The sequence below is a fragment of the Paenibacillus uliginis N3/975 genome (assembly GCF_900177425.1).
Classification (GTDB): domain Bacteria; phylum Bacillota; class Bacilli; order Paenibacillales; family Paenibacillaceae; genus Paenibacillus_AQ; species Paenibacillus_AQ uliginis.
The window spans coordinates 6,302,261-6,359,931 of sequence record NZ_LT840184.1; the positions used below are offsets into that span (position 1 = coordinate 6,302,261).

Below are 57,671 nucleotides of genomic sequence, written 5' to 3' on the forward strand. Positions count from 1 at the left end.
ACCGAAGTAAGATCGGTTTAACTCACTCGTTGTTCAGTTTTCAAAGGTCAACTTCTTCAGTGTTACCGGCGAATCTCGTTCGCATCAGCAACTCTTATAATATATCATCTTCTTTCGAAGTTTGCAAGCTTTTTTTTCAAAAAGTTTTTCTTGTAGAAATGCTGTGATATATTATTCCGCTTGAAGCGGCAAGAAATAATATACCACAACATAACTAACTAAGTCAACATTTTTCGTCAAGAAATGACTTCTTCTATAAATAGTTGTCGCTGCTGCATGAGATTGATGATTTGACCGTCTATAGAAACCATCGGTCTAGTAGGATGCAGGTTGTCCGTAAACACGATCTCACCCACTTCATTATTGCTTAGGCGGACCTTAGTGCCGTTATGAAAAGACGTAACTTTATTAATAAAGGTTTGAACTATCATTGGATCCAGTTTGCCGAAGGCCTCCAGTTGAATCTGTTCCAAAACCGCATAGGGCGACTGCGCTCCCCGGTAGAACTTATCCAGTGTCATAGCGTGAAAAATATCCGCGACCGCCACGATACGGGCATATATATGAATCTTTGTACCGTCGAGCTTCAGTGGGTACCCTGAACCGTCTACTTTTTCATGATGCTGAAGAGCTGCTAATCGAACACCTTCATTCACAGCAGCTACATTTTTTAATATCTGATAACCGTAAGTGGTATGACGGCGCATTTCCTCACTCTCTTCAGACGTTAGCTTGGACGGTTTGTTCAATAGAAGAGGATCTATCTTTGCATTTCCGATATCATGCAGCAATCCAGCAAAGGCGACTTGGAGCCAATCCTTTTGTGGAAGCCCAATCCACCGGGCCAGCTTATACGATGATAGAGCACACAATACTGCATTGTGATATCTGTACTCATGTCGGCTTGTCATACGCGGCGAGAATTTCAGGAGATGATAATCTTCTTGATGCTTCAAAAGAGCTTCCATCTGATTGCGAACTTCATACATCCGTAGCTCCCCTGTATGAGCCGATTGATAGCAGCTTTTTACTAACGTGAGCGTTTTATCATATTCCTCGTGTAAAGGCTGGTCTTTTCTGGCCCCAGCTTCATCAGTTCCTGCATTTGCGGCTATGTCCGAAAATATAAGCGAGGGCTTCTGCCCGGCTGTTTTAATTGTCGGAATCTTTGTAGTGTCCCCATCTGGGCCCTCAATATTTACTTGCTGCACCAAAAAGGCTTTTAACACGTCCAAATCTCTGGGTAGTAGAACTTTTCCTTTTTGAAGCAAAAGGCCGCCAAGAGGCGTATGAACATCTTGAGTCAATTTAACACCGGCTTGTAATTCACTAACGGATCTGATCGTCATGATCAACCTCTCCATCTATTCTGTTAGCTGGTTTTTTGCCTATCGGCAGCCAATTTCACCTTATTTTAATCAACATTATAGTACTACTTCCTCAGCCTGTCCAAGACTAATTACCTGTATATGTATTTTTTAGTATTAACACTTGCTTCATCGTGAATAGTTCTTTGTTATCAAGTTGTATCGCTACACACATTTAAAAAGAGCATGAATGCGTAATGCATCCATGCTCTCTTCATTTATTTATTCCTCAGATGACGGTTCTGACGTCTCTTCGCCTTCTCCGCCGTCTTCGCCTTCAACTTCATCTGCATTGTCAGGTTCCTCGCTCTTATCAGCGCGGCATACCGTTGCTACAGCATCATCCTCACGGATATTAATCAATTTGACACCCTGCGCATAGCGTCCCATGGTTGATATACCTTCCATGCTGGTACGTATAATCGTACCGCTGGCCGTAATAATCATCAAGTCCTCTTCAGATTTCACGACTTTCAGGCCGACGACAGGACCGTTCTTGTCGGTGACATTGATCGTTTTGATCCCTTTACCACCACGAGTCTGAGAACGGTAATCGCCTGCAGGTGTCCTTTTACCATAACCCTTGGAAGTTACGATCAGGATATCCAAATCATGGTCCACAACATCCATACCGATTACGGTATCATCCTCATCCAGTGTAATACCCTTAACCCCTGTAGCGCTCCGTCCCATGGATCGTACGTCACTTTCCTTGAATCGGATGGACATACCTTGAGCTGTACCTATGATGATCTCTTGCTGTCCATCAGTCAGCTTCACTTCGATCAAGGAATCGTCCTCACGCAGATTAATGGCGATCAAACCACCTTTGCGGATATTAACGTAATCCTCCAGCGGTGTTTTCTTAACGACACCCTGGCAGGTCGCAAAGAACAGGTAATTATCGCTCTCAAAGCTCTCTACCGGAATAACCGCATTGACCGTTTCTCCCTGTTCGATCTGAATCAGGTTGATAATCGGTGTACCGCGAGCCGTCCGGCTGAGTTCTGGTATCTCGTAAGCCTTCAACCGGTACGCCTTACCTTTGTCCGTAAAGAACATCAAGTAATGGTGTGAGTTAGTTACGAAGAGATGTTCAACAAAATCCTCACTCTTCGTATCCATCCCCACAACACCCCGTCCGCCCCGCTTCTGACTGCGGTACGTATTGGCCGGCAGACGCTTGATATAACCGGTATGGGTAATCGTGATGATGACTTCCTCACGAGGAATAAGATCCTCGTCCAGAATGCTATCTTCACCCACGGTAATCTCCGTACGGCGTTCATCGTTAAAGCGCTCTTTGATCTCTTGGAGCTCTTCGCTGATGATTTGCAGAATGAGATGCTCATTAGCAAGAATTTCACGTAGCTCCGCAATTTTCTTCATAAGCTCCTGGTATTCGTTCTCGATCTTCTCGCGTTCCAGACCTGTCAGGCGCTGAAGGCGCATGTCCAGAATAGCTTGAGCTTGCTCATTGCTGAGACCAAATCGTTCGATCAAGCCTTCTCGGGCTGCTTCTGTCGTCTGTGAAGCACGAATGAGGGCAATGACTTCATCCAGATGATCCAGAGCGATTCGCAAACCTTCGAGAATATGAGCACGGGCCTCCGCTTTTTTGAGTTCAAACTCAGTCCGGCGGCGGATAACCGTAACCTGGTGTTCGAGATAGTAATACAGCATATCGCGCAGATTCAGTATTTTAGGCTCGTTATTTACGATCGCGAGCATGTTAATACCAAAATTGGACTGCATCGAAGTGTGCTTATACAAGTTATTCAGCACGACATTCGGATTAACATCACGTCGCAGCTCAATAACGATACGCATACCGTTACGATCAGATTCATCCCGCAAGTCGGTGATGCCGTCAATCCGCTTGTCGCGAACGAGCTCGGCAATTTTCTCAACCAGGCGTGCTTTGTTAACCTGATATGGAATCTCGTGTACTACGATTCTAGCCTTGTTATTGTTCTCTTCGATCGTCGCTTTAGCACGCATCGTTACAGAACCACGGCCAGTCTGATACGCTTGACGGATACCCGCTCGTCCGATGATATAACCTGAAGTCGGGAAGTCCGGTCCCTGGATATAATCCATTAGCTCCATAGACGTAATATCCGGATTCTGAATAAGCGCCTGGACACCGTCTATAACTTCTCCAAGATTATGAGGCGGAATATTGGTCGCCATACCGACCGCAATACCAGATACACCGTTTACGAGCAAGTTTGGGTAACGTGCCGGCAGAACAACAGGCTCCTGCTCCTCACCATCATAGTTAGGAATAAAATCAATCGTCTCTTTATTGATATCACGCAGCATTTCCATGGCAACTTTAGATAAACGGGCTTCCGTATACCGCATGGCTGCCGCCATATCACCGTCAATGGACCCGAAGTTACCATGCCCATCGACAAGCATATAACGCATGGAGAAGTCCTGTGCCATCCGTACCATCGACTCATAAACGGCCGAATCACCATGCGGATGATATTTACCGATAACTTCGCCGACGATTCTTGCAGATTTCTTGTGTGGTTTATCCGGGGCCATTCCAAGTTCGGACATCGCATACAAGATACGACGGTGAACTGGCTTCAATCCGTCCCGCACATCCGGCAGAGCCCGGCTTACAATGATACTCATCGCATAATCCATAAAGGATTCGCGCATCTCCGTACCAATGTCCCGATCTTTGATTTGGGAGAAATTTTCTTCCGCCATGCTGGACCTCCTTCATTTTCCTATCAACCGTGCCTAGATCTATGTGAAAAAAGCAGAATAGTGAACAACGATGCAAATCCATTAATCTTAATTATATTACTTTCACAAAAGGAGCACAATTAAACGTCGCTTGATCACGCGCCGTGAAACTGTATATTTTGCCCGGAACTAGGGAAACGCCCTGTCCTCGGCGCTAATTTTCACATACAATGCAGGGCAAAGGATCTCGGAAATCATGATAAACAAATACAAATCTTCACATCTTTATATTATACCATTGTTTGCTTTCCTTGTCCTATGTTTTCAGGACACGGCAGCGTGTCCCCATGATTTCTGACATAAATAATATATCCTATCAACCTTATTAAAAACGAAACCGGAAAGGATGAAAATGGTTGACTGTACAACGCGTTTCAAGCAAATGGACAAAAACGAAAAACATCCTTAAAAACAAAGGACTCGCCTCTTATGTGCCGGCTACCCGCCTATACTCGTTCGATGCACTTGAACAAATGCTCGAGACGCATACTCTCGTCTATATTAAGCCGGACCGGGGAACCTATGGCAATGGCGTTATGTGTGTTGAGCTGATCCATACCGAGGAACCGGACAGTTCCGATAGTACACAATCGTATGAGCTCCGCTATGATACCACAACCGAGCATTACACAACGCTGGAACAGCTCCACAACACAATTACACACCTCTGTCATGGCAAAGAATATCTAATTCAACAGGGCATCCGGTTGCTGCAACACAACGGCCGTGCCTTCGACCTGCGGGTACTCGTACAGAAAAATCCTTTTGGCAGATGGGAAAGCACGGGCATCGTCGGCCGGGTTGCCGCTCAACATAAAATTGTGACAAATCATCATGGCGGCGGGAGCATCCAACACTTCAAAAAACTGATGACTGAACATATGACATCGTTTGAAGCTGACAATATCCGTAAAGAGTTGAAGGACCTCGGTATCAACGTTGCTTCACAGCTACAGAGGTCTTACCCCAATTTGAAGGAAATTGGTCTCGATGTGGCCATAGATTCCAGGTGGAGCATTTGGATATTGGAAGTGAACACTAAACCAGCCTTGTACCCGTTCAAGAAATTTTTCAAAGATCAAAGCATATACCAAAAGGTAAAAAAATACGCTAATGCTTACGGAAGAAGCACCTCCAGCAAGAAGAAAGCGACCTAGCCGAGTTCACTTGCGGCTCCTCCAGTGAATAAAAAAGCGTGCAGAAACTCTGCACGCTTTGAAAGGACGGCGATGTCTTATAGCATCGTGGTCCTTTTTCTATTTCATTTTGGAAACAGTGTTTCAGGTTAAAATGCACTCATTCTGGTTAAAGACTTGATTACACATCAAGGTTACGAACGAGCTTCGCATGCTCCTGAATAAAATCACGACGCGGTTCTACATTATCGCCCATTAGCGTGTCAAAAATGCTGTCTGCCAAAATAGCGTCCTCGATCGTTACTTGCAGCATGGTGCGGCTTTCCGGGTCCATCGTTGTCTCCCACAGCTGTGATGCGTTCATCTCGCCGAGACCTTTATAACGCTGAACGTTAAATTTCGCATTCTCGCCGAATTCCTTGATGATCTCATCGCGTTCCTTCTCTGTCCCTGCGTAACGGATCACCTTGTTGCGCTCCACTTTAAAGAGTGGTGGCTGGGCGATATATACAAACCCTGCTTCCACGATCTTCCGCATATACCGGTAGAAGAATGTCAGCAGCAACGTACGAATATGCGCACCGTCAACATCGGCATCGGTCATAATAATGACCTTGTGATACCGGGCCTTGCTTAAATCAAAGTCGTCACCAATACTGGTACCCAGCGCTGTAATAATTGCCCGGATCTCTGCGTTGGACAAAATGCGGTCAAGCCGCGCCTTCTCTACATTCAGAATCTTACCTCGCAATGGCAGAATCGCCTGGAAATGACGATCACGGCCCTGTTTAGCAGAACCGCCGGCGGAATCACCTTCGACGATATACAGCTCACTGATGGATGCATCCTTGGAGGAGCAGTCCGCCAGCTTGCCCGGAAGGGCACTGACTTCAAGCGCGCTCTTACGGCGTGTCATCTCGCGCGCCTTGCGTGCTGCTTCACGGGCACGGGAGGCAGATAGCCCCTTTTCCAGAATGCGGCGGGAAACAGAAGGATTCTCTTGCAGGAACTCCTGTAGCTTCTCTGCGAACAAGGATTCCACAATTCCGCGGACTTCACTGTTGCCAAGCTTCGTCTTCGTTTGGCCTTCAAACTGCGGTTCCGGAATTTTAACTGAGATAATCGCAGTCAAGCCTTCACGGACGTCGTCGCCCGTCAGATTGGAGCTGTTGTCTTTGATCATGCCTGTTTTGCGGGCATAGTCATTTATGATACGGGTCAGCGCACTCTTGAAACCCGATTCGTGCGTACCGCCCTCATGGGTATTAATATTGTTCGCAAAGGAATAAATGTTCTCCGTATAGCTGTCGTTATACTGGAGGGACACTTCTACCTGGATACTGTCACGGGATCCTTCAACGTAGATCGGCTCCTCATGAAGAGCTTCCTTCTTCTCGTTCAAGTACTTGACGTATTCAATGATCCCGCCTTCGTATTTGAAATAGTTAGAAGCACCTGTACGTTCATCGGTTAGGGTAAGCGCAATGCCTTTGTTCAGGAAGGCTAGTTCCCGAACCCGGGTAAGCAGCGTATTGTAATCATACTCTGTCGTTTCCGTGAAAATTTCCGGATCCGGCAGGAAGGTTACAGTCGTACCGTGATCATCGGTTTCTCCGACAACTTTAATATCGTATTGTGGAACACCACGTTGGTATTCCTGTTGATAGATCTGTCCGTCACGTCTAACCTGAACGACGACTTTGCTAGACAGTGCATTAACGACGGAAACGCCGACACCGTGGAGACCACCAGAAACCTTGTATCCTCCGCCGCCAAACTTACCGCCAGCATGGAGTACGGTCATAACAACTTCAAGCGTTGATTTTTTCAGTTTCGCGTTTTCACCGACCGGAATCCCCCGCCCGTTATCGACAACCGTTACACTGTTATCCTGATGCACAACGATTTCAATATGGTCGCATATTCCCGCCATTGCTTCATCGATACTATTGTCCACCACTTCCCACACCAAATGATGCAAACCCTTCGCACTAGTGGATCCGATGTACATACCCGGACGCTTCCGTACCGCTTCCAATCCTTCCAGTACCTGAATCTGATTCTCATCATAAGCTGGTTGATTCATAGACATGCTTTCACCTACTTCTACAGATTCTGTTATGCATAAGCAACAAATATGTTTGCTCGTTTCTTCAGGGTTGCAGAAGAAATCGGGGAATAATACACGATGCTCTTCGTCACGACGATGGACTTGGGGTCCTCTTCGCCGATATACTCAACTACCTTATGCTGCTGCGCATACGTGACAAACTGCTTGGAAATTTTCGAAGATTTCTCAATGGAAACATCAAAAATCCCAACCAGCTCTGATGAACGGATAATCTTTTCTCCACCCAAATGAATATATATACGAATCACTCCTTAAGAGTCTACCTCTCCGCTATGGACATGAAAAATGCTGGCACCCTTCAATTTGTCGGTATTCAAACTTTCAATTCCCGTCGCCGTGATGAATGTCTGCACCTTCGTCTGGAATGTTTCAATCAGCTGAGTTTGACGATAGGGATCGAGTTCCGAGAGTACATCGTCTAAGAGCAGCACAGGGTATTCTCCGATTTCCTCCTGTATAAGCTCTATTTCCGCCAGTTTAAGAGACAGCGCGGTCGTCCGCTGCTGGCCCTGTGATCCGTACGTTTGCACTTCTTTGCCGTTTATATAAAAAGCCAGATCGTCTCGATGAGGACCTGCGAGAGTCATACCGCGCCGTATTTCCTGTTCTTTGATTTGTGATAATTTTATCATAAATGACTCAAATAAGACAGCTTCATCTTCTTCCTCCCCGTCCGCAAACGACGGAAGATACTGCAATCGCAGCTCTTCGATCCCATTTGTAATGCCCTGATGGATCGTCTCTGCCCACTTTTGCAGCTTTTTTATAAATTGTTTCCTCTTCTTGACGATTTTAACACCATGCTCTACCAGCTGAATATTCCATACGTCCAGCATCGCCTGTTGTGAAGCATCTTTCCCCCACAGCGTCTTCAGCAAATTGTTACGCTGGAGCAGTACTTTCTGATACTGCTGCAGGTGGAACAAGTAGCTTGGGGTTACCTGTCCGATTTCCATGTCAAGAAACCGGCGGCGGACCCCCGGCGTTCCTTTGACGATCTCCAAATCTTCCGGCGCGAACATAACCACATTCAGCGATCCGATAAAATCACTCAGCTTCCGCTGCTCCAACCCATTGATCTTAGCCTTCTTCCCTTGTGATGACAAGGACAGTTCCAACTTCAGAGCACCGTATTTCTTCTCCACTTCAGCCGATATATGTGAGCTGGCTGCTTCAAAAGAGATCAATTCCCGGTCTTTGGACGTGCGATGGCTTTTTGTCAACGCAAGAACGAACAGGGCTTCCACCAAATTGGTTTTGCCCTGTGCATTTTGTCCGATGATGAGATTTACGTCCCCGAAGGAGTCCAGCCGCAGTGATTCGTAGTTTCGGTAGTGAAGCAGGCTGATGTTATTAACAAACAAACTTATCCTCTCCCTCGTCTTCCGCTCTTACGCCAAGCGGCTGCGGGAGGCTGATTTACTCCGCGGCTACCTGGAAGGTACCGCAGTCCTCCACCTGGATAATGTCGCCGGGATACAATTTGCGTCCGCGCCGCTCTTCCAACTCGTCATTGACCCGGACCGCGCCTTCTTGCAACACAGCCTTCGCCATGCCGCCTGTGGATACGCAATCTGCCAGCTTCAAAAACGAATCAAGCTTAATATATTCACTGTGGATAACGATTTGTTTCATGATTTGTTCCTTTCATCCCGTAGCCTGGGGATAACTTTAGTTGGTCGTCCGGTAAGGTAAAATGACATACATACTCTGACTGTCGTCGATCGGCTTCAAAATAATCGGACTCATCACGCCGGTGAAAGCAATCATCAGCTGCTCACTTTCGATAATTTTTAAAACATCCAGCATATATTTGGAGTTAAACGAGATTCTTAGCGATTCCCCTTTAAAATCAATTAGCTCCAGCTCTTCACGTACTTTACCGAGCTCAGAAGAGCTTGAGCTGATTTCGATTCCGCCGTGTTCCATCGTCTGCATGCGCACAATGTTTGTTTTTTCCTCTTTGGAGAGCAAATAAGCACGATCGATGGACTCACTCAATTTTTTTGTATCCAGAATTAGTTCTGTTTTGTGTGTTGTAGGAATAATTCTAGAAGTATCCGGATAAATACCGTCCAAAATACGGGAGTAGAACAGGACACGATCGATTTTGAACAAAACCTGATTGTCCGCTACAACGATATCGACAAGTGTGTTTTGATCCGGAATGATTTTGCTCAACTCATTCAATGTTTTACCGGCAATAACAACATTGCTGAATTTTACATCTTCTGTGCCTTCCAGCTGGGCAGAGCGTGTTGCCAGACGGTGACGGTCTGTTGCGGTAAACTTCAGCTCATTATCTGCAAGGTTCCACAGCACACCCGTCAAAATCGGTGTCGTTTCATGAGTGGAAATGGAGAATACTGTTTGTTTGATCATGTTTTTCAACAGGTCGCCAGGAAGAGAGACTGTCTGGTTCCCTTCAATGCTTGGAAGTACCGGAAACTCTTCCGGATCCAGGCCGACCATTTGAATTTCGGTAGCACCTGCAGCAATAAAGGTCTGGAAGTTTTCTTTGACCTCCATTTGGATTTCCTGTGAAGGAAGCTTTTTGATGATTTCCACGAAAAATTTAGCAGGCAAAACGACGCTCCCTGGCTGATCCACCTGCACAATAGTTTGCTTCTCATCTTCCGCAGGAATAAAGGACTGAATGGAAATGTCGGTATCGCTGGCGGTTAATGTCACTCCTTGATGATTCACGTCTAATTTAATCCCGCTCAAAATCGGAATTGTCGTCCGGCTTGAAATAGCTTTTGATACGTGTTGAATGGATTCGTTCAAAACATTTTTTAATATGCTGATTTTCATCAATTTCACTCCTTGCGGATATTGCGAAGGTTTTTTAATAAGCCGGCAGCGCCGGATATTTTCGACCTTCTTTATGGATAATTATTTATTAATTATTAATAGTATCAGTAGTAGGGGCACTGAATATGTGGATAAGCCTAAGAAAAGGCATAAAATTAAGCCTATCCACATGTGTATAGATTGTGCATAGGCTTTGAACTTGTTCAGGTTGGATTTTTGATTTTCTCCGTGAGATTGTTAACAACTTTGAAGAGTTCCTGATCGACTTTAAGTGATTGGGTTATTTTCTCGTGGGCGTGAATGACCGTTGTATGGTCACGGCCTCCAAAGGCTTCACCAATCTTGGGCAGGGAATAGTCCGTTAATTCGCGGGACAAGTACATGGCAATCTGCCTCGGAAATGCGACAGCTTTCGTTCTTTTCCGAGCTTTGAAGTCTTCCATACGCAGGTTGTAGTACTCTCCGACCTTTTGCTGAATGTCCTGGATCGTAATCATTCTTGGACGGCTGGAAGGAATGATATCTTTCAGCGCTTCAGCAGCAAGATGAGTCGTTACATCCTGGTTCGTGAGTGAGGAGTAGGCTACGACACGTATGAGTGCGCCCTCCAGCTCGCGGATGTTCGTATCGATCTGATTGGCGATATACATCATCGCTTCATTCGGGATATCGAGATTCTCGGCTTTGGCCTTTTTACGAAGAATCGCGATCCGTGTTTCCAGATCCGGCGGCTGAATATCGGTGATCAGTCCCCATTCAAAGCGGGAGCGAAGCCGTTCCTCAAGCGTCGGTATTTCTTTTGGCGGGCGGTCACTGGAGATGATGATTTGCTTCCGTTCTTCATGCAGCGCATTGAAGGTATGGAAAAATTCCTCCTGAGTCGACTCTTTACCGGCCAGAAACTGAATATCGTCTATGAGCAGAATATCAACGTTCCGGTATTTGTTGCGGAAGCTTTCCGCCCGGTTGTCCCGGATGGAGTTGATGAACTCGTTGGTGAACTTCTCGGAGGAGATGTACACAACTTTACTGCTCGGATTATGCTCCAAAATATAGTGTCCGATCGCATGCATCAGATGCGTTTTACCAAGTCCTACGCCACCGTAAAGAAACAGCGGGTTGTAAGCCTTCGCCGGAGCTTCGGCCACAGCTAGCGAGGCAGCATGAGCGAATCGGTTGCCCGAGCCAATGACGAAGGTGTCGAACGTATATTTCTGATTAAGCATATGTGACTGAATTTCATCACTGGATACCTGCATAGGTTGAGACGGCTGTTGTGGGGCGGGGTCGGCGGTTTTTATCTCTTCAATGACAAACCGGACGTCAACCTGCTTTCCCATGACTTCGTACACCGTCGAGCTAACCAATTTGGTATATCTGCTTTCCAGCCATTCCACGGCAAAAGTCGTAGGAGCGGAAATGACAACGGAGTGATCGTTCAGCGTCAATGCTTTGGTGGCTTTAAACCAAGTGTCAAAACTAGGTTTGCTTAGCTTGGTTTGTATGATCGATAAAATTTGATGCCATAATTCGGAAGTATGGCTGTCCAAAACTGTCACTCCTTTAAATCTTCCAAATGTGGCTAGAGCCATGAGTGGAAATGTCGAAAGAAAATGAATGATGTAGACTTATCCCCAATGCTAGACTCCGTAAAAACAAAAAAATATGGATAAATTGAAATTGTTCACAACTTTATCCACAGCCTGTTGATAATATGGAGGGTTCATTCACATATTCACATCCAAAAGTAATATCATCATAGCAAAAGAAGGGCTTATTTTCAATGCGTGAGCGTTTTTTATCCACAAATTCAAGACGTTGTGCATAATTTTTATTCACACCACTATATATTGTTTATAATCTGTTCAGGTTTCGACATCATTGGTAACAATGCGGGAAAAATTATACACAGGTTGTTCGTGCTGAGAATGAAGTATTCAGCTTTTTGTCGGGATGTGAAAAAACCACTTTGGCAGCCTGCCTGTGGGTAACCTTTCCTTCATTAGCTGTGTATGCCGGGCAAACCAACAATTGAAAGAAAAAAAGGCCGCTCCGTGAGGAGCGGCCTTTTAGCTCTAATTGAAGTCATTTGAGGTTATGTGACAATCAGATTTTCATAAATTTGCGCTGGAACTCGGCAATCGCCTCGTATTCTTCTTCCAGCTTGCGGGAGATTCGGATATAGATCGGCAGAAGGCTCTTATATATTACAGCGTTCTGTTCAATCGGCTGATGCTCGTGAGTACCGCCAACCATATCGGCCACGATATCAAGCGATTGGGCTCTGCCTGTAGCATAAAGACCAAGCACAACAGCTCCAAGACAGGAGCTTTCGTAGCTCTCAGGGACGATAACTTGTTGATTGAAAATATCCGCCATCATCTGACGCCAGATTGGAGAGCGGGCGAAACCGCCAGTCGCATGAATCTTGGACGGACATCCCATTTGCTCTTCCATCGCAAGCAGTACGGTGTACATGTTGAAAATAACACCTTCCAGCACAGAGCGGATCATATGCTCCTTCTGATGGTTTAAGGTGAGGCCAAAGAAGGAACCGCGTGCATTCGGATCCCATAACGGAGCACGCTCTCCAGTCAGGTAAGGATGGAATAGAAGACCGTCTGAACCGGGAGCGACCCGCTCTGCAATCTTAGTCAAGACGTCATATGGATTGATACCGAGCCGCTTCGCCGTCTCTACCTCCGATGCGGCGAACTGATCACGGACCCATCGGAAGATCATGCCGCCGTTGTTAACCGGACCGCCAATCACCCATTTATTTTCCGTCAGTGCATAACAAAAAATACGTCCTTTGGGATCCGTCATTGGTTTATCCACAACGGTTCGAATGGCACCGCTGGTACCGATTGTAGCTGCGACCACACCTGGTTCAATAGCATTGACACCGAGATTGGAGAGCACGCCGTCACTTGCTCCCAGCACGAATGGAGTGGAAGGAGAGAGGCCCATAGCGGCTGCATAACCGGTGTCGAGCCCTGTCATGATGTGTGTGGTAGGTACCAGGGTCGACAGGCGGTCTTCTGTAATTCCAGCGATCTTTAAAGCCTCTTCGTCCCAACTCAGCGCATTAAGGTTTAACAAGCCAGTAGACGAAGCGATCGAATGGTCAACGACATATTGATGAAACAATTTGTAATATACATACTCTTTAATCGAAATGAATTTTGCTGCGTTGTTAAACAATGACTCCTGTTCATGACGCAGCCACATAAGTTTGGTAATGGGAGACATCGGATGGATTGGGGTACCGGTTCTTAAGTACAACTCATGCCCGCCAAAATCTTTTTTCAGTCTGGCAGACCATTCCGCACTCCGGTTATCAGCCCAAGTAATACAGTGAGTCAGCGGATTTCCGTTCTTATCAACCGCAATGACACTGTGCATTGCCGAGCTGAAAGAGACGAACAGAACCTGGTCCGGATGGATGCCGCTACCCGCCATAACTCCTTGAACCGAGGATATTACCGTATTAAATATTTCCTCAGGATCCTGCTCAGCAGCGGAGGGAGCAGGCGTGAGGAGCGGATATTCACCGTCCGATTTGGCAATGATTTTCCCGTCCTCTGTAAACAGCACAGCTTTCGTGCTGGTTGTTCCAATATCAACACCGATCATATAGTTCAGCGTATCCATAAGGCATACCTTCTTTCCACAATAAGGTGTTTCGAGATCAGTCTAATCTGTAATCTCAAATTATACAAAAACGTTCAAGGTGAGAGTGAGCACAAGTCCGATGACTGACAAAAGGGTTTCCATAACGGTCCAGGATTTCAGCGTCTGCGGCACAGTCATGTTGAAAAACTCTTTAACCATCCAAAAGCCAGCGTCATTTACGTGTGACAATACGATGGAGCCTGCTCCTGTTGCCAAAACGACCAGTTCCACATTGGCACCTGGTGTCAGAGCGAGTACTGGTGCTACAATCCCGGCTGCCGTTGTCATGGCTACCGTAGCAGAACCTGTTGCAACACGGATCAGAGCAGCAACAAGCCAGGCGAACAAGATGGCGTTAATGTTGGCTCCTGTGGCGATTTCCGCAATTGCCGTACCGACACCGCTGTTGATAAGTACTTGTTTGAATGCTCCGCCTGCGCCGATGATCAGGACAATTGTCGCTATAGGTGCAAGACACTCGCTTGTAAATCGGGAAATTTCGTGTTTGTTGAAACCGCGGGCAAATCCAAGCGAGAAAAAGGAGAACACTGCAGCGATCAACAGCGCGATGATTTCATGCCCAATAAATTCACAGAATAAAGTGATGCTGCTGGATGCATCAGGATCGACAATATCTGCAATGGAACCGATAAGCATCAGAATGACTGGTAGCAAAATCGTAAACAGCGTTATTCCAAAGCCGGGCAGCCCGCGTGTTGCTTTGTTGGAGAATTGTTCAGCCAGCTCTGCCGGCGGTTCGGTCTGAATACGTTTACCGATGAATTTACCAAAGAGCGGACCGGCAATAATGGCCGTCGGAATACCAATGATGAACGAATACAATATAGTTTTTCCAAGATCCGCCTGATAGGCATCAATTGCAATCATGGGAGCTGGATGCGGGGGAACCAAGCCGTGAACAGTGGAAAGACCAGCAAGAATCGGAATTCCGATCTGAAGCAGCGGCATTTTTGTTTTACGGGCTACGGTAAAGACAATCGGAATCAATAGAATGACGCCGACTTCAAAGAACACGGGAAGACCTACTATGAATCCGACGATCATCATCGCCCAGTGAACTCTTTTTTCTCCAAAACGGTCAACGAGTGTGTTAGCGATTTGCTCGGCACCACCGGATTCGGCCATCATTTTACCGAGCATGGTTCCGAGGGCAATAACGATTGCGATCGTACCCAATGTGCCGCCTAAACCGCTTGTTATGGAGGTAACAACATCGGCTGGCTTCATGCCAGTGAACAGTCCGAGCATTAGGGCCGAAATCAGAAGGGTAACAAAGGGATTCCATTTATACTTTGAGATCAGAAGGATCAGAAAAACGATGGTTATCAGAGTCCAAAACATTAAAGTAGCATTATGGCTAAGACCAAAAAGTGAGCTCATGTTGAACATCCTCCTAAATAATATACCCTCATTATTGGGGGCGATCGATGGTAAGTCTCTGAGGTAGTATACCCTTTTTAAGTTGTGTACTTGTCGACAACTTGAGGTAAAAGAGATTGCACCTGAGGTGGTGCTGCTATCCCTTAGGGAAGCTGTGGTACAGGGTCGTACGGGAATCGTCAAAATAATGCTGAACCGCCAATTGAATTCGCTGCGGATCCAAAGAATTCATCTCTTGTACCAGTTTGACGTGTTTCTGTATCACATAACTGATTTTGGATTCTCCGCCGCTGAATATCTGCTCTGTTGTGATGAGCATAACGGTCATGACGATCGGACGGATGCTTTTCCATAAATGGAGGATGCGTTTATGATTGGCCTCTGTAATGATTCTTTCATGGAAAGCCAAGTCTTGATAAGAAAAGTCAACGGAATCGCGGTGTTTGGCTGCCAGCTTCATCCGGTCTATGATCTGCTCAAGGCTGCGTATTAAATCCGGATGAGGATTTAGAAATACACGGCCCTGAACAAAACTTTCTATGAGAAAACGGACATCGTAAAGTTCTTCCATATCTTTTAAAGATAAACCGATAACGACAGCGCCCATGCGTTCCAACCGGATCAGACCTTCATTCGATAGCGTTTTCATTGCTTCCCTAACGGGAGAACGGCTGGTTCCGAAATCGCTTGCAATTCGGTTTTCAGACAAAACTTCGCCTGGTTTAATGGCTCCGCTTATGATCTGAAGGCGTAATTCACTTGTAATGGCCTCCCCAAGGGAGACTCCCTGAAGCCAAGATGTAGGATATTTCATGACGATGATCTCCAATCCGAATATCTAATGGTAATGATTGTACCATATCGGAAGTGGCTTGTTCCATGGAAAGGAAGCCGTACATACCTGGGCAACATAGGGAGTAGTCGGTGGTTACTCTGACTTTTCAACAGCATGGCCGCCAAATTCATTGCGGAGTGCTGCTACGACTTTTCCATGGAATGTATCATTTTCCATGGAGCGGTAGCGCATAAACAATGACATAGCAATAACTGGTGCGCTAGCCTGCAGATCAAGTGCTGTCTCCACGGTCCATTTGCCTTCACCGGAAGATTTCATAACACCTTTAATACCTTCAAGCTTTGGATCTTTCGAAAAAGCGTTCTGGGTCAGTTCCATTAGCCAGCTGCGGATGACTGAACCGTTGGACCAGACACGTGCGACATCTTCAAAGTTATAGTTGAAGCTGCTTTTTTCAAGTACTTCGAACCCTTCGGCAATGGATTGCATCATGCCGTACTCGATTCCGTTGTGTACCATTTTCAAAAAGTGACCGCTGCCGTTTGGACCGGCATACAAATAGCCGTTTTCGACTGCCATGTCTTTAAATAGAGGCTCAATGATAGGGAATACATCCGGATTGCCGCCAATCATAAAGCATCCTCCGTTATGAGCTCCCTCCATACCGCCGGAAGTGCCAGCGTCAAAATAATGAATACCTTGAGCTGCAAGTTTCTCTGCACGGGTGATGGATTCTTTGTAATGTGAGTTCCCGCCGTCAATCAATATATCTCCAGCCTGAAGCAGAGGAGTAATGGATTCGATTACAGACTCGACAATAGCTCCCGCAGGCACCATCATCCACACAATCCGGGGGGCTGGAAGCTTGGCCACCATGTCCTCCAAGGAAGATGCTCCCTCAGCTCCATGTTCTGCTGATTGCTGAACCAGTTCAGGGTTTACATCATACGCTGCTACCTGATGATTATGACGTACCAGGTTTTGCATGAGGTTAAAACCCATTTTGCCGAGGCCGATCAGACCGATTTTCATGTAAAGTGCAGTCCTTTCTTACTGTATACTTGTATACAACTTATTTTTCTTAATCATCTTACTCCTTATAAAAGCATCTGTAAACATCACCTGTAAGCGTCAACAGCAAGAGGGTATTGCCAAAAGGCATTGACGGAAAAACAGTTAAAAATAATTATCCCCATGTGGATAATTATTCGTGAATCCTGAAGTAAACATGCATGGTTGTGGAAAACTTTAAGTGCGTGTTCATAAAGGTCGGTTTTCAGCACCGAGAAGGTTGGATGAAGCTAGGGAGTGAGGAGCGGAGCGTACGTTTTGGGTACGTGAGCACCGGAAGGACCGGCTGAATTCAAGATTCGATGCCGAGCCCACTTCCTGATTCACTTCGTGATCAAAAGCGGACTTTTTGAATAACCTCTTTAAAGGAATGATATAGGAAGTTTTGGATTGACTTCTGGATGTGATTGTGATTAAATATATAAAGGCATTTTCTGTGATGATATTTATTAAATATAAGAAAGTATTAGTGTTCTATTTTTCTTATATTTCTCGCAGAAACGGACCTATCTTACAAAATGATGGCGAACCGTTTCTACTTGTTATATGGTAAGATAAGATTCCTTTAAGGGGGTGCAACAGATCATGAAACAGACTTTCAAACCGAATGTAAGCAAACGTAAGAAAAACCACGGGTTCCGTAAAAGAATGAGTACAAAGAACGGACGTAAAGTACTGGCTAGCCGCCGTCAAAAAGGCAGAAAAGTATTGAGCGCTTAATATTTGTGCCACGATGCCACGAAGACCACCGAGGTGGTCTTTTTTTCGTAATATTAGTGTTGAATTTGTCTTTTCATATGAAGAATCTATTATGTCGTTTACCGCGTGAGCGGTGTGACTATACTATTATATATAGGAAGAAATGCTGTGAGACGCCGATGGTAAAAGATCAAAAACCTAAAGGCAGGCAGGGAGAGACTGGTGCAAAAAAAATTGCGTTTACGGAACCGAGCTGACTTCAGCCGCGTTTATCGACACGGAAAGTCTTTTGCCAATCATCAATTCGTGGTGTATTGGTCCCGCAAGAAAGACGTTGAGCAATTTCGAACCGGCATATCGGTTAGTAAAAAGGTAGGAAACGCTGTGGTCCGTAACCGGATGAGGCGGCTGGTAAAGGAAATCGTCCGCAGTCATCAACACGAGATTGTGGAGCATATTGATCTGATTTTTATTGTCAGAAAAGGCGCACTGGACAAGACCTATCAGGAGTTGGAGAAAAGCGTGCTGCATGTACTGCGCAAATCATCACTTTTAAAGCCAAAGAAGGGATGAGCTTGTGTTTATTTGTCCATATAAATATGTTATGATTTACATTGGAATGGAATGGCTAAGAGAGGGGTTTTGAAGTGTCGCTAACGAAGACAAGACGAGGGAAATGGTTCCTCCTCACAGCTTTGCTGATACTAGCAATGGTTGTTTTATCTGGTTGTGCACCGCAAGGAAACCAGATGCGTACCATCGAAGACCTGAAAAACGGGGGCTTTTGGCAGAGTAACGTCATATTTTACTTTACGTGGGCCCTGAATAAATTTGCTACTTGGTTTAATGGTGAGTACGGATTGGCGGTTCTGGTTATGGTGCTTATCGTCCGGACGTTGATCCTGCCGTTGACACTAAAGCAGGTAAGAAGCTCGAGAGCAATGCAAGCGATTCAACCTGAACTTATGAAGATCCGCGAGAAATACAAAGATACTCCTGAAAAAGTGCAGCAGGAGACCATGAGGCTGTTCCAAGAGAACAAGGTCAACCCGATGGCGGGTTGTTTACCGCTTCTTGTTCAGATGCCGATCTTTATTGCACTTTATCAATCCATTTATTTTAACGGGGCACTTCGTGAGCACGAATTTTTGTGGCTGCAGCTCGGAGAACCGGACAAGCTGTTCATTTTGCCGGTTTTGGCGGCATTCACAACATTCTTCCAAACCAAAATGATGATGAAGATGAACCCATCGCCTCAACAGGGGATGATGCAGTTCATGATGTTTGTATATCCGATTCTGATCTTCGTGATGTCGTTTCAGTTCCCTTCTGCACTTCCGTTGTACTGGTTCTACAGTAACTTGTACACTATCGTGCAAAACTACTTCTTGTACCGCAACAATGACAAAAATGCAGTGGTTGCTAACGTAAAAACTGCGAGTGCAGGTCAAAGTAAAGGTCCGAAGAACGGGAAAAAGGGCAAAAAAGGAGCTAAGAAGTCGAAATGAGTAAAATCGTCGCAACAGGAAAAACCGTTGAGGATGCTGTCGAACAAGGGCTAGCCCAGTGGGGTGTAAGTCGGGACCACGTATCGGTTCAAATTTTGAGTCAGCCGTCAAAAGGATTCCTGGGGCTGTTCGGGGTAAAGGAAGCGAAGGTTGAGCTTACGCTTCTCTCGAGCAGTGCTGGCGGCGACGAACTTAAGAGGGACTTCTCCTCTAAAAAGCAGGCGGCACCTGCACTTGAACTACAGGAGACACCGGCCGAGCCGAAAAAAACGGCTGCAGTTAGCAGCTTGTCTGAGGACAAGACGGTTTATGCTGAGAAGCATTCAGGAGAAGATCCTTATCAGGAGGCGATAAGCTTCCTGATGGAGACAGGAAAAGCCATGGGACTGGACATTACAGTTGATGTCGAGCATGGTAAGGAGTTTTCCATACTTCATATATCCGGTTCCGGTTTAGGCCTCATGATTGGTCGTAGAGGACAAACGCTGGATGCACTTCAGTATCTGGCTAACATTGTAGCTAACCGCTACTCTGATAATTATGTCCGTATTGTGCTGGACGCGGAAAATTTCCGTGAACGCCGCAAGAAGACATTGGAGGACCTCGCTGACCGATTGGCCGGACGTGCTGTGAAGACTCGGAAAGAAATTGTACTGGAACCGATGCCTGCTTCTGAGCGCAAGGTTATCCATTTTAGACTACAAAATCATGCTCAGGTAAAGACATTCAGTAAAGGTGAAGAACCGAATCGCCGTATCGTCATTACCCTGAAGCAGCAGTAAAGATTATATGACTCAATGACTCCTTGGTGCGAATAGGGAGTCATTGTTTTATTTAGAGATTACTTATCTCGCAAAAAAACCACCGCTAAATGCGGTCTGTCGCCTTTGAGGTACGTCGATAGACGTAAAGTAAAGAAATTATCCCACAATGAATAGTCAAAAAGAAGGTGAATGTCATGTTGAGCGATACGATTGCCGCGATTTCTACAGCGGTTGGTGAAGGCGGCATCGCGATTATTCGCGTTAGCGGTCCTGAAGCAGTCAAAGAAGTAGAAAAAATATTCAAGAGTAAAGAGAAATTAACCGAGGTGGATTCGCATACGGTTCATTACGGGCATATCATGGATCCTTTGAGCCGGGATAACCTTGAAGAGGTGCTGGTCACCGTGATGAGGGCACCTCGCTCATTTACGACAGAAGATGTGGTTGAGATCAGCTCACACGGCGGGGTTATTGCAGTGAAGCGGGTGATGGATTTGCTGTTGCAGCAAGATATCCGTCTCGCTGAACCAGGTGAGTTTACGAAACGGGCTTTTTTGAATGGAAGAATTGATTTGTCACAGGCAGAAGGGGTAATTGATCTTATCAGATCGAAGTCCGACCGGGCGTTCTCCGTTGCATTGAAGCAGGTGGAAGGAACATTGTCCCGCAAGATTAATGATCTGCGTCATACGCTCGTGGAAACCTTGGCGCATATTGAGGTAAACATTGACTATCCAGAGCATGATGTCGAATCACTCACTTCAGAATTCATAAAGGATAAGAGCCGGTTTGTGATGGAAGAGATCGACAAGCTGCTGAAGACAGCAGAAGAAGGTAAGATACTCCGTGAGGGCATTACCACAGCTATTGTCGGACGTCCAAATGTCGGGAAGTCGTCTTTGCTGAATACACTGGCTCATGATAATCGGGCGATTGTTACAGATATCCCAGGGACGACACGAGATGTTATTGAGGAGTTTGTTACGATTAACAACATTCCTCTTAAGCTGCTCGATACCGCAGGAATTCGGGAGACGATGGACGTTGTTGAAAAAATCGGTGTAGAGCGTTCTAAACATGCGGTAAATGAAGCAGATTTAATCCTGTTGGTACTGAATGCAAGCGAGCCTCTGCATGAAGATGAATTGGAATTGATGGAACAAATACGCGGTAGACAATGTATCGTGATTTTGAATAAAATGGACTTACCGTCACAGCTGGATATGGACATTGTACGTCGATATTATCCGGATGAGCTGATCGTTCCGATGTCTGTAAAGGCAGAGGAAGGAATTGACCGGTTGGAAGATGCTATTTCCGGGCTCTTCTTCAGCGGAAAGATAGAGGGCGGAGATCTGACCTACGTCAGCAATGTTCGTCATATCGCACTGCTTAAGAAATCGAAAAAATCATTGATGGATGCATATGAAGCGGCTGATCAGTACATTCCGATTGATATGATCCAGATTGATGTGAGGCTTGCTTGGGAGCAGCTTGGAGAGATCTTGGGTGAGGCGGTTGGTGATTCGCTGATCGATCAGATTTTCTCGCAATTTTGTCTTGGAAAATAAGCTTTCAAATATACAATTTTAAATATAAAAAACAGGAGGGTTTGCCATGAGTTATGCAGGAGGCACCTACGACGTGATTGTTGTCGGCGCAGGCCATGCTGGATGTGAAGCTGCACTGGCTTCCGCACGTATGGGTGCCGACACGTTGATGGTCACGATCAACTTGGATATGGTTGCTTTTATGCCTTGTAATCCGTCGATTGGCGGACCAGCCAAAGGACATGTTGTGCGTGAAATTGATGCCCTAGGCGGCGAGATGGGACGCAATATTGATAAAACGTTTATACAAATGCGTATGTTGAATACTGGTAAAGGACCAGCGGTACATGCACTGCGTGCACAGGCTGATAAGTTTTCCTATCAACATACCATGAAAGAAACGTTGGAGAAGGAAGATAAACTGACGATTCGTCAGGGGATGGTTGACCGTCTTGTTGTTGAAGACGGTGAGTGTGTAGGGATTGTCACGCAGACAGGAACGGAATACCGTGCCAAAGCGGTTGTGTTGACGACAGGTACCTATTTGCGCGGTAAAATCATCATGGGTGAGCTGACCTATGAGAGCGGTCCGAACAACCAACAGCCATCTGTGAAGCTGGCGGCAAATCTGCGTGAGCTTGGATTTGATCTTGTTCGTTTCAAGACGGGTACTCCTCCACGGGTGCATAAAGATACTATTGATTTCTCAAAGACCGAGATCCAGCCCGGAGATGACAAACCGAAGTTTTTCTCCTATGAAACGAAGTCTTCAGATAATGAGCAGCTGCCATGCTGGCTGACATACACATCGGAGGAAACCCACCAGATCCTTAATGATAACCTGCACCGTGCTCCAATGTACTCAGGTATTATTGAAGGAACAGGACCTCGCTATTGCCCTTCGATTGAAGATAAAATTGTCCGTTTTGCGGATAAGGCGAAACATCAGATTTTCCTTGAGCCGGAAGGTAAGAACACGAAGGAATACTATGTTCAAGGGTTGTCTACCAGTATGCCGGAGGATGTGCAGCTTGCGGCACTTCGTTCCATTCCGGGCATGGAAAAAGTAGAAATGATGCGCAACGGCTATGCCATTGAATATGATGCCATGGTTCCAACCCAGCTGTGGCCGTCGCTTGAAACGAAACGTCTGCCAGGATTGTTCACTGCAGGTCAAATTAACGGGACATCCGGTTATGAAGAAGCAGCAGGGCAAGGTATTATGGCCGGTATTAACGCTGCACGTAAAGTGCAAGGGAAGGAAGCTGTTATTTTGGACCGGTCGCAAGGATACATTGGTGTCTTGATTGATGACTTGGTTACGAAAGGTACGAATGAGCCTTATCGTCTGCTTACTTCACGTGCGGAATATCGTCTGCTGCTCCGTCATGACAATGCCGATTTACGATTGACTGACATTGGATATGAGATTGGATTAATCTCCGAAGAGCGTCATGCTCAATTCCTTCGTAAAAAAGCTTTTGTTGAGCAGGAGATTGAACGTCTTGGAGGGACGAAAGTGAAACCGGTAGACGTGAACTCCATGCTGGAAGCTGCGGGTTCTGCCTTGATACAGGATGGAAGTAATCTGCTTACTATTCTGCGTCGGCCTGAGATTACGTTTGCTATGATCGAATCCCTGTCTCCATCACCTTTTGATCTGGATGAGGAAATGAAAGAACAGGTAGAAATTCAAATAAAATATGCCGGATACATCGAGAAGCAGCTCGGTCATGTAGAGCGTCTGCAGAAGATGGAGAAGAAGCGGATTCCGGAAGATATTGTCTATGATGATATTCACGGTATAGCTATGGAAGCCAGACAAAAGCTTAATAAGATCCGTCCAATATCGATCGGCCAAGCATCCCGTATTGGTGGGGTGACGCCGGCTGATATTTCCATCCTCCTGGTTTACCTGGAGCATTACAACCGGGTTACGGCAGCGAAAGGATAGGCAAGTATATGGATGCCATTCAGGAAGCTTTTGTCCACCGCCTTAGTGAGCGCGGTATTACATTAAATGAGAAACAGCTGGACCAGTTTGAGAACTACTATAAAATACTGGTTGAGTGGAATGAGAAGATGAACCTGACCGGTATTACGGATCGGGATCAAGTATATACGAAGCATTTTTATGACTCGGTGAGTCTCGCATTTTATATAGATATGGAAAAAGTTAGCTCCTTAGCCGATATTGGTTCGGGAGCGGGCTTTCCCGGGATTCCGTTGAAAATTTGTTTTCCTCACCTTCGATTAACGATCGTAGATTCGCTGAACAAACGGATTAACTTTCTGAAGCATGTTGCTGACTCGATAGGACTGGAGCAGGTTGAACTGCTGCATGGCAGAGCAGAGGAGATCGCTCGCAAGCACGGATACCGTGATGGCTTTGATCTGGTAACAGCACGTGCAGTAGCCAGAATGGCTGTGCTGAATGAATTCTGTTTACCTTTTGTTAAGGTGGGAGGACAGTTCGCCGCGATGAAGGGTAGCGATCCTTCGGACGAATTAAAAGAAGCATCACGAAGCTTAAAGGAACTGAGAGGTACACTGGGCAAGGTACATTCATTCTCACTTCCTGTGGAAGAGTCGGATCGACACATTGTCGTAATTGACAAAAAGGGTGCTACTCCGGCTAAATATCCTCGCAAAGCAGGAACAGCAGCCAAGACACCTCTTATTTAACAACCTATATCAATTATATAAATCAAAGGAATGTTTCACGTGAAACATTCCTTTTTTTGTTTAGAGATAAAAAAGTATAAACACCGGAGCAAACTGCATCCTTATTTCGCAAGAAAAACAACCGCTAAATGCGGTCTGTCTTCTATGAGATGCGTCGATAGACGTTTTTGTTATTTGTGAACAGTAGTTGACCTCCGTCATGCAATACCACACTGTGCCATGAGGGTTTCGCGCTGTGAAAAAGATTGTAATTCAGAAGCAGAGAGAATGTCGTCCGTATTAAGCGAAATGGATATCCTTTTGTATAAATACACCAAAATTGCAGGAAAAAAAGGTGAGTTTGTAGAATAGGATTATAGGACAAAAAGTGGTAGAATAGAATCGTAGTACCAGTTAATAGAGGCCGGACATAAACCGGTCCATTTTTTGCTGATGTCATGAAGAATGTAATGTTTTATGCAGGGAAATGCCTGACTCTACATGGGGTATTTTTACAGTTAGGTCGTTATTCTGGCTCTACTGTAGGGATTAACAGTTTTTATGTCACTCATGTCGGCTGCCGACTTGTAATCGGTATGGTAGAGAGTAGGGGCGTCGTCCATGCTATCATGAAATTAGGTGGTAATATACGGAATGAAAGAACAATTTTCGAAGTTGTTTGGCTTAGCGGCGGAACGTAATAATGGGGATGAAGTGAAGCATATTCCGGTGAATGAGGTTGTAAGCAGCCCCTACCAACCGCGTACGATTTTTGATGATGAAAAAATCGATGAATTGCTACAGACCATCAAAACACATGGTGTCATTCAACCTATTGTCGTTCGTGTCCGTAATGGCGTGTATGAGATTATTGCCGGTGAGCGTCGTTGGCGTGCGGTTAAAAAGCTGGGGCTGGATACAATCCCCGCGATTGTTCGGGATTTTAATGATTCCCAAGCTGCTTCTATTGCTTTGATTGAGAACTTGCAGCGGGAAGGTCTGACGTCGATCGAAGAGGCGGTTGCCTATCAAAAATTGATCGATCTTCACCAGTTAACTCAAGAGAGTCTTGCGCAACGCCTTGGTAAGAGCCAATCCACCATTGCTAACAAAATTCGACTACTGCAGCTCCCGGAAGAGATAAAGATGGCGCTTATGGAACGTAAAATTACGGAGCGTCATGCTCGTGCACTGCTATCTTTGGACAATGAGGAAACTCAGCTGAAGGTATTGGGTGAAGTGATAGCCAAAGAATTAAATGTTAAACAGACCGAAGCACGAGTAGCATTTTATAAAGAAGTAACAACGATGAAAAAATCGAAACGAATCTCATACAGCAAAGATGTTCGTTTGGCTTTGAACACCATTCGTCAATCGATTGATATGGTGTCGGGATCGGGTATGGCAATTAAGACGACCGAGAACGATCATGAAGACCATTATGAGATTGTTATTAAAATTCCAAAAAGATAACGATAGTATGACATGAAAGCGTGAGAGCGGTATTCATTGTGCCGCTTTTTCTGTTGACCTAAGAAGCAGCTTAAGAGGTCTACCTCCTAGGAAGACAGACCGCATTTTTTGGAGCTTAACGCATTTATATCTTCAAAAAATGGTTTCGTGTCCGAACCCAGCGGATTGCGCATAACCGTTCCGGTACTGTCTCTCAAAGGGCAGCCGATAATCCAAATGTGCAATATACGGCATGATTGCTGTATATCATCTATTGCAGCCTACTAGAAGAGTCTTCCTACATTGAGGTGAAATGAGTGTCTAAAACAATTGCCATAGCAAATCAAAAGGGCGGGGTCGGTAAAACAACGACTTCTGTCAATCTGGGCGCGGGACTGGCTTCGCTAGGCAAACGGGTGCTTTTGGTGGATATTGATCCCCAAGGGAACACGACCAGTGGTGTCGGCATTAACAAAGCAGATGTTGAAAACTGCATTTACGATATTATCATTAACGAGGTACATCCGAAGGATGCTATAAATCCAACGAATATCGAAGGACTGGATATCATTCCTGCAACCATTCAGCTCGCTGGAGCGGAGATTGAACTTGTTCCAACGATTTCACGTGAGGTCCGGTTGAAGAAGTCTCTTCAGTTGGTCAAACCCAATTATGACTATATCCTGATTGATTGTCCTCCGTCACTTGGCATTTTGACGATTAACTCTTTGACGGCTGCGGATTCGGTCATTATTCCGATTCAATGTGAATATTATGCGCTGGAAGGGTTGAGCCAGCTGCTGAATACAGTGCGCCTGGTACAAAAACATTTGAATACTTCTCTCAAAATTGAAGGTGTACTTCTAACCATGTTGGATGCTCGGACTAATCTGGGAATTCAGGTGATTGAAGAAGTTAAAAAGTATTTTCAGGAAAAAGTGTACAAGACCATTATTCCAAGAAATATCCGCTTAAGTGAAGCTCCTTCTCATGGACAGTCGATCATAACTTATGATCCTCGTTCCAAAGGAGCAGAGGTATACTTGGAGTTGGCAAAGGAAGTGATCTCTTATGAGTAAACGTTTAGGAAAAGGGTTGGATGCGCTTATTCCTTCTTTGTCTATTAACGAGGATGATAAAGTCGTTGAAATTCCGCTTAGTCAGTTACGGGCCAATCCGTATCAGCCTCGGAAAACGTTCAATGAAGAGGCGATCCAGGAGCTCGCTGAGTCGATTCGGCAGCATGGTGTGATTCAACCGATTATTGTACGCAGTGTTCTTAAGGGATATGAGATTATTGCTGGTGAACGCCGTTTCCGAGCATCTCAATATTGTGGTAAAGCTACGATTCCAGCTGTCGTCCGTTCTTTCAGTGACCAGCAAGTTATGGAAATCGCTCTGATTGAGAACCTCCAGCGTGAGAATTTAAATGCAATGGAAGTGGCAGTTGCATACCAAGGGTTGATGGAACAATTTTCCTTAACGCAGGAAGAGTTATCTATGAAGGTTGGTAAATCACGATCGCATATCGCTAACTTTTTGAGGTTGTTGTCTTTACCAGAAGAAGTAAAGGAAAATGTTTCACGTGGAACATTGTCAATGGGACACGCGCGGGCGATCGTGGGATTGAAAGATCCTGTGCTCGTTAAACAATTGGCGAAACAGTGTGTGGAACAAGAGTGGAGTGTTCGTGAACTTGAAGAAGCGGTGAAAAACTTAGATCGCAAGTCCGAGGAAAAAGATAAGGTGAAAGTGAGAAAACGGGATCCTTATATTGATCACCTAGAAGAAAATTTGCGCGAGCGGTTCAAAACAACGGTTAAAATAAAACACAATAAGGATAAAGGGAAGATCGAGTTGAACTATTATAGTAAACAAGATTTGGAACGATTGCTCGATCTATTGCAATAACTTCACTTTAGGAAAAATGTGTTTTAAAATAATGAAAGCTGCTAAAATAATCTATGACGAAATTACTTCGTCTAATTATAACTTGCTAATTTGGAATATCACATCTTGATGAGGAAAGACATGTCGGTGTTCCTTAACAGGAACAAGGCATGTCTTTCTTATTGTGAGAAATGAAAGGCTGCACATATTCTTATATTCTTGCGGAATGAATCACTCCGAATTAAATGGTTAAATCGTTTCGTTGGATTGAAGGAGATGCGGGATGGACTCAGTCATTTATCTGGACCACGCGGCCACCTCGTGGCCAAAACCTCCGGAAGTGATGGAGGCTATGAAGTCGGCGATGAACGATGCGGCTGCTAACCCAGGGCGTGGAAGTCATCGCATGGCTGTGAATGCATCAAGAGTGCTTTACAACACACGCAGAATATTAGCGGAATTGTTCGTAGTCAAAAACCCTAATGATATTGCGTTGACCTCGAATACGACAGAGGCACTGAATTTAGCGATCAAGGGATACCTTGGTGAAGGCGATCACGTCATTGCCACGATGATCGAGCATAATTCAGTAAGGAGACCATTGGAGTATTTGAAAAGGACCCGAGGAATAAGTGTTGATTATATTTCGGTTGATGCAGATGGGCAAGTGGACTTAAAAGAGGTAGAGAGAGCATTTAAAGCGAATACTCGGCTTGTCGTTTGTTCACATAGTTCAAATCTGCTTGGTTCAATACTCCCTGTGAAAGAAATTGGGGATCTGGCAGCTCGCCATGGAGCCGTACTCCTTGTTGACGCGGCTCAGAGTGCAGGGATGCTTTCAATTGATGTGACTGATATGGATATCGGTATGCTGGCTTTTCCGGGTCATAAAGGGCTTCTAGGGCCTCAAGGGACGGGAGGGCTCTATATCTCTCCGGATATAGAATTGGAACCGTTGCTACATGGTGGGACTGGTAGCCAATCCGAAGCTGTGGAGCAGCCGAGTGTGAGGCCGGATCGATATGAGGCAGGAACGCCGAATACGATTGGTTGTGCAGGTCTTCAGGCGGGTGTGAAGAAGGTGTTGGAATGGACACCGGAGAAAATCTACCACCATGAATGGGAACTCACACAACGGATGATGGAGGGGCTATCCTCTATACGAGGGGTGAACATATTAGGTCCAGGTTTAGGGATGCCAAGAACGGGAATCGTATCCTTTGTGGTAGAACAGAGGGATGCCTCCGAGCTAGCATTTAAAATGGATCGGGAATATGGTATTGCCGTACGGGCAGGCTTCCATTGTACTCCGCTGGCGCATATGGCGGCAGGCACGGAAAACACTGGCGCTGTTAGAGCCAGTGTTGGGTTATGGACTAGCAAAGAGGATGTTGACATCATGGTGGATGCCATGGCTAAAATCCAGGCCTGATCGACAGATCAAGATTGAGGAGAAGGAATGAAGAAGTATGTCTGAATTAAATGAATTGATTATGGAACAACTTCATTGGTTTGTCGTCGGAATGATCGTCATCATCTTGACTTTATGGGTAACCGTAATCGCCCAAGGTGCAAAGGTTCGCAAAATGCGGCGTGCATATGATGCGATGATGTCCGGTAGTGGAGTGGAGGATCTGGAAACACTGCTCCTCAATCTGAAAATTCAAATGGACGCAATTGAAGAGGAACAAGGAAATCATCGCTCACATCTGGATACTATAAGCCAAACTTTAAAAGGGGTAAAGTCCAAAACGGGTATCGTAAGATACAATGCTTTTGGTGAACGGGGGAACGATTTGAGTTTCTCTATAGCCATCCTAAGTGAAAGAGGGGATGGGTTGGTACTTACCGGCCTATATAACCGGGAAAATTCATTTGTATATGCCAAACCGTTGAAAAACGGCGAATCCCAGCATTCTTTATCTCCTGAGGAAAAAGAGGCTATACATCTCGCGCTGCAAGAAGGGTAGTACGATTCCATTCCTTCATAGCAGAGAAAAGACAATTGGCAATAATATCAGACAGCCGCATAACGAGACTTAAACGAGTGTTTTGTAATACGAAGTATTCCATAAAGCCGCCGACATTGACGATGCCAGTTACATGGATATCGCCGACCGGCGGCAATTCTTTATGTACACCTGCACCAGGACGCAGAGGGCCGTCTGAAACTTGAATGGATCCAACGCTTGCCGATTGACCAAGACAGGCATCGATACCAATGATAAAGGGGTTGTCGAATTGTTCGTTTATCATAGTGAGCGTTTCTTTCAGGTTCATAGCGTGCACAGGCTCATCCAAGGTGCCATATAAATGGAACAGCGAGCTGTTGTAACGAGAGAGAGATGTACCTACAAGTGGACCAAGGCAATCTCCAGTGGAACGGTCCGTGCCGATGCAGACGATGACTAATGGACGGCGTTGAACTCCTGAAGATAGATGATAGAGCAGACGATGAATAATAGCAGAATGGATTTCAGGATCGGTATGTGGTATTTTTAAGCTTGAAAACTCCTGACGGGCTGAGTGTTTAGATAAACGGTTCATAGGTAGAATCTTCCTTTCGTCTGCGAATGGTAGTATCAGTATATGGATGAAAGAATGTTTTTATACTTCCAGATTGGCAAAAGAAAGATTAAAATGTTCATAGACTAGTGATCAATAGGGGAAGAGGTATTTGGAGGTGTGCGGTGTGTCAGGTATGATGCTGATCGCTTTCGATTCTACGCAACAAGCGCTTAGGGCGGAAATGCTGCTGGATTACGCAGAAATTGAAATTGATTTATTTCCGACACCGAAAGAGATTACAGCAGGCTGTGCATTATCAATTCAGTTTCCACCCACTGCGTTAAAAGAGGTAAAGGAAATCATCGCCCATGAAAAGGTTGAGATCCGGGGGGTTTTTGCGCAGAATGACAACGAGATTTATATAAGCATCTAGAGCAAGACGGGGAGGAGCACCAGATGGAAAATCAAGATGGTTTATTACCGGAGGAGACTGGAAAAGCTCTGGAGGAGGCTCTTCAAATGAGTGATGTTTTTTGGAATTGGATAACCGATGTAGATATGTGGATGGGTGTATTATTTGCCGCAATTCGAGTACTGGTCATATTTCTACTAACCCGTCTCATTATACGAATTGTATATAAAATGATAGATCAGTTTTTACAGAAACAGGAGAAAAGTAAAATTAGTGTGAATCCACGTCGTTTTGTTACGGTGGGAGAACTTTTAAAAAATGTAACGGCATTCGTTTGTAACTTTGTAATGGTACTGATTATTTTGTCAGAGTTTAATTTTGAACTCGGGCCGCTGTTGGCCAGTGCAGGTGTACTTGGATTAGCAATCGGTTTCGGGGCACAAAGCTTGGTTAAAGACGTAATAACTGGTTTTTTCATCATATTGGAGGATCAGTTTGCTGTTGGTGATATGATCAAGAGCGGAGAGTTCAGAGGTACGGTAGAAGTAATCGGTTTGCGTACAACTCGAATGACTGGATTGAATGGGGAAACGTATATTATTCCTAATGGATTGATTACGAGTGTAACGAACTATTCTGTATCCAATTCGCTTGCGGTCGTAGATCTGCCGGTGAAGAATGAGAAGCGAGTGAATGAAACGTTGGCGCTTATTCAACGGGCACTTGAAGGCATTGCAGAGCGTCAGCCTGAGCTGCTGCGAGATCCTGAGGTGCTCGGAATTCAGTCGCTGACAACGGCTGAATACGTGGTGAGGATTGTAGGGGAATGTCATCCGAATTCCCGGGGAGTTGCTGAACGGGAAATTTTCAAGGATATTAAACAGGCACTTGAAGAGGACGAGCTGTGTCAGTCTTCACAAGGATAATGGTTGGATCATGGTTTGAAGCTTGATGGCATGAGTTATAGTGTATAGAATAGATAACAACATAACGGTGCAGAACAATCTAAAGGGGGAGCGGGTATGGAACGCAAAGTGTTTCAATTGGGGGATGTTGTTCAGATGAAAAAGCCCCATCCCTGCGGAAATAATGAGATGGAGATCATTCGTATGGGAATGGATATCCGGGTCAAGTGTACGCGTTGCCAGCATAGTGTACTAATTCCGCGAGCTAAATTTGAGAAGAATATGAAGAAGGTGTTGCGGTCTGCAGCCGCAGATGGTGGAATCGTCGAAACTTGATCGCATGACAGCAAGCACTTGATAGCAGAAGTATTGACCTGCTTCATAAGACATGTTATAATCAATCGTGCTGCGGAAAGGTACCCAAGAGGCCCAAGGGGGCTGACTCGAAATCAGTTAGGCGTCGCAAGGCGTGCGTGGGTTCGAATCCCACCCTTTCCGCCACCTATCGTTAAAGCCTGCTGTTATGCAGTTTTTAGTACGAAATGTGATCCGCAAGCTGATCGAAATACATACGGTATGTGCTAGCTAATTCCGAAGCACTTTACTGATTACGGAATACCCTCTACGTGATTATCGCGCAGGGGGTATTTTTTCGTTATGGATAAAAGAAGACGACTTTCAATTCAAAAATTGAATCGAGAGTCGTCTTTTTGTGAAATACCCTGTAACAGAAGCCTATAACCATTCGTTAAACTTACGAATGTACCATTTCTTCACAAGCTGCGTCAGTGCACAATAGCTTAGCAAAATGCCTAATAACCATGGGAAATATTGTAGCGGTAACGGTTGTAAGCCGATACTTTCGCCAAAGACTGAGAACGGAACATAGATGCCTGCAATCATAATAGCGCTGGTTAGCAGCATGACGGGCATGCTGGCACGGCTTTGGAAAAATGGTATTTTCTCAGTACGGATCATATGCACTATCAGTGTTTGTGATAATAGTCCTTCGATAAACCATCCGGACTGAAACAGTGATTGATCTGCTGCGGTATTGGCTGCGAATACGAAATACATGACAAAAAAAGTGATGTAATCGAAAATAGAGCTGATCGGGCCTACAAAGATCATAAATTTTCCGATAGATTTGGCATCCCATTTCTTTGGTTTTGCCAAGAACTCTTTATCCATACGATCCCAAGGGATGGATAGCTGTGAGATGTCATAGAACAGATTTTGAATGAGTAGATGAATCGGCAGCATTGGCATGAATGGCAAGAAGGCGCTAGCGCCTAATACACTGAACACATTGCCAAAGTTAGAGCTGGCAGTCATTTTGATATATTTAATAATGTTGCCAAATGTTATACGGCCTTCAATCACACCTTGCTCTAATACCATTAAGCTTTTTTCAAGCAAAATAATATCAGCAGATTCCTTCGAGATATCTACCGCCGTATCTACCGAGATACCTACATCAGCATCCTTCAGAGAGGCAGCATCGTTGATCCCGTCTCCCATAAACCCGACAGTATGCCCCTTGCTTTGCAGCGCACGCACTATTCTCGCCTTTTGCATCGGATTTAGTTTGGCAAAAACGGTTGTTCTCTCAGCCAGATCAGCTAGCTGCACGTCAGAGAGGTTCTCAATTTCATGGCCTAATACAATCTGATCTGCTTGCAGACCAACATCTGTACAAACTTTGCGAGTGACTGCCGCATTATCACCTGTAAGCACTTTGATCTCCACGCCGTTTGTTTGCAAAGCTTGAATTGCGGTCGCGGAGCTTTCCTTGGGTGGATCAAGGAATCCGATAAAGCCAACTAGTACTAAATCCTTTTCATCCTTTACTCCATACGGTTCATCATTGGGTGCCGACTGTTTCATAGCTACGGCAATTACACGTAAACCATCAGTATTTAATTTTCGTACAAGCTGTTGTACATTGATGTGAATTGTCGGTGTAATGGGGATGATTTGTCCGTTATCAGATACGTGTGAGCAGATGCTGAGTATTTCTTCCATCGCGCCCTTACAAATGAGAACATGTTCATTTTCCTTTTTCTCCAAAACGACAGACATCCGGCGACGATTGAAATCGAAAGGGATTTCATCAAACTTGGTATAATTGTTCTTAGCACCTAGCACGTCTGTTAGTTCAGCATGCTCTAACACGGCGACATCGAGCAAATTTTTAAGCCCGGTCTGGTGAAAGCTGTTCAAATAAGCATATTCCAGCACTTTAGCATCTTCATTGCCATGAATGTCTAGGTGTTTTGATAGTATAATCTTGTCTTCCGTTAGCGTCCCGGTTTTATCCGTGCATAAAATATTCATAGCTCCTAAGTTTTGGATTGCATTGAGACGCTTAACGACAACTTTATTGCGAGCCATAGCATTTGCGCCTTTGGCCAGATTGGCAGTTACAATGACCGGCAGCATTTCTGGCGTTAATCCGACGGCAACAGAGAGGGCGAAGAAGAAGGCTTCGATCCAGTTTCCTTTAGTAAAGCCGTTGATGAAGAAAATAATAGGCACCATAATGAGCATGAAACGAATAATGACAAAGGTGACGCTGTTCACCCCTTTATCAAAGCTTGTCATCGGCCGCTTGCCGACAAGTGTTTTGGCCATGGAACCCAAATAAGTGGAAGCTCCGGTAGAGACAACAATAGCTGTTGCTGTGCCGCTAATAACATTGGTCCCCATATAACACATATTATTAAGCTCTAACGGGTTTGTTGGCATTTGATATCTATTTCTCGCTTTGCTTCCATCGTGAGGCATCATGTCTTGTTTCTCAATCGGCAATGATTCCCCGGTTAGAGAAGACTCGCTGACAAAAAGGTCTTTCGATTCGATTAATCTTGCATCTGCTGGAACTAGGTCGCCTGCTGAGAGGTGTATCACATCACCAGGCACCAATTGCTCCGTATCGATTTCTTTTCGGATAGAATGCCGGGTGACAGCCACGGTTGTTTTGACCATCGCCTTCAGTTTTTCAGCGGTTCGGATGGAACGAAACTCCTGAGTAAATGTAATGAGTACACTGATGGAAACCAATGTGCTGATGATAATAACGGCTTCTATATCATTGGTAAAATAAGAGAACACATCTAATCCGAGTAAGATCAGAATAAATGGATTTTTAAAGCACAACAGCAATTGAATATACCATGCCGGTGGCTTTTCAGACGCAATCTGATTGTTTCCATATTGATCAAGTCTATTCTTGACTTCGGATTCAGAAAGCCCTTGAGGATTTGTGGAAAACTCCTCCATCAAATCCTCTGTAAGACAAGTAGAGGCATAGATTAGGCGCTTTGAGATTTCTTTGTTCATAGTTTCGTTGTTCAATTTTTGTCTCTTTTGTTTTTTCATTTTGATTCCCTCCCATACAGAAATAAACACAAAAAAAGCTCTCCCCTGAATCGGGAGAGCTGACCTTATTTATGTTCATCCTTGCATTCGTATGTCAAATACGCATACTTAAGCAGACCCGCCCTGGCTGTAAGGGCAGATGGAAACAGAAGTATGGGAAACATACCGATGCAAAGAGAACATGGTCCTCCCTTTTCGCAGGATTTAAATTTAAACGTGCACTTCGACTACTAGGACTACCGTCCATGGATTGTTTCCCCCCTTTACACAAATAAAATACCCTCTAACAAAGCTAGAGGGCTAATGAATGCATACAAAAAAATATTCGCTCCCCTAGCCGAGTTTTGGCACTATACAACGTAAAGAGAATTATTTCTCTTAGCCACCTTATGAAAAGCCTTAATTCGGCAATCCCTGTTCTACCCATGGGCATCTTTCGATATTTCTGGGCAGTGGCCTGTGTTTGTATAGGAGCCTCACCTAACGAGGACATATTAAATTCAGTTGAATCTTAACCTTGTAAACTTCAAATTGTCAACCGCCAAATACTGGAATAATAAAATAGGAGATATATCCTATCATGTGCAGCATGTGATTTTATGTTATAAAAATGGTTTGTCATTTGCCTCTTTTGGTTGTGGATTTTTTCCTTCTATAATAAAGGAAAAAGAAGGACCCTTTCGGGTCCTTCCACTGGTTAGGCGGTGCCTGTGATATGGAATCTATAGCTTACACATTCGCAATACCTTGGTCCATCAGCCTTTACTTGTCCAGTACGGTCAAGCGCTTTGCTTATTCCCTCCGCATGCTACCCGTGCAGAGTAAGACCCTATGCGTAATTCAGATGCGTTGTCCAACGGAACCACACCTCTCTCATTGCACCGCCTAATGATATTGTGTGTAATTATCGGAATGTTATACATGATGAGAAAAAATATTTTCCCGCACAGCGTGGGATACCCCGGTATTATGGAAAAATACACTCTGTAGCGCAGCTGGTCATAAAATCGCTGTACAAGTTACTTAGGCTGAATCCGTCTTTTGTTCATCCATACACGGTCATCATTCCGATTGTCGGGAAACTTGTCTCCCTTTTTAAGTTTAACCTGTTGTGGATCCTCAATACCCATAATATGGTCTTTTACACCGACTTCGATATATACACCGTTGTTGGGAGCTGTCTCTCCGCTGTGGAACTCACTGCGTTCGCCCATCATGATTCCTCCTTCAATTATAATGACATGCTTTCTTAGGGTGTACCGAGGAGCCGGGAAACATGGCAGGGAAAGAGCGGAAGGGCATATGAGGTTGATGAATAACAGACCTATTGGGCATCGATCCCTTTACGTTCAACAAGGAAAAGAAACTTGCATCCGATCATCCGTTCTGATATATTATTATGGTGCGAGTTTACGCTCGTTCCTTGCTCCCAACATGATTGGGGGCCGAAGTCCATAAGGAGGTGAAAGATATGCGCAAATATGAAGTGATGTACATTATTCGTCCTGACATTGAGCAAGAAGCTGTTCAAGCGGCAGTCGATAAATTCCAAGGCATCATCTCCAACGGCGGAGAAATTACAAAGCACGACGTAATGGGTAAACGCCGTCTTGCGTATGAGATCAAGAAATTCCGTGATGGCGTGTTCGTTCTGGTGAACTTCAATGCAACACCTGAAGTTATTACTGAACTTGAGCGTATCATGAAGATTTCTGACGAAGTAATTCGTTATCTCATTACGAACGACGTAGCCTAAGACCGAGGGATTTTTGTAATGAATTCGTTCTAAGGAGGGGATTGGATTGTTGAACCGTGTCATTTTGATCGGCCGGCTAACCCGGGATCCGGAGCTGCGCTATACGCCAGCAGGAGTAGCGGTCACACAGTTTACGCTTGCTGTAGATCGTCCATTTACTGGACAAGGCGGGGAACGAGAGGCGGATTTTATTCCGGTCGTTACCTGGAGACAGCTTGCTGAAACGTGTGCCAACTATCTGCGCAAAGGCCGTCTGACGGCTGTGGAAGGGCGCATTCAAGTGCGGAATTACGAGAATAACGAAGGTAAACGTGTATACGTCACCGAAGTGATTGCCGATAATGTCCGTTTCTTGGAATCGAACCGAGATAGCAGCGGAGGCGGCGGAAATCGTGAGGAATCGTCGTTTGGCGGAGGAAGCAGCAACAGCGGCGGAAACCGTGGAAACAACAACAACTCGCGCAACAATCAGGATCCTTTTTCCGATGAAGGAAAACCGATCGATATTTCGGATGATGATTTGCCATTTTAATAAAGGAAGGACTGACAAAGCATGGCTTTTAAGCAAAGAGAAGGCGGAGACAACGACAAAAGACCGGCACGCCGTGGCGGCCGCAATAAGCGTCGTAAAGTTTGTTTCTTCACTGTGAATAAAATTACTCACATTGACTATAAAGATACTGATTTGCTCAAGAAGTTCATCAGCGAGCGCGGCAAAATTTTGCCACGTCGTGTGACTGGAACTAGTGCAAAATATCAGCGTGCCTTGACGATTGCGATCAAACGCTCCCGTCAAATCGCATTGCTTCCATACACTACGGAGTAGTTCTTCGTTAAGTGAGAAAAGCAGCTCAGCCTATATGGCTAGGCTGCTTTTTTTGTGTTGATCATGTATATGAATAGATGGCAGGGAGGGATTATTTGTCTACTCAGTACGGACAAATGTTCATAAAATGTAATGTTGTTGAGTAGTTCAAGAATTTATTCAAGAGAAATAATAAATGTACAAATGTCTCTTCTGAATGGACAGTGATTTTATGTGAAAAATATAACTTGAATTTTAAATACTTAAAGTGACAATAGACAGCTTGTAAAAGTCATCTGTTTATCTTCTGAAACCAGCTATTATGAATATTTCTCTCTATTAAAAAGAAAAGCCTTGATGAATAGGTGATGATGTAAGCTTGTCTTTTCCCATAAGACGTTAATCATGTGGAGATCCATGAAGTGAGGATAGTTGAAGAAAAGCGCGCTACTGTAATTGTTGAAGGATCAAAAACAAATGTCTCCTCCTAGGAAACAACATTCTCTCATGCATAATATACCTCTTTTATCCAAACGATAAGGAAAAGGAGGGATTTCTAATGTGCAGACGATTTTCAATGTCCGCTGGTATAGATGAGATAGGCAAACATTTTGAAATTAACAGGGTGATGTATTTTTATAAGAATCGTTACAATATCAGTCCGACTCAAAGTGTACCGGTGATTCTTCATGACCAAGGTGAACGGGTGCTTGATGAGTACCGATGGGGATTGGTTCCATATTGGGGCAAGGATGCGGTGAATGCAGACCTGAGTGCGGTGGATCAAAATCCGACATACCGAAAGGCAGTTGATTTACGGCGTTGCGTTATTCCGTGTAATGGCTTTTACTACTGGCGGACTGTGGGGAAAAAGAGTTACGCCGTAAGGGTAGTAATGCCGAACAATGAACTGTTTGGAGTTGCAGGTCTGTATGAAACTTGGCGGAATGCTAAAGGAGAAAAAATGAGAACCTGTACCATGCTGATGACAGGGGCTAATGTGTTCATTCGTGAATTTGAGGAGCGCATGCCGGCGATATTGTCTACAGAGAGCATGGAAACTTGGTTAAATCCTGAATGCAAAGGATTTAACAATCTGCAACCGCTGCTAAGATCGTATGATGGGTCCATGCGGATTTACCCGGTAACACCATTGGTGGCTAATGACAATCATGATCATCACCAGTGTATAGAAGAGATGGATCTCAAGCTGGCTTGGGTTAAAAATTTGTAAAGGCATAAAATGTTAAATTTCAATTGATTGTTAAGTAAAATAAAAAAAGTGCCAAACAACCCGGTGAATCGGGTTGTTTTTTTGTTATAGAGTTAAATCTAACCGTTTACTAAATGTTACATGAAAAACTTCTTAGACGAACCAACACGAATATTTGGGTTAGTCTTTATTCCCTCAATATGACCTATAATTATCATTTTAACACAGGAAAGCATGCATGCGTCAAAATAACTGCATTTCATGTTAAATAACTTAACATGAAAATCTTTATAAAAATTTATTTAATGAAAATTTGTGAAAAAATTATGAACAATACATTAAAATTTCCATATTTTCTGAAAAAAACATAAGCAAGAAATTTGACTTTAACTACATTTTGTAAACTAAAATCAACGGTTAAAAACATTTTTTTTAGAAAAAATTCGAAAAAGTAATTGACGTCACCTATTTTTACACGTATCATAACATTAATTTTACAGAGATGAAGATATTCTTAGAGACTTTGGTACTAATTGACCAATGGTATATTTTTTGGAAGATTATATACACCATTTACATCCATGCTACTGAACATCCTAGATTCACTAACCTGTAATTATTTAAGGATGATTTCTAAATTGTCCTAATAATTTATAAGTAACATTATTTTAGAAGGAGGATTAGCATGAAAAAAAGAATGTCGCTATTGCTGGTAATTATGTTATTTGCCATTTCTGTACTGGCAGCATGTTCCGGCGGCAAGGCCGAAGAGCCAAAACAAGGGGAAGAAGCAGGTCAAGAAACACCGAAAACTGAAGAGGGTAAAGACAAAGAAGAAGCACCCGCTGCAGAAGGTGAAGATCAAAGCCAGGGATATTTTGAAGCTGAAGATCCTTCAGCGAACCCTGCAACTGCAACAAGCCGTAAAGATACATTGATCATTGGTATGACATCACCTAAGGGTGTATTTAACCCATTCTACTGGCAGACAGCATATGACAGATATGTTGTAGACGCTGTATTCGATGCATGGCTCGTTCTTGCAGATGACGGTACATACGAAAACCGTCTGGCTGAGAAAATCGAAGTTTCCGAAGACAAGAAGAAGTACACATTTACACTGAAGCAAGGCGTTAAGTACACGGACGGAACTCCTGTTACTGTTAAAGACTATGCATTTGCACTGAAAGTTCTTCATGACAGCAGCTATGATGGCCAATCCGATATCCATACCGTGAATATTAAAGGCGGTAAAGAGTATTTCGAAGGTACAGCAGATGAAATCTCTGGCGTTAAGATTATTGATGATTACAACATCGAAATCGAAGTTACAGAACCAAATGCAATGACGAAAGATAACCTGGGAACGATCTATTTCTTCCCTGAATCTTACTATGGTAAGGACTACAAGCAAGGCGACCTGGAGTATATGAAAGATCTGCACGCGAAGCCAATTGGCAGCGGTCAGTATTCTGTAAAGAGTTTCAAACCAGGGCAAGAAGTAGTATTTGAAGCTAATCCGGATTACTTCCTGGGCGCACCGAAAGTTAAGAACCTTATATACAAGACTACAACAGATGAAACCAGATTGGCTATGTTTAAGTCTGGCGAAATCGATGTCGATATGGTTAGTGTAAACGCTGACTCTGTTGAGGAATTGAAATCCTATGGTTTCTTGGATGTAAACATCTTCCCAACTAATGGTTACGGATATATTGCATTGAACCACAAGGATCCTAAATTCCAAGATCAAAAAGTTCGTCAAGCTCTCGTGTATGGCTTGAACCGTGCCGAAATCGTAGAAATTATCTATGGTGAATATGGTAACGTCATTAACATTCCGCAGTCCAGCTTGTCTTGGGCTTACACACAAGATGGTATTGAAACATACGATTTCGATACAGAGAAAGCGAAACAACTTTTGGATGAAGCTGGCTGGGTTCCAGGCGCAGACGGTATCCGTGAGAAAGACGGAGTAAAGCTTGCAATCAATTTCTCCGCTACAGCTGACAACCCGGTTGTAGAAGCTTTGATTCCAGTTATGACTCAGAACTACCAAGAACTTGGTATTAAACTGTCTTCCGAAACACTGGATTTCAACGCAATCATGGATAAGAAAGACAACGGCGATTTCGATATGTTCTTCGCAGCTTGGGGCTTGACTCCAGATCCAGATTCCACTGTATATCTTACAGGCGGAGCACAGAACGATATCGGATTCTCCAACAAAGAGGTAGACAAGTATAACAAAGAAGGTCTGGCAGCTATGGAACTTGATGCACGTAAGGAAGCTTACAAGAAGATGTACCAAGAGATTAACAAAGATATTCCAGACATCTTGGTATATCAAAGACGTGATATGTGGGGTATTAACTCCAGAGTTAAAAACCTGAATATTACACCGTACAAAAACGTTGCACTTGATCTGTACAAAGTTGAATTGGAACAATAACAGCAGGATAATATGCTCAGCTCGCAAGAGCTGGGCATATCCACTTATATGCCGGGAGGAATAATATGAAGCAGTACATTATTCGGAGGCTGCTGCAGATCATCCCGACCTTGATCGGGATATCTATTCTTGTATTTGCAATATCCGCTTTGGTACCAGGTGATTATATTACGGCACAGAACAACCCGAACATGTCCGCAGAAAGAGCGGCTCAGCTTCGGGCCATTTACGGTTTAGACAAACCTCCAGTAGAGCGCTACTTTACTTGGGCCGGTAATATGTTGCAAGGTAACTTTGGAGATTCTCTACAGCACAAGCAGCCCGTTACAACAGTCATTGGCAATTATGTCTGGAACTCATTTATTATCGCCTTTTTCAGCTTGATGCTAAGCTGGATTATTGCTATTTTTGCGGGTGTATTATCTGCGAAATTCCAATATTCCTTCTTGGATAAGATGATCACATTGATCGTATTTTTGTGTATGTCGCTCCCATCTTTCTTTCTCGGACTACTTCTCATTAAGATTTTTGCCTTGGATCTCGGGTGGTTCCCTGTCGGCGGTATGACTACAGCTGGTTTGGGAGCTACAGGATGGGCATACTTTGTTGACGTTGCCAAGCATGGATTCTTGCCGATTGTCGTATTGACAATGCTGAGTACAGGCAGCTTGACTCGTTATTTCCGTACCAGCATGCTGGAAGTGATCCGTCAGGATTATATTCGTACAGCACGGGCCAAGGGATTGAAAGAGCGTACCGTCATATTTAAGCACGCGCTTCGTAATGCGCTGCTTCCGGCCATTACTCTGATGGGATTTGAACTGCCTGCACTTTTCGGTGGTGCTATCATTTTGGAGAAAATCTTTATATGGCCAGGGGTTGGACAGGTATATCTGGAATCGATCACTATGCGTGACTATCCGTTCATGCTCGGATTTACGTTGTTTACAGCTGCCCTGACACTCGTTGGTAACCTGATCTCTGATGTGTTGTACGGAATGGCTGATCCAAGAATTCGCTTAAAGTAGGAGGAGATTCATTTGTCCGTTGAGGCTGCACCAACAAAAACGAATCTACAAGTTCCTAAGAAGCAGCCGGATTCCCCATGGCGAATGGCGATTCGCCGGTTCGCACGAAACCGACTGGCTTTAATGGGACTTATTATTTTGGTATTTATGTTTTTATTATGCTTTGTTGGACCGCTATTATCGCCTTATTCACTCTATGAATATAGCGTGAAAGATAAGAACCTGGCACCAAGTGCAGAGCACTGGCTCGGCACAGATAAGCTGGGCCGTGATGTCTTGCTTCGGATGATGCTGGCAGGAAGAATTTCACTTACCGTTGGTCTGGTAGCTACTGGTATTTCCGTAGTTATCGGTTCTACACTGGGTGCACTTGCCGGTTTTTACCGCAAGGGCGTAGATACACTAATTATGCGTATCGCTGATGTTTTCTTGGCTATGCCGTCTCTCCCAATCCTCATTATCATGGGTGCGGTATTGTCTGACCTTAAGGTTGAACCGGAAAACCGTATTTATTTCCTAATGCTTATGATCGGTGTACTAGGATGGAGCAGTCTTTCAAGACTTGTGCGCGGTCAAATATTAGCGCTTCGTGAGCAGGAATTTATGCAGGCAACGGAAGCATTAGGCCTTCGGGACCGACGCAAAATTTTCCGACATCTGCTGCCGAATACAGTACCAATTATTATCGTATCCGCTACCTTGGGTGTGGCCGGAGCCATTATTTATGAGTCGGCTCTCAGCTACCTCGGGATTGGGGTTGTTCCACCAACTCCATCGTGGGGTAACATGATTTCGGCTGCTAACAATATGATTGACTTTAATAAGAGGCCGTGGCTGTGGATTCCACCAGGTATATGTATTCTTATTACCGTTGTTGCGATCAACCTGATCGGCGACGGACTTCGCGACGCACTTGACCCTAAAATGAAGAAGTAGGAGATGCGATAATGGCTAAAGAATTAGTAGAATTCCGCAATTTAAAAACGCATTTTCATACCTCCGCAGGTACCGTGAAAGCCGTTGACGATGTCAGCTTCAAGATTCGCGAAGGCGAGACGCTGTGTGTAGTTGGTGAGTCAGGCTGCGGAAAAAGTGTGACGGCTATGTCACTAATGCGTTTGATTGATGTACCTCCAGTTGGGGGAGAGATCGTATTCGAAGGTAAAGATCTTCTTAAAATGAACAAACGGGATATGAGCATGATTCGTGGTAACGAGATCGCGATGATCTTTCAGGAGCCGATGACTTCCTTGAATCCCGTATTAACGATCGGGGAGCAAATTGCCGAGCCGATCATTCTTCACCAACTGGTTGACCGTAAGGAAGCACGTAAACGTGCAATTGAACTGATTAATCTTGTCGGAATCCCTCGTGCTGAGAAAATTTATGAATCGTATCCACATGAACTCAGTGGTGGTATGCGCCAACGGATTATGATCGCGATTGCGCTCAGCTGTAATCCAAAGCTGCTCATTGCCGACGAGCCGACAACGGCACTTGATGTTACGATTCAGGCACAAATTCTGGACTTGATGCGTGATATTAAGGAAAAATTCAACACTTCTATCATGTTGATTACGCATGACCTTGGAGTCGTGGCGGAAATGGCCGATTATGTAGTTGTTATGTATGCCGGTAAAGTAATTGAAGAGGCTCCTGTTATTGAGCTGTTCCAGAACCCGAAGCATCCGTACACTAAAGGACTTTTAAAGGCCAAGCCAATCATTAACCAAAAGCAGGACCGTTTGTACTCGATACCGGGGCAAGTACCTAATCCGATTGAGCTCGGTAATAACTGCCATTTCCACGACAGATGCGAGTCTTGCATGAATATTTGTGTTGAGAAAGAACCTCCGCTTGGCATCGATCCTAACGGTCATAAGGTTGCATGCTGGCTGTACGAAGAGGAGGGGCAAGCGAAATGAGTCAAGCGTTAATTGAAGTTACTGATCTGAAGAAATATTTCCCCATTACGGGTGGTGTGTTCTCGCGGACGGTTGGAAACGTAAAAGCCGTTGACGGCGTAAGCTTTTCGATTAATCGCGGTGAGTCCTTTGGACTCGTTGGAGAATCAGGCTGTGGGAAAAGTACCATTGGTCGTACGATTCTTCGCCTGCTTGAGAAAACGGATGGACAAGTTGTTTTTAATGGCCAGGACATCCATAAATTATCTAAAGAGAAGATGCGCGCAATGCGTCCTAAAATGCAAATTGTATTTCAGGATCCGTTCAGCTCACTCAACCCGAGAATTAAGGTGGGGGATGCGATCGGAGAGGCGCTTCTCGATCACGGGCTTGTCGATCGTAAAGATTTGAAGGCTCGCGTTATTGAAACGTTGGAGATTTGCGGATTGTCCGGTTATCACTATGACCGGTTCCCGCATGAATTTTCAGGTGGGCAGCGTCAGCGGATCGGTATCGCGCGGGCATTGATCCTGAATCCGGATTTCATCGTAGCCGATGAACCGGTATCCGCACTTGACGTATCCATTCAAGCGCAGATTATTAACCTGCTGAGTGATCTCCAAAGAGAGAAACAGCTCACTTATCTGTTCATCTCTCATGATCTCAGTGTTGTAGAACACTTATGTAACCGTATCGGTGTTATGTACCTGGGGTCCATGGTAGAGATGGCAAGCAAGGAAGAATTGTTTCGGAATCCGCTTCACCCGTACACGAAAGCTCTTCTATCGGCAATTCCGGTTCCTGATCCGACATATAAGCGTGATCGAATCGTTTTGAAGGGCGATATTCCAAGCCCAGCAAATCCGCCTTCAGGTTGTAAATTCCATACCCGTTGTCCTCTTGCATCTGACTTGTGCAAACAACAGATACCGGAGTACCGTAATATGGGTGACGATCACTATGTAGCTTGTCATTATGTATAATACAACCCAAATAAATATCTATTATTAGAAAAAACGGCGATAGGGAAACCTATTCGCTGTTTTTTTAGCCTTTAACCCCTGCCTAATTCCGAGAGGCTATATATGAAAGAGTAATTATTGTAGGGCAAGGCTCCGGATTTAAGGGGCCTAGCCGGTACCGCAACAATTCTGCGTTTTGCCTCACATAGCGCCTGAAAAGGATGCACAATCGCAACAAATTGGACTTTAGCCCGCTCTCAAAATAGGCATAGTAGGATGAAATTTCTTTTGTAACAAAGGTATTGACATCATATAACTACAACTGTAGTATATAAGGCGTAGACTACAAATGTAGTGTTTATATTACTGGTAGGGTGGTGGTAAATACGAACACAGTATCTCTATCACTTCGGATATCTCAAGGGAAAAGAAAATCGAAATTCTGAAAGCAGTGGTAAAAAATAATTTGTCGAGGGGTAGCGCGGATTTTTGCATGTAACAAAAACGAGAAAATTTTTCTCTATTAAATATGTTGACATTACCAAACTACAAATGTAGGATGAGTTATAACTACATACGTAGTCTAGGGAACATAACTTTGGAGGTTACATGCATGAACCAAATACCACCGGTTACGGATGCAGAGCTGGAAATTATGCGCGTGTTATGGGCAAATCCGGATTGCCCTTCCAGCGAAGTCGTAAATCAGATGGCAGAGAAAATGGACTGGAGCCCGAACACGACGCGGACACTCCTGAATCGATTGGTGCAGAAGGAAGCAGCGGGGGCGAAGCTGGAAAAGGGTTCGAAGCGCACCCAGCTATTTTACCCCATCATCAGCGAGCAGGAATATCTACGGTCTGAAACCACATCATTTATGAAAAAGCTGTATGGCGGTGCATTAAAGCCAATGCTGGCCAATTTTTTAGAGGATAAAAAGCTAAATGCGCAGGAAATCGAGGATCTGAAGGCTTTATTTAACGAAAACTGCATAGACGGCGGGCCGGAAAAGAGAGATAGCTGATGGGTCCAACATTACATACAAGCTTGTTATCGTTTTTTGGCTGGGTGATACGCGGATCATTTATGGCCGGCATCCTGGCCCTACTTGTCCTGGCCCTGCAATTTCTATTAAAAAACAAGCTAGAAGCTAGATGGAAATATTTGATTTGGCTGCCTGTGGCGATTCGTCTGCTGCTTCCTTGGGCGCCGGAATCTTCGCTTAGCCTGTACAATGTTTTGTCTCTGGAGGCTATAGCGCCAGGAATTCATCAGAAAACCCAAGATCCCTTGGTTTGGAAAGAAGCGATGAGAGCAAGCGAGGATGCGATTGATGGGGAGCGCTCTCCAAACCCGGAAACAAGCGGAACTTCGGAAATACCTGCTCTATCTCATGAATCGGGAACCGTGCAGGAGCGCGGCTTCTGGTGGAATAAGATCAAGCAACTGGGATTTACCAATGGGCTGATGCTGGTATGGCTTGCGGGGGTATTGTTTCTTGCTGCGAAAACGGTATACGATCACCTTCGATTGAAACAAGCCCTGCGTGCAGGCCGATCCATCGAAACGCCATTTTTATCGGCAGTGTTTCAAGAGACGAAGCAGCTATTGGGCATAAATAGTAAAGTACGGTTTGTAGCATCGGAACGGATTCCCGGACCTGCCGTAGTCGGTTTTCGTGAACCTGCGGTCGTCATTTCGCCAAGACTGCTCGTCACGTTGAGGAAGGAGCAGCTTCAATATATTCTGGCGCATGAGTTCGCACATATTCAGCGGCGGGATGTGGCCGTGAATTGGATGATACACATCATCCTTATTCTCCACTGGTTTAATCCATTGATATGGCTTGCCGCACGTAAAGCAAGACAGGCCCAGGAGATGGCCTGCGATGCATGCGTATTGGACCGGATGAGCCCGCAGCAAAATAGGGCATACGGACAAACAATTATTCATGTGCTGGAGCATTTTTCAGGCAGCCATCATCAACCGGGGCTTGCCGGCTTGTCCGCGACACATAAAGAAATGAAAAGGAGACTTATAATGATTAAACAATTCAACAAAAAATCCTATCGTCTGTCCATTTTGGGGTTGGGAATGATTCTCGCGCTTGGCAGCGTGACGTTGGTGAACGCTAAGGAAAGCAACGCCGCGAGCATACCGCAAAAGGCTTCCGTGCAAGCAGAGCAGGATTCAAAAGCTGCTGAGGCTACGCAAGATCAGCAGCAACCAGAGAAGAAGAAGATTCAGCTCGACCAAACGGTAGCCGCAAAGCTGCAAAAAGTGTTAAAGCAAGTAGCAGGGAAAGAGGTCAAGTTACAGGATGTTGGCGAGTTCAGTTATGATGCCGTCGACACGGAGTTTGCGGAAGTTGAATCGGTAGACGGACAATATGGAATCTCCTTTGATACTAAAGACGTTAAGTATATAACTGTTAGCGAGAAGCTCCCACTCGATAAAATCAGTAAAAAGGATCAGGAAATGGCCCTTCAAGAGCTGAAAAAGCTGTATCCAAACATAACCTACGCATTTGACAAAGAAGTGATCATGTATCGACACTATGATGACAAGAATGCTAAATTAAGCGATCGTGTAACGTATGCGTTGACTGGAAAGAACTTTACCGTTCAACTAAGTAACGACTTCTCGCAAAACAAAACTGATTTACGTGCAAGCAAGATAGTCATGGAATTTGACGACGCGAACGAAATTGAATCGCAAGTGCCAAAAACGGTCTTGAATCAAGACGCTAATTTCAAAGGGGCTACACTTAGAGAAGTGAAGTGGGATAATCAATCTAATAATTACCGCTTCGTCAATCACCACACGACCAAAAAGGGCACCTTGGTAGAAGAAACGGTAATAAGACCTACATTGGCCAACTAAAACGTGCTGTCCTTGACGTCTGGGGATAAAGCGGAAACCGGGGGATGGAATTAGACGCCTAAGAAGCCATCGCGGATCAGCATGCCGCGGTAACCATAAGGAGCTAGCCGCCGAAGGGATTCCGGCGGTTTCTGCTTCGAGGGCTGAGTAAAGTGAGCTTGGAGGTCGGATGGGTTTCGCTTGTACATAATTTGCTGAAAAAAACGGCAACAAACCGAAAAGCAAGAAATGGCGGTGCGAGGATCACATCCTGAGCACCGCCATTTCTTAAATTGACATCGCTGTTTTTTTAGAAATAAGTATAAACATCGGAGTAAATTGCATCCTTATCACGCAAAAAAACAGCTAAATGCGGTCTGTCTTCTTTGAGTTACGTCGATATATGTTTTTTCTTAAAAAAAATTGAAAAAATTGCAGACCAAACAGCCGTTTCATACGTCTAATATTATGGAGGGCTTACATATGAAAAAACGCTGGTTATGGTATGTGATGGGTGTGCTTATTATGATCCCAATAGGTTTGGTCATTGCAGCGAATACAGAACGAGTCGGTATTAAACCGGAAGTGGAAGCCAAGGCGGTTGTTCTGATGGATTTAAATACAGGTCGTATTCTATTCAGTCAAAATGGTGATGTGCCTCTGCCTCCAGCAAGTATGTCAAAATTGATGACCGAGCTGATCATTTTGGATAAAATTAAAGATGGAACCCATAGTTGGGATGAAATGGTGAGAATTAGCGAGTATGCAAGCAATGTGGGCGGAGTACGGTTATCTCTGAACGAAGGAGAGGAGCTTACTGTACGTGAGTTGTTCCAAAGCATGGCTTTATACTCCGCTAATGACGCGGCAGTAGCGCTCGCTGAACATTTTGCCGGCTCAGAGGGTGATTTTGTTAGACAAATGAATCTTAAAGCGAAGGAACTTCAGCTTTCAAATCAAACCTGCTTCGTTAACGCATCAGGCTTGGAAAACGGCGATAAAGGATCTGACCGGAAGCTGGACCTTAGAGGAGAGACCCGCATGACAGCCGCAGATACGGCAAAACTTGCGGCTCATCTGATCAACAGTCATCCTGATATTTTGAATACATCAAGCAAGACACAGATGAAGCTGAAGGGCCGGGATCTGTATTTGAGTACAACGAATTGGATGCTCCCTTCTCTCGCGGGTCCTTATTCGTATGAAGGGACAGACGGTCTAAAAACAGGGTATACGGAGAATGCTGGTTATTGCTTCACCGGAACGGCAGAAAAAGGCGGGAGCCGCCTCATAGCCGTTGTCCTGGGGACCAAAAGTAAGGAAGCGCGATTTGTAGAAACCCGAAAGTTATTTGATTATGGATTTTCCAAAACATTAACTCTGAAAGAGCGGCTGAATGATTGGTTCCATGAACGGGTACCTTCGGCTGCTTTTTCTTCGTTAAATTGGATAGATAAACTCTTTTAATATGGGCCTCACATAATTGGTAGTTTTATAGAACTGTTGACTTGGACTTCACACAGAGCGTACCTCTGGTTTACAATAGACCATATGCTGCTACTGCCCTGCGTTAAAAAACAGGGCTTCGGTCATGCGTCAATAGTGCGCATAGGCGTTTAATAAGGAAAGGAGGCGAGCCAAACAGCAGCAGATACTTCCGCTATCTTTGGTTTATCTCATACAAATACGTTTTTTATTTTATAAAAAAGAAGGAATTTATCCCATGAAGAGGAAAATATTATATATTACCCTTGCTGCAGTTGTGTTGATAGGTGGCTTGGGTTATCTATTTCGGGCACAGCTCGCGGTAGTGGCATTTGATTTGTTTATGTCGGAGAAGGTAGAAAGCTCGCTGCAAAAGACGTACAAACCGCTGCATAGCGATCAAACGCCTGAGCCTGTAGTCCTTCAGAGTGAGCCGTTTAGTATCATGCTACTAGGTAGTGACCAGCGCGAGGATGAACCTGCCCGTTCCGATACAATGATATTGGCGGTGGTACGTCCTAAAGAATCCAACGTATTGCTAGTTTCCATTCCTCGTGATACGTACGTGGATATTATCGGCAAAGATAAGAAGGATAAGATTACGCATGCCTTTGCTTTTGGCGGTCATCAGATGGCTAAAGATACGATGGAGGCCTTCCTTGATGAAGAAATCGACTATTATGCGTCAATCAATTTTCAAGGCTTGAAGGATGTTGTCGACGCGATGGGCGGTGTAGAGCTGCCGATTGGTAAGGATATTGTAAACAAAGGGAAAGACCACGAGAAATTCACCGTGGAAGCCAACAAACCGATTTATTCGGGTGAGGAAGCGCTGAATTACGTACGGTACCGGGAAGACAGTGACTTTAACCGGACGAAGCGTCAGCAGGTGTTCCTGGATGCGGCAGCCAAGCGGCTAATGCAGATCGACCAGATTGGTAAGGTGCCTGAATTGATTGACATCATGGGTGAAAACTTTCAAACGGATATGCAGCCCAAGTTCATTATTGACCTAGCTAAGCAGTTGTTAACCGGAGGTAAACCGGAAATGACCAGCTTTACGATTATGGGTGAAGGTATGAGATTAAATGGGGTTTACTACAATGATGCCGATGATGAAGACGTTACGGAAGCACGGCAGATGATTGATAACTGGATGAATCCAGCAACCCCTGAAGATCAGCTGATGAAGCCAGAGAAGTCTGAGAATACAGAGAAGTAGAGTAAGACGATATACTGAATATACTATAAACCCCGGAATCCCCGATCGGACATAGTATCAAATCTCAATCAGCAGTCCGGATTGTCTGGCTGCTGATTTTGTGTCCTTCATGAAACAGTTATCGTCTGTTTACGTATGTATTTATAAAGCGCTTGCAAAAGTGCTCATGAAGTACATGTCTTGCAGCATAGCTATCTAATGACACATCATTATTTTATTGACGGGCCTCACGTTTACGCTCATAAGGAGGATTCATAACTATGAATATCGCGTTTTTTTTGCTGCCGAAACAGGAAGTCATCTGTTTAACGATGGATTCCACATTGCGGCAGACGCTAGAGCGGATGGAATATCATCGTTATACTGCCGTGCCGGTATTGGATAAGAACGGACAGTATGCCGGTACGGTGACAGAGGGCGACCTATTGTGGCACATGAAAAACTCGGATGGAAAAATTACATTTGAGAGTGCATCGAAATTTTTTCTTAAAGACGTTCCGCTTCGTATGGATATCAAACCTGTATCCATTGAGGCAAATATGGAGGATTTGATCAACCTGGCCAAGGTACAGAACTTCGTACCCGTTGTAGACGATATGAACCGGTTTATCGGCATCGTTAGACGGAGCCAAATTATTGAATACTGTGAGAAATTTGTATCCAGAGAGGAAACATTGGAGTCTCACGGGGCATCCTAAGACATGATTGTCTGCCGGTTATCAAATCACAGGCCTGCCGTCGCTTTATTTGCGAAGCAGGCCTGTTCTGCCTTTAGGCTTGGGACGGCCCTGCCGCCGGGCCCTGATGTGTGGGGAACAGGCTTTTATGCTATAATGGAGAATAAAGCTTTTTTCAGGGAGAGATGGGACTTGTCAAACATGCCGAAGGATTTGGATGTGGCTAAACGCGCCAAGGTAATTGAGTGGCTTAAGACCGAAGTGGTTGATAACGTATCCCGATTGTTCAAAGCGCTGTGGGAGGGAAGCACAGCAAAAGTGGGCGACAGCTTGGCCAGCTTGATGATGAGTTCCTACATACTAGGCCGTAGACTTGGCATGTCATATCGGGATTTAGATGATCTCTTGATTGAAAAGTTGAAAAAGCATAAGCAAGAAGGACATCAGTTGGAAGATTGGTATCAGGATATTTCCACGCTAGAAGAACATTTGCGTAAGAGGTGAACACATGAAACAGCGTTGGACAACGGTAGTTTGGAGCGTTATTTATTTGCTTCTGCTGCTTTCTCTACTTACACCATTTTCGATTGTAACCGCATTTCTTCTGATTCTGCCGGTTGCAATTCTCTTCACGGTACTAAATGTAAAATCGTTTATTCTTCACCTGGCACCCGTCTGGCTAATGGTAGCCTTGATTCATCCAGTATACGCGATGCTCGCGGCTTATTTCTTGGTTCCGGGACTCGTTATGGGGTATTGGTACCGGAAGCGGGCTCCAGCCATGCGCGTCCTGAAATACGGTATGGCAGCCATGCTATTGGAAATGCTTCTGCTGCTAATGATCGGGACAGCGTTTTTCCAGCTTAACCTGTCAGAATATGTGGATGAAATTGTACAGGTGACGACAGCACCATTAGAACAGATGGGAGTTAACGGCGGACTGGCCGGTCAGATGGCATGGACCCCAGAACATACAGACGCTTTAAGTGAGAGAACGATGCGCATGGTTCCTTTTGCGTTAATTATTAGCTCTTTCTTGATGACGGTTGTGACGCATGCTTTGGCCCGCCCAATTCTGAATAGTATGGGTATCTCGGTACCTGCACTGAAGAAGGCACGTGAGTGGATGCTGCCCCGTTCTTTGATCTGGTATTATTTGATCGTTTGGATTATGAGTGTAGCCAGCAAGGATTCCGGCAGCGGCTTTGTAGAGATGATTGTGATAAATGCCATGCCTTTGCTACAGATTTGCTTCATGATTCAGGCACTCGGATTTTTCTTTTATCTTACACATGAGAAGAAATGGCATCCGGTTGTTCCGTTTCTTGCGGCTATCCCGATTGTGTTGTTCCCGCCGATGATCATCCTCGGTATTTTGGACCTGGCGTTCCCACTGCGGCAGTCAATAAGTAAAAAAAATGGATAGGGTGATTAGTCATGCCTAAATTTCTGCAGAAACGCTGGCACGGCTATCATACCGTCTGGGCGTTTGCGCTGGTGCTATTGCTTGTTATTTTTCTGTCTTTTTATAATACTTGGCTCGGTATCATCGGTCTGCTGCTTGCAATTTTAAGCGGCTATGCGATGCTGAAGGCAGAGATGAAGTTCCGCAGTGACCTTGTGGAGTATATTGGCGATCTATCGTTTCGTATACGACGAGTCGAGGGCGAGGCAGTCAGTGTTCTTCCATTCGGAATTGTGCTGTACAGTGAGGATAAGACGGTAGAGTGGCATAATCAGTTCGTTGTGAATATGTTCCCTCATCAAACATTGGTGGGTTTGCCGCTTAATGAGCTGTTCCCCAAGCTTACGGATGCTATGCGGGAAAAGAAGGATTCCAGAGAGGGATGTCCGAAGGAATTGCGGCTCGAGCTATGCCATGATGAAAAGTATTATGAGGCTACCGTTATACCGGAAGAGAGACTTATTTACCTGGATGAGATCACGGAGCTTGTCGTACTGCGTCAGCGTTATGAGGATGAGCGGCTTGCCCTTGGTATTTTGATGATGGATAACGTTGATGAAGCGGCTCAGGGGATGGATGATCAGCAGCGTACCGCGCTCTTGGCTAAGGTGAGCAGTGAAGTCACGGATTGGGCTCGTGAGTTCAATATTTATCTACGGAGACTTTCCTCTGAGCGTTTCCTGATGATGCTGAACAAGAAATCTCTGGATGCTCTTGAGAACAGCAGGTTTCTTATTCTCGATGAAGTCCGGGAAATGACTGCTGATCTGAAAGTGCCGCTGACACTAAGTGTAGGGCTTGCTTTTGGTTCGGAAGATGTAACAGAGCTTGGCCAGCTGGCCCAGTCAAGTCTTGACATGGCTCTCGGACGCGGAGGTGATCAGGCGGCAGTAAAGGCCGGTCAGCGGCTGTCTTTCTATGGTGGAAAGTCAAACGCTGTAGAGAAGCGAACCCGGGTTCGTGCACGTGTGATTTCACATGCGCTGCGTGATCTGATGCAGGAGAGCGACCGTGTTATCATCATGGGACACAAAATGCCAGATATGGATGTCATCGGAGCTTCGATCGGGGTGCTGAAAGCAGCCCAGCTGTATAAGGTGGAGGCCCATATTGTTCTGGAAGGAATAAATCCTTCGGTACAGCGGATTATGAATGAGGTCCGTAAGGATGAAAATCTGATGAGCCGGTTTATCTCACCGGAGCAGGCGATGCAGATGCTAACCCAGCATACGCTGCTCGTTGTGGTCGATACCCATAAAGCATCGATGACGATGGAGCCACGGCTTGTGAAGCAGGCTAGCCGGGTCGTTGTTATTGATCATCACCGCCGTGGTGAGGAATTTATTAACGACGCCGTATTGGTGTACCTGGAGCCATATGCTTCATCAGCCTGTGAGTTGGTGACAGAAGTGCTTCAGTATATTCATGACCGGGTGTCGTTGTCTCCGCTGGAAGCTACGGCTCTTCTTGCCGGGATCACAGTAGATACGAAGCATTATGCACTGCATACCGGATCGCGAACGTTTGAGGCAGCAGGGTTTTTAAGACGTCATGGTGCGGACACCGCGATGATCCAACGGGTGTTAAAAGAAGATCTGACAGAATTTATAGCTAAGGCTGAGATCGTAAAACATGCTAGAATGGTATATGGGCACGTCGCGCTCGCAGTGACGCATAAAGGTGAACAAATACCTCAGCTGCTCATTGCACAGGCAGCAGATATGCTGCTGAATATGACAGATGTTCAGGCTTCCTTTGTCATCGGGCAACGGTCGGATGGTCAGATTGGAATCAGTGCGCGGTCCATGGGCCGCATGAACGTCCAGGTCGTTATGGAACGGCTTGGTGGTGGCGGTCACCTAACGAACGCCGCAGTACAGCTGGATATGACGATTGAGGAAGCAGAAGACGCACTGCTGGAAGTACTGGCGGACATTGAAGCGAAAGAGGGGTTATTCGAATGAAAGTCATTTTTATTAAGGATATGAAGGGCCAAGGCAAGAAAGGCCAAGTTAAAGAGGTATCAGAAGGCTATGCAGCGAATTTCTTGTTTCCGCGCGGGGTAGCTCGTCCTGCTACCGAGGGCAATATGAAAACGTTGGAGCAGCAAAATGCATCCGAGCAAAAGCGTAAGCAGCAGGAGAAGGAAGAAGCTGTCGCTCTCGGTAAACAGCTTGAGGAAATGACCGTAACCGTGAAAGCGAAGTCCGGTGAAGGCGGGCGACTGTTTGGTGCCATTACAAGCAAGCAGATCGCAGAAACATTAGCTGCACAAAAGATCAAGATCGATAAACGCAAAATTGAATTGAGTGAGCCGATTCGTCATCTGGGTGTGACGCAAGTACCCGTGAAGCTCCACCCTGAGGTCAAAGCGACACTCAAGGTTCAAATTACGGAGGAGTAGAATGGGCGGAGAACTCTATTTCGATCGGATACCTCCCCAGAACCTCGAAGCGGAGCAGGCGGTGCTTGGTGCTGTACTGCTGCAAAGCGAGGCGCTGATTACAGCGATGGAGCGGGTGCAGACCGAGGATTTCTACGATAAGACGCACCAGATGATCTACGAAGTAATGGTGCAGCTTGGAGAAGAGAACCAGCCGATCGATCTGGTGACACTCACTTCCCGGCTTCAAGATAAAGGCGAGCTTGAGGAAATCGGCGGCGTAAGTTATTTGGCCAAATTGGCCCATGCCGTACCCACAGCTGCTAACGTAGATTATTACGCACAGATTATCGAAGAGAAATCCATGCTTCGTCGTCTGATCCGCACGGCAACCCAGATTGTAAGTGAAGGATATACCGGGGGCGAAGATGTATCCGGTATGCTGAGTGAGGCCGAACGGCGGATTTTGGAAATATCCAACCGCCGAACAGGCAGCGGGTTTATTGCAATCCGTGATGTGCTGATGGAAGTGTTTGAGAAGGTTGAGGGTCTTTACCAAAACCAAGGGAATACGACAGGGATTCCATCAGGATTCGTAGATCTGGACAAGATGACGAGCGGATTTCAGCGCAATGACTTGATCATTGTAGCGGCCCGTCCGTCGGTTGGTAAAACGGCGTTCGCGTTGAACATTGCCCAAAACGTAGCCATCCGGGCTAAAGAGACCGTAGCCATCTTCAGTCTGGAGATGTCCGCGCCTCAGCTGGTGCAGCGTATGATCTGTGCCGAGGCGAACCTCGACGCAGGGGTAATGCGTAACGGTGACTTCAAGGGTGATGAGGATTGGTCTAAGTTGACGATGGGCATTGCCGCCTTGTCAGAAGCGGAGATTTATATTGACGATACGCCAGGCGTAACTGTAGCGGATATCCGCGCCAAATGTCGCCGTCTCAAGAAGGAGAAGGGACTTGGTATGATTCTCATCGACTACCTGCAGCTCATTCACGGGCGCGGTAAGGCTGGTGAGAATCGGCAGCAGGAGGTATCGGAAATTTCCCGTACCTTGAAGCAGATTGCGCGTGAGTTAGAAGTGCCGGTTATTGCACTGTCACAGCTCAGCCGGGGTGTGGAACAGCGTCAGGATAAACGTCCGATGATGAGTGACTTGCGGGAATCCGGTTCGATCGAGCAGGATGCCGATATCGTCGCGTTTCTGTATCGGGATGATTACTATAATCAGGAAACAGAGAAGAAGAATATCATCGAGATTATTATTGCCAAGCAGCGTAACGGGCCGGTAGGTACGGTAGAGCTGGTGTTCTTGAAGAACTTTAACAAGTTCGTCAATTATGAACGAACGCATGCCGATGCCTTTGCCGGTTAGAACGTCCGGATTACTCATTTTCATAGTACCATGACTTAAGATAGATATATTCCTGTCGCAAGTCGTCCTAATTCCGAACAATCGTACATGTATATGTGCGATTGTTCGTTTTTGTATTTGACTTTAAAAAAGGGGGCTGTTACACTAATATTGCTGCCTCAGGGTGGGAAATGTATGACAGTAAACAGCAATTTGAAGGCAAAGTGAGACAATATAAGGTGGTTTCTTAAATCACCGAGCGGAGGAATGAATATGTCAACGGTAGTCGTTGTGGGAACACAATGGGGAGATGAAGGAAAAGGGAAGATCACGGATTATTTGGCGGAGAGCGCTGACGTGGTGGCCCGCTACCAGGGCGGTAATAACGCCGGCCATACCATTCTGATTGACGGTAAAAAGTTCAAACTCAGCTTAATTCCATCCGGAGTATTTTATAAAGACAAGACTTGTGTGATCGGTAACGGTATGGTTATTAACCCGGCCGCACTTATTGAAGAGATTAAATACATTCATGATAATGGATTTAGCACTGACAATTTGGTCATCAGTGACCGTGCGCATGTTATCATGCCTTACCATACGGTACTCGATGCACTTGAGGAAGATCGTAAAGGCCCTAACAAGATCGGTACAACCCGCAAAGGTATCGGCCCTTGCTACATGGATAAAGCGGCACGGAATGGTATCCGAATTGCTGACTTGATGGATGCTGAGGAATTCGAGCTGAAGCTGCGTCACATGATGAAAGAGAAAAATGACGTGATCAAGCAAATGTACGGCGGTGAAGAGCTGGATGTCGAAGAAACGCTGACTCAGTATCTTGCTTATGCTGAAGAAATCCGCCGTTATGTGCGCGATACTTCCGTTATTCTTAATGATGCAATCGATGCGGATAAAAAAGTGTTGTTCGAAGGCGCGCAAGGCGTAATGCTGGACATCGATCAAGGTACGTATCCGTTCGTTACATCTTCGAACCCTTCCGCCGGCGGTGTATGTATCGGTTCTGGTGTTGGACCCTCAAAGATCCAGCAGGTGATCGGCGTCGCTAAATCCTACACCACGCGTGTCGGAGACGGCCCATTCCCGACAGAGCTGAATAACGAGATCGGCAATTATATCCGTGAAAAAGGTCATGAGTACGGTACAGTGACTGGGCGTGCACGCCGTGTGGGCTGGTTCGACA

At 45.2% G+C, this 57,671-nt stretch carries 52 protein-coding genes, 1 tRNA gene and 1 riboswitch (1 of these 54 cut by a window edge); of the genes, 37 read left to right on the plus strand and 16 right to left on the minus strand.

Annotated features, from left to right (window positions below):
- Positions 1–236 precede the first annotated feature (236 nt).
- On the minus strand, positions 237–1,349 hold the full coding sequence (locus B9N86_RS29285) for an HD-GYP domain-containing protein (protein WP_208916801.1): 1,113 nt from the start codon (positions 1,347–1,349) through the stop codon (positions 237–239).
- 240 nt (positions 1,350–1,589) lie between these two features.
- Positions 1,590–4,094, minus strand: coding sequence for a DNA gyrase subunit A (gyrA, locus tag B9N86_RS29290; RefSeq protein WP_208916803.1), 2,505 nt, complete (start codon positions 4,092–4,094; stop codon positions 1,590–1,592).
- A 395-nt stretch (positions 4,095–4,489) separates the two neighbouring features.
- Here gyrA and B9N86_RS29295 point away from each other — a divergent pair, with 395 nt between their 5' ends.
- Entirely contained in the window at positions 4,490–5,290 is an 801-nt protein-coding gene (locus B9N86_RS29295) for a YheC/YheD family protein (RefSeq protein ID WP_208916805.1), read from the plus strand.
- Positions 5,291–5,450: 160 nt separating this feature from the next.
- Here the strand turns inward: B9N86_RS29295 and gyrB are convergent, their stop codons facing one another.
- The 11 genes from gyrB to gnd form a co-directional block, all read right to left on the minus strand.
- Positions 5,451–7,361 (minus strand): DNA topoisomerase (ATP-hydrolyzing) subunit B, encoded by a 1,911-nt coding sequence (gyrB, locus tag B9N86_RS29300; RefSeq protein ID WP_208916807.1) that lies wholly within the window; start codon positions 7,359–7,361, stop codon positions 5,451–5,453.
- A 26-nt stretch (positions 7,362–7,387) separates the two neighbouring features.
- Positions 7,388–7,639 (minus strand): extracellular matrix regulator RemB, encoded by a 252-nt coding sequence (remB, locus tag B9N86_RS29305; protein WP_208920946.1) that lies wholly within the window; start codon positions 7,637–7,639, stop codon positions 7,388–7,390.
- Positions 7,640–7,651: 12 nt separating this feature from the next.
- Entirely contained in the window at positions 7,652–8,764 is a 1,113-nt protein-coding gene (gene recF, locus B9N86_RS29310; RefSeq protein WP_208916809.1) for a DNA replication/repair protein RecF, read from the minus strand.
- Positions 8,765–8,819: 55 nt separating this feature from the next.
- Positions 8,820–9,035, minus strand: a complete 216-nt coding sequence (yaaA, locus tag B9N86_RS29315; RefSeq protein ID WP_208916811.1) for a S4 domain-containing protein YaaA — start codon at positions 9,033–9,035, stop codon at positions 8,820–8,822.
- Between the two features lie 36 nt (positions 9,036–9,071).
- Positions 9,072–10,214 (minus strand): DNA polymerase III subunit beta, encoded by a 1,143-nt coding sequence (dnaN, locus tag B9N86_RS29320; RefSeq protein WP_208916813.1) that lies wholly within the window; start codon positions 10,212–10,214, stop codon positions 9,072–9,074.
- A gap of 203 nt (positions 10,215–10,417) precedes the next feature.
- Positions 10,418–11,764 (minus strand): chromosomal replication initiator protein DnaA, encoded by a 1,347-nt coding sequence (dnaA, locus tag B9N86_RS29325; protein WP_425298561.1) that lies wholly within the window; start codon positions 11,762–11,764, stop codon positions 10,418–10,420.
- A gap of 142 nt (positions 11,765–11,906) precedes the next feature.
- Positions 11,907–12,053 carry a hypothetical protein gene (locus B9N86_RS30060; protein ID WP_210190624.1) on the minus strand — a complete coding sequence of 49 codons (147 nt, stop codon included), beginning with the start codon at positions 12,051–12,053 and terminating at the stop codon, positions 11,907–11,909.
- A gap of 267 nt (positions 12,054–12,320) precedes the next feature.
- On the minus strand, positions 12,321–13,868 hold the full coding sequence (gene gntK, locus B9N86_RS29330) for a gluconokinase (RefSeq protein ID WP_208916817.1): 1,548 nt from the start codon (positions 13,866–13,868) through the stop codon (positions 12,321–12,323).
- Positions 13,869–13,928: 60 nt separating this feature from the next.
- The gene (locus tag B9N86_RS29335; protein WP_208916819.1) at positions 13,929–15,290 is read right to left on the minus strand and encodes a GntP family permease; all 1,362 of its coding nucleotides are present in this window, start codon (positions 15,288–15,290) and stop codon (positions 13,929–13,931) included.
- A gap of 136 nt (positions 15,291–15,426) precedes the next feature.
- The gene (locus tag B9N86_RS29340; protein ID WP_208916821.1) at positions 15,427–16,104 is read right to left on the minus strand and encodes a GntR family transcriptional regulator; all 678 of its coding nucleotides are present in this window, start codon (positions 16,102–16,104) and stop codon (positions 15,427–15,429) included.
- Positions 16,105–16,218: 114 nt separating this feature from the next.
- Positions 16,219–17,118, minus strand: coding sequence for a phosphogluconate dehydrogenase (NAD(+)-dependent, decarboxylating) (gnd, locus tag B9N86_RS29345; protein WP_208916823.1), 900 nt, complete (start codon positions 17,116–17,118; stop codon positions 16,219–16,221).
- A 624-nt stretch (positions 17,119–17,742) separates the two neighbouring features.
- On the opposite strand from gnd, the gene rpmH reads away from it, so the two are divergent.
- From rpmH to B9N86_RS29405, 12 genes are all read left to right on the plus strand, one after another.
- The gene (gene rpmH, locus B9N86_RS29350) at positions 17,743–17,877 is read left to right on the plus strand and encodes a 50S ribosomal protein L34 (RefSeq protein WP_208916825.1); all 135 of its coding nucleotides are present in this window, start codon (positions 17,743–17,745) and stop codon (positions 17,875–17,877) included.
- 201 nt (positions 17,878–18,078) lie between these two features.
- Positions 18,079–18,429 carry a ribonuclease P protein component gene (gene rnpA / locus B9N86_RS29355; RefSeq protein ID WP_208916827.1) on the plus strand — a complete coding sequence of 117 codons (351 nt, stop codon included), beginning with the start codon at positions 18,079–18,081 and terminating at the stop codon, positions 18,427–18,429.
- 74 nt (positions 18,430–18,503) lie between these two features.
- Entirely contained in the window at positions 18,504–19,364 is an 861-nt protein-coding gene (locus B9N86_RS29360; protein ID WP_208916829.1) for a YidC/Oxa1 family membrane protein insertase, read from the plus strand.
- Positions 19,361–20,146: an RNA-binding cell elongation regulator Jag/EloR gene (jag, locus tag B9N86_RS29365; protein ID WP_208916831.1), complete on the plus strand. Its 786-nt coding sequence runs from the start codon at positions 19,361–19,363 to the stop codon at positions 20,144–20,146. Before B9N86_RS29360 ends, jag begins: the two co-directional genes overlap by 4 nt.
- 176 nt (positions 20,147–20,322) lie before the next feature.
- The gene (mnmE, locus tag B9N86_RS29370) at positions 20,323–21,699 is read left to right on the plus strand and encodes a tRNA uridine-5-carboxymethylaminomethyl(34) synthesis GTPase MnmE (protein WP_208916833.1); all 1,377 of its coding nucleotides are present in this window, start codon (positions 20,323–20,325) and stop codon (positions 21,697–21,699) included.
- Between the two features lie 46 nt (positions 21,700–21,745).
- Positions 21,746–23,632 carry a tRNA uridine-5-carboxymethylaminomethyl(34) synthesis enzyme MnmG gene (gene mnmG / locus B9N86_RS29375; protein WP_208916835.1) on the plus strand — a complete coding sequence of 629 codons (1,887 nt, stop codon included), beginning with the start codon at positions 21,746–21,748 and terminating at the stop codon, positions 23,630–23,632.
- A gap of 8 nt (positions 23,633–23,640) precedes the next feature.
- A complete protein-coding gene (rsmG, locus tag B9N86_RS29380) occupies positions 23,641–24,363 on the plus strand; it encodes a 16S rRNA (guanine(527)-N(7))-methyltransferase RsmG (protein ID WP_208916837.1) in 723 nt (240 codons plus the stop codon).
- A 633-nt stretch (positions 24,364–24,996) separates the two neighbouring features.
- Positions 24,997–25,815, plus strand: coding sequence for a nucleoid occlusion protein (gene noc / locus B9N86_RS29385; protein WP_208916839.1), 819 nt, complete (start codon positions 24,997–24,999; stop codon positions 25,813–25,815).
- 296 nt (positions 25,816–26,111) lie between these two features.
- Entirely contained in the window at positions 26,112–26,873 is a 762-nt protein-coding gene (locus tag B9N86_RS29390; RefSeq protein WP_208916841.1) for a ParA family protein, read from the plus strand.
- Positions 26,866–27,705 (plus strand): ParB/RepB/Spo0J family partition protein, encoded by an 840-nt coding sequence (locus B9N86_RS29395; protein ID WP_208916843.1) that lies wholly within the window; start codon positions 26,866–26,868, stop codon positions 27,703–27,705. The genes B9N86_RS29390 and B9N86_RS29395 overlap by 8 nt, the downstream gene beginning before the upstream one ends.
- Before the next feature lie 262 nt (positions 27,706–27,967).
- On the plus strand, positions 27,968–29,116 hold the full coding sequence (locus B9N86_RS29400; RefSeq protein WP_208916845.1) for an aminotransferase class V-fold PLP-dependent enzyme: 1,149 nt from the start codon (positions 27,968–27,970) through the stop codon (positions 29,114–29,116).
- A 37-nt stretch (positions 29,117–29,153) separates the two neighbouring features.
- A complete protein-coding gene (locus B9N86_RS29405; protein WP_208916847.1) occupies positions 29,154–29,654 on the plus strand; it encodes a DUF4446 family protein in 501 nt (166 codons plus the stop codon).
- Here the strand turns inward: B9N86_RS29405 and yyaC are convergent.
- Positions 29,626–30,231, minus strand: coding sequence for a spore protease YyaC (gene yyaC, locus B9N86_RS29410; protein ID WP_208916849.1), 606 nt, complete (start codon positions 30,229–30,231; stop codon positions 29,626–29,628). The two genes, B9N86_RS29405 and yyaC, sit on opposite strands and share 29 nt — an antisense overlap.
- Positions 30,232–30,385: 154 nt before the next feature.
- Between yyaC and B9N86_RS29415 the strand changes: the two genes are divergently transcribed.
- The 4 genes from B9N86_RS29415 (at position 30,386) to B9N86_RS29430 (ending at position 32,010) form a co-directional block, all read left to right on the plus strand.
- Positions 30,386–30,625, plus strand: a complete 240-nt coding sequence (locus tag B9N86_RS29415) for a putative Se/S carrier protein (protein WP_425298630.1) — start codon at positions 30,386–30,388, stop codon at positions 30,623–30,625.
- Positions 30,626–30,648: 23 nt separating this feature from the next.
- The gene (locus B9N86_RS29420; protein ID WP_244562889.1) at positions 30,649–31,530 is read left to right on the plus strand and encodes a mechanosensitive ion channel family protein; all 882 of its coding nucleotides are present in this window, start codon (positions 30,649–30,651) and stop codon (positions 31,528–31,530) included.
- A gap of 96 nt (positions 31,531–31,626) precedes the next feature.
- Positions 31,627–31,845 carry a DUF951 domain-containing protein gene (locus B9N86_RS29425; RefSeq protein ID WP_208916851.1) on the plus strand — a complete coding sequence of 73 codons (219 nt, stop codon included), beginning with the start codon at positions 31,627–31,629 and terminating at the stop codon, positions 31,843–31,845.
- 74 nt (positions 31,846–31,919) lie between these two features.
- A tRNA-Ser gene (locus tag B9N86_RS29430) sits at positions 31,920–32,010 on the plus strand.
- A gap of 234 nt (positions 32,011–32,244) precedes the next feature.
- Here B9N86_RS29430 and mgtA read toward each other — a convergent pair.
- Both mgtA and B9N86_RS29440 read right to left on the minus strand, forming a co-directional pair.
- A complete protein-coding gene (mgtA, locus tag B9N86_RS29435) occupies positions 32,245–34,890 on the minus strand; it encodes a magnesium-translocating P-type ATPase (protein ID WP_208916854.1) in 2,646 nt (881 codons plus the stop codon).
- Positions 34,891–35,213: 323 nt separating this feature from the next.
- A riboswitch (M-box (ykoK) riboswitch) is annotated at positions 35,214–35,385 on the minus strand.
- A 524-nt stretch (positions 35,386–35,909) separates the two neighbouring features.
- Positions 35,910–36,107 carry a YjzC family protein gene (locus B9N86_RS29440; RefSeq protein ID WP_425298562.1) on the minus strand — a complete coding sequence of 66 codons (198 nt, stop codon included), beginning with the start codon at positions 36,105–36,107 and terminating at the stop codon, positions 35,910–35,912.
- 254 nt (positions 36,108–36,361) lie between these two features.
- Here B9N86_RS29440 and rpsF point away from each other — a divergent pair, with 254 nt between their 5' ends.
- From rpsF to B9N86_RS29540, 20 genes are all read left to right on the plus strand, one after another.
- Entirely contained in the window at positions 36,362–36,646 is a 285-nt protein-coding gene (rpsF, locus tag B9N86_RS29445; protein WP_208916856.1) for a 30S ribosomal protein S6, read from the plus strand.
- 46 nt (positions 36,647–36,692) lie between these two features.
- Positions 36,693–37,178 carry a single-stranded DNA-binding protein gene (ssb, locus tag B9N86_RS29450; protein WP_208916858.1) on the plus strand — a complete coding sequence of 162 codons (486 nt, stop codon included), beginning with the start codon at positions 36,693–36,695 and terminating at the stop codon, positions 37,176–37,178.
- A 21-nt stretch (positions 37,179–37,199) separates the two neighbouring features.
- Entirely contained in the window at positions 37,200–37,472 is a 273-nt protein-coding gene (rpsR, locus tag B9N86_RS29455; protein WP_006207333.1) for a 30S ribosomal protein S18, read from the plus strand.
- Between the two features lie 538 nt (positions 37,473–38,010).
- Positions 38,011–38,685: an SOS response-associated peptidase gene (locus B9N86_RS29460; RefSeq protein ID WP_208916860.1), complete on the plus strand. Its 675-nt coding sequence runs from the start codon at positions 38,011–38,013 to the stop codon at positions 38,683–38,685.
- A 664-nt stretch (positions 38,686–39,349) separates the two neighbouring features.
- Positions 39,350–41,116 (plus strand): ABC transporter substrate-binding protein, encoded by a 1,767-nt coding sequence (locus tag B9N86_RS29465; RefSeq protein WP_208916862.1) that lies wholly within the window; start codon positions 39,350–39,352, stop codon positions 41,114–41,116.
- A 65-nt stretch (positions 41,117–41,181) separates the two neighbouring features.
- Positions 41,182–42,144: an ABC transporter permease gene (locus B9N86_RS29470; RefSeq protein WP_208916864.1), complete on the plus strand. Its 963-nt coding sequence runs from the start codon at positions 41,182–41,184 to the stop codon at positions 42,142–42,144.
- A gap of 12 nt (positions 42,145–42,156) precedes the next feature.
- Positions 42,157–43,080, plus strand: coding sequence for an oligopeptide ABC transporter permease (gene opp4C / locus B9N86_RS29475; RefSeq protein ID WP_208916866.1), 924 nt, complete (start codon positions 42,157–42,159; stop codon positions 43,078–43,080).
- 11 nt (positions 43,081–43,091) lie between these two features.
- On the plus strand, positions 43,092–44,069 hold the full coding sequence (locus B9N86_RS29480) for an ABC transporter ATP-binding protein (RefSeq protein ID WP_208916868.1): 978 nt from the start codon (positions 43,092–43,094) through the stop codon (positions 44,067–44,069).
- Positions 44,066–45,031 (plus strand): ABC transporter ATP-binding protein, encoded by a 966-nt coding sequence (locus tag B9N86_RS29485; protein WP_208916870.1) that lies wholly within the window; start codon positions 44,066–44,068, stop codon positions 45,029–45,031. Before B9N86_RS29480 ends, B9N86_RS29485 begins: the two co-directional genes overlap by 4 nt.
- Positions 45,032–45,623: 592 nt before the next feature.
- Positions 45,624–46,034 carry a BlaI/MecI/CopY family transcriptional regulator gene (locus tag B9N86_RS29490; RefSeq protein WP_208916872.1) on the plus strand — a complete coding sequence of 137 codons (411 nt, stop codon included), beginning with the start codon at positions 45,624–45,626 and terminating at the stop codon, positions 46,032–46,034.
- The gene (locus B9N86_RS29495; RefSeq protein WP_208916874.1) at positions 46,034–47,893 is read left to right on the plus strand and encodes a M56 family metallopeptidase; all 1,860 of its coding nucleotides are present in this window, start codon (positions 46,034–46,036) and stop codon (positions 47,891–47,893) included. Before B9N86_RS29490 ends, B9N86_RS29495 begins: the two co-directional genes overlap by 1 nt.
- A gap of 462 nt (positions 47,894–48,355) precedes the next feature.
- The gene (locus B9N86_RS29500; protein WP_208916877.1) at positions 48,356–49,339 is read left to right on the plus strand and encodes a D-alanyl-D-alanine carboxypeptidase family protein; all 984 of its coding nucleotides are present in this window, start codon (positions 48,356–48,358) and stop codon (positions 49,337–49,339) included.
- A gap of 256 nt (positions 49,340–49,595) precedes the next feature.
- Positions 49,596–50,579: an LCP family protein gene (locus B9N86_RS29505; protein WP_208916879.1), complete on the plus strand. Its 984-nt coding sequence runs from the start codon at positions 49,596–49,598 to the stop codon at positions 50,577–50,579.
- A gap of 260 nt (positions 50,580–50,839) precedes the next feature.
- Positions 50,840–51,277, plus strand: coding sequence for a CBS domain-containing protein (locus B9N86_RS29510; RefSeq protein WP_208916881.1), 438 nt, complete (start codon positions 50,840–50,842; stop codon positions 51,275–51,277).
- A 180-nt stretch (positions 51,278–51,457) separates the two neighbouring features.
- Entirely contained in the window at positions 51,458–51,760 is a 303-nt protein-coding gene (locus tag B9N86_RS29515; protein ID WP_208920954.1) for a MazG-like family protein, read from the plus strand.
- Positions 51,761–51,764: 4 nt separating this feature from the next.
- The gene (locus tag B9N86_RS29520) at positions 51,765–52,682 is read left to right on the plus strand and encodes a DUF2232 domain-containing protein (protein ID WP_208916884.1); all 918 of its coding nucleotides are present in this window, start codon (positions 51,765–51,767) and stop codon (positions 52,680–52,682) included.
- 11 nt (positions 52,683–52,693) lie between these two features.
- The gene (locus B9N86_RS29525) at positions 52,694–54,685 is read left to right on the plus strand and encodes a DHH family phosphoesterase (protein WP_208916886.1); all 1,992 of its coding nucleotides are present in this window, start codon (positions 52,694–52,696) and stop codon (positions 54,683–54,685) included.
- Positions 54,682–55,125: a 50S ribosomal protein L9 gene (gene rplI / locus B9N86_RS29530; RefSeq protein WP_208916888.1), complete on the plus strand. Its 444-nt coding sequence runs from the start codon at positions 54,682–54,684 to the stop codon at positions 55,123–55,125. Before B9N86_RS29525 ends, rplI begins: the two co-directional genes overlap by 4 nt.
- A 1-nt stretch (position 55,126) precedes the next feature.
- Positions 55,127–56,488: a replicative DNA helicase gene (gene dnaB, locus B9N86_RS29535; protein WP_208916890.1), complete on the plus strand. Its 1,362-nt coding sequence runs from the start codon at positions 55,127–55,129 to the stop codon at positions 56,486–56,488.
- Between the two features lie 252 nt (positions 56,489–56,740).
- On the plus strand, positions 56,741–57,671 hold the 5' portion of the coding sequence (locus B9N86_RS29540; protein WP_208916892.1) for an adenylosuccinate synthase. It continues 356 nt past the right edge of the window; the window shows 931 of its 1,287 coding nt (coding positions 1–931); the start codon lies at positions 56,741–56,743; its stop codon lies beyond the right edge, outside the window.

Bases quoted from the DNA above. Each gene is read 5' to 3' on its own strand.
- B9N86_RS29490 (WP_208916872.1), top strand. From the start codon at position 45,624: ATGAACCAAATACCACCGGTTACGGATGCAGAGCTGGAAATTATGCGC.
- B9N86_RS29415 (WP_425298630.1), top strand. From the start codon at position 30,386: ATGATGCTGATCGCTTTCGATTCTACGCAACAAGCGCTTAGGGCGGAA.
- gntK (WP_208916817.1), bottom strand. From the start codon at position 13,868: ATGGATACGCTGAACTATATGATCGGTGTTGATATTGGAACAACCAGC.
- B9N86_RS29465 (WP_208916862.1), top strand. From the start codon at position 39,350: ATGAAAAAAAGAATGTCGCTATTGCTGGTAATTATGTTATTTGCCATT.
- B9N86_RS29395 (WP_208916843.1), top strand. From the start codon at position 26,866: ATGAGTAAACGTTTAGGAAAAGGGTTGGATGCGCTTATTCCTTCTTTG.
- gnd (WP_208916823.1), bottom strand. From the start codon at position 17,118: ATGAAAATCGGTCTGATCGGCCTCGGCAAAATGGGTTTTAACCTCATG.
- B9N86_RS29460 (WP_208916860.1), top strand. From the start codon at position 38,011: ATGTGCAGACGATTTTCAATGTCCGCTGGTATAGATGAGATAGGCAAA.
- mnmE (WP_208916833.1), top strand. From the start codon at position 20,323: ATGTTGAGCGATACGATTGCCGCGATTTCTACAGCGGTTGGTGAAGGC.
- B9N86_RS29425 (WP_208916851.1), top strand. From the start codon at position 31,627: ATGGAACGCAAAGTGTTTCAATTGGGGGATGTTGTTCAGATGAAAAAG.
- rpsR (WP_006207333.1), top strand. From the start codon at position 37,200: ATGGCTTTTAAGCAAAGAGAAGGCGGAGACAACGACAAAAGACCGGCA.
- B9N86_RS29495 (WP_208916874.1), top strand. From the start codon at position 46,034: ATGGGTCCAACATTACATACAAGCTTGTTATCGTTTTTTGGCTGGGTG.
- B9N86_RS29440 (WP_425298562.1), bottom strand. From the start codon at position 36,107: ATGATGGGCGAACGCAGTGAGTTCCACAGCGGAGAGACAGCTCCCAAC.
- B9N86_RS29500 (WP_208916877.1), top strand. From the start codon at position 48,356: ATGAAAAAACGCTGGTTATGGTATGTGATGGGTGTGCTTATTATGATC.
- B9N86_RS29510 (WP_208916881.1), top strand. From the start codon at position 50,840: ATGAATATCGCGTTTTTTTTGCTGCCGAAACAGGAAGTCATCTGTTTA.
- rpmH (WP_208916825.1), top strand. From the start codon at position 17,743: ATGAAACAGACTTTCAAACCGAATGTAAGCAAACGTAAGAAAAACCAC.
- rsmG (WP_208916837.1), top strand. From the start codon at position 23,641: ATGGATGCCATTCAGGAAGCTTTTGTCCACCGCCTTAGTGAGCGCGGT.
- yaaA (WP_208916811.1), bottom strand. From the start codon at position 9,035: ATGAAACAAATCGTTATCCACAGTGAATATATTAAGCTTGATTCGTTT.
- dnaB (WP_208916890.1), top strand. From the start codon at position 55,127: ATGGGCGGAGAACTCTATTTCGATCGGATACCTCCCCAGAACCTCGAA.
- B9N86_RS29485 (WP_208916870.1), top strand. From the start codon at position 44,066: ATGAGTCAAGCGTTAATTGAAGTTACTGATCTGAAGAAATATTTCCCC.
- gyrB (WP_208916807.1), bottom strand. From the start codon at position 7,361: ATGTCTATGAATCAACCAGCTTATGATGAGAATCAGATTCAGGTACTG.
- B9N86_RS29470 (WP_208916864.1), top strand. From the start codon at position 41,182: ATGAAGCAGTACATTATTCGGAGGCTGCTGCAGATCATCCCGACCTTG.
- B9N86_RS29520 (WP_208916884.1), top strand. From the start codon at position 51,765: ATGAAACAGCGTTGGACAACGGTAGTTTGGAGCGTTATTTATTTGCTT.
- mnmG (WP_208916835.1), top strand. From the start codon at position 21,746: ATGAGTTATGCAGGAGGCACCTACGACGTGATTGTTGTCGGCGCAGGC.
- mgtA (WP_208916854.1), bottom strand. From the start codon at position 34,890: ATGAAAAAACAAAAGAGACAAAAATTGAACAACGAAACTATGAACAAA.
- B9N86_RS29335 (WP_208916819.1), bottom strand. From the start codon at position 15,290: ATGAGCTCACTTTTTGGTCTTAGCCATAATGCTACTTTAATGTTTTGG.
- dnaN (WP_208916813.1), bottom strand. From the start codon at position 10,214: ATGAAAATCAGCATATTAAAAAATGTTTTGAACGAATCCATTCAACAC.
- gyrA (WP_208916803.1), bottom strand. From the start codon at position 4,094: ATGGCGGAAGAAAATTTCTCCCAAATCAAAGATCGGGACATTGGTACG.
- noc (WP_208916839.1), top strand. From the start codon at position 24,997: ATGAAAGAACAATTTTCGAAGTTGTTTGGCTTAGCGGCGGAACGTAAT.
- B9N86_RS29480 (WP_208916868.1), top strand. From the start codon at position 43,092: ATGGCTAAAGAATTAGTAGAATTCCGCAATTTAAAAACGCATTTTCAT.
- jag (WP_208916831.1), top strand. From the start codon at position 19,361: ATGAGTAAAATCGTCGCAACAGGAAAAACCGTTGAGGATGCTGTCGAA.
- B9N86_RS29340 (WP_208916821.1), bottom strand. From the start codon at position 16,104: ATGAAATATCCTACATCTTGGCTTCAGGGAGTCTCCCTTGGGGAGGCC.
- B9N86_RS29405 (WP_208916847.1), top strand. From the start codon at position 29,154: ATGTCTGAATTAAATGAATTGATTATGGAACAACTTCATTGGTTTGTC.
- B9N86_RS29525 (WP_208916886.1), top strand. From the start codon at position 52,694: ATGCCTAAATTTCTGCAGAAACGCTGGCACGGCTATCATACCGTCTGG.
- rpsF (WP_208916856.1), top strand. From the start codon at position 36,362: ATGCGCAAATATGAAGTGATGTACATTATTCGTCCTGACATTGAGCAA.
- yyaC (WP_208916849.1), bottom strand. From the start codon at position 30,231: ATGAACCGTTTATCTAAACACTCAGCCCGTCAGGAGTTTTCAAGCTTA.
- B9N86_RS29515 (WP_208920954.1), top strand. From the start codon at position 51,458: ATGCCGAAGGATTTGGATGTGGCTAAACGCGCCAAGGTAATTGAGTGG.
- B9N86_RS29505 (WP_208916879.1), top strand. From the start codon at position 49,596: ATGAAGAGGAAAATATTATATATTACCCTTGCTGCAGTTGTGTTGATA.
- B9N86_RS29400 (WP_208916845.1), top strand. From the start codon at position 27,968: ATGGACTCAGTCATTTATCTGGACCACGCGGCCACCTCGTGGCCAAAA.
- B9N86_RS29285 (WP_208916801.1), bottom strand. From the start codon at position 1,349: ATGACGATCAGATCCGTTAGTGAATTACAAGCCGGTGTTAAATTGACT.
- B9N86_RS29420 (WP_244562889.1), top strand. From the start codon at position 30,649: ATGGAAAATCAAGATGGTTTATTACCGGAGGAGACTGGAAAAGCTCTG.
- rplI (WP_208916888.1), top strand. From the start codon at position 54,682: ATGAAAGTCATTTTTATTAAGGATATGAAGGGCCAAGGCAAGAAAGGC.